A 55,976-nucleotide genomic window follows, 5' to 3' on the forward strand; every position below is an offset into this window, starting at 1 on the left:
TCGGCATCGCCCGCCTGCACAACCTCACCCTCGCCGGATAGCAGAGAAACGCAGGCCATCCTGCCCGGCAAAGACCAATTACGGGACAACCCTTAGGCGCCGTATCAGAGACCGCTGAGGAAGCCGAGGAGTTCTCTGTTGACGGCCTCGGGCTGCTCCTGCTGGATTTAGTGCCCGCAATCGGGCAGGATGACCGATCCCCGCAGGTCCTGGACCTTCTCCCCGATCCGGGCGATCGCCTCCTGGCTCCAGATCGTCGTCACGTCCCGGTCGCCCCCGATGAAGAGTGCGGGCGCGGTCACCGGCCTGTTGTCGTACTCGCCGAGGACCTCCCAGTTGGGGTCGTGGTTCCGGTAGTAGTTGAGCGGGCCGGACAGTCCGCTGCGCTCCAGTTCGGCCACCAGGAAGTCCACCTCGTCCTGGCCGATCCAGTGGGGTTTCTCCGGCAGTTCCAGCCTCGCGCCGAACTTCGCCACGATCGACTCCGACGGATTCCTGCGCACCGGGGACCTCGCTCAGGTCGACCACGTCGGCCGGGTGTTCATCGTCGACCGCTCAAGGAGCTGATCAAGTACAAGGGCTACCAGGTCCCGCCCGCCGAACTCGAAGCCCTGCTGCTGACCCACCCGGCCATCGCCGATAGCGCGGTCATCGGGGTCACCGACGACGAAGGCGAGGAGATCCCCAAGGCCTTCGTCGTCCGCCGGCCCGGCACCGATCTCACCGCGGACGAAGTCATCGAGTTCGTCGCGCGCCGGGTCGCCCCGTACAAGAAGGTCCGGCGGGTCGAGTTCGTCGGCGCCATCCCCAAGTCCGCGTCGGGCAGGATCCTCCGCAAGGATCTGCGCTCCCCCACCACGTGACACACGCTGCGCGGATCGGCCGGCGGACCACCTCCTCATGGTCGACCGCTGCCAGGACAGACGGGTCTGTTCCTGTCTTGAAGTAGACAGACCTGTCTGTTAATTTATAGCCCCATGAGCACAGCGCCCGCGCGACGCCCGGCCCGGGATCGCATTCTCGACACCGCCTCCGAGCTGTTCTACGCCCACGGCTTCCACGCCGTGGGAGTGGACCGGCTGATCGCCGAGTCGGGGGTCGCCAAGGCCACGCTGTACAAGCAGTTCCCCAGCAAGGACGACGTGGTCGCCGCCTACCTGCGACGGATGGACGACAGCTGGCGACGTCAGCTGCGCTCGGCGGCGCTCGCGGCCGGGGACGACCCACGCGACCAGCTCTTCGGTCTTTTCGTCGCACTGGAACACGCGGCACGAGAGGGCACACTGGGCTGCGCCTTCATCAACGCGGCGGCGGAGTTCGCCCCCGGCAGCACCGCGCACGCCATCACCGCCGAGCACAAACGCGCCGTCCGATCCTGGGTGCGCGACCTGGCGGCCGCGGCCGGCGCCGCGGACCCCGAGACACTCGCGTTCCAACTCACGGTCCTCATCGACGGCACGCTGGCGGCGACACGCGTCGAACATGCCGATGCCGCCGCCGAGGCCGCCAAGCGGGCGGCGCACGACCTGCTCGAAGCAGCCTGCCCTCGATAGCTCCTCAAAACCGCCGCTTGCGGCTGGTTTCGAACAGACAGACCTTTCTGTTACATCGGACTGGAGCGGTTCGCGAAGATCAAGGAAGGCGACACGGTCTTCGTGTCCGGCGCGGCGGGCGCGGTCGGCAGCCAGGTCGGCCAGATCGCCAAGCTGAAGGGCGCCGGCCGGGTGATCGGCAGCGCCGGTTCGACCGAGAAGGTCAAGCTACTGGTTGACGAGTACGGCTACGACGCCGCGTTCAACTACAAGAACGGGCCGGTCGCCGAGCAATTGGCCCTGGCGGCGCCGGACGGCATCGACGTCTTCTTCGACAACGTCGGGGGCGAGCACCTGGAAGCGGCCATCGGCGCACTTCGGCTGCACGCGCGGATCGTCCTGTGCGGGATGGTCTCCCAGTACAACGACGAGAAGGTCGTGGGTCCGCGCAATCCGTGGAACCTGTCCGTGACCCGTTCGGACATCCTGTCGTTCATGTTCAGCGAAGAGCTCGACCTCCAGCCGGACTTCGTCCGGGAGGTCGGCGGCTGGCTCGCCGAGGGCAAGCTCCACTACCGCGAAACCGTGCGAGAGGGCCTCGACAACACCCTGGACGCCTTCCTCGCGATGATGCGGGGCGAGAACGTCGGAAAGATGATCGTCAAGCTCTGAGCCCGTCTCGCGTGACGTGACGAGGGGCCCGCCGTGCACGCGATGGGCCCCTCGCGCGTCGACGTCGGCGCGAGTCCGGACCGCCCGGGCATCACACGGACTCCAGGCCAGGCATCACACCTCTCACCACGCGAACCGGTTGCGATCATCGGCTCACCCCATTTATATTATGGTCGTAATTTAATAGCCTGACGCTCGCCGTCCAGGTCACTCCCCTCCACCAGGAACTTCCATGGACCTCTCCACCAGCACCGTCCTTGTCACCGGAGCCAACCGGGGCTTCGGCCGAGCCCTCGCCGCCGAACTACTCAGCCGCGGCGCCACCGTCTACGCCGGCGCCCGCAACCCCCACCAGGTCGACCTGCCCGGCGCCAAGCCGATCGCGCTCGACATCACCGACCCCGCCTCGGTCGCGGCCGCCGCCAAGGCGACTGGCGACGTGACCGTCCTGATCAACAACGCGGGGTCATCCACCGGCGCCGACCTGCTGGCCGCCGACCTGGACGACGTCCGCCTGGAGATGGACACCCACTACTTCGGCACCCTCTCCGTGGTCCGCGCCTTCGCGCCCCAGATCGCGGCCAACGGCGGCGGGGCGATCCTGAACGTCCTGTCCGGCCTTTCCTGGGTCAGCTTCCCGGAACTCGGCGCCTACTCCGCCGCCAAGTCCGCCGAGTGGTCACTCACCAACGCCCTGCGCGTGCAACTCGCCGACCAGAACATCCGAGTCGCGGGACTGCACGTCGGCTACATGGACACCGACATGGTCCGGACCGTCGACGCGGCCAAGTCCGACCCGGCCGACATCGCGCGCATCGCCGTCGACGGCATCGCCGCCGGCGCCTACGAGATCCTCGCCGACAACGCCGCCCGCCAGGCGCAGGCGGCGCTGTCCGGAGGCGTCTCCGCGCTCTACCCGCAGCTCCCCTGAGGCCCAGCCGCACAGCAATCCGCACCGAGCCGCTGGATGCCGGTGAGCGCTACCGCACACCGTGCCCTCGCTCGCCGGCATCCGCGTCCATTGATCCATCGGCCAGCACGTCTGCCAAGGGAACGTCATGAAACAGCACCGCGACCAAGCGGCTCGGGGCGGCAGCGCCTTCTGGGCCGTGGCCATCACCAGCATCGCCGGATTCATCACCGCGCTCGACAACCTGATCGTCACCACCGCCCTCCCCTCCATCCGCAAGGACCTCGGCGGCGGCCTCGAAGACCTCGAGTGGACAGTGAGCGCCTACACCCTCACCTTCGCGGTTCTGCTCATGTTCGGCGCCTCCCTCGGCGACCGCTTCGGCCGCCGAAGGCTGTTCGCCATCGGACTCGCGATCTTCACCGCTTCCTCGGCCGCGGCCGCACTCGCCCCGGGCATGGGTGAACTGATCGCCGCCCGCGCCGCGCAGGGCGTGGGGGCCGCGATCGTGACGCCGCTGACGCTCACCCTGCTGGCAGCGGCCGTCCCCGCCGAGCGACGCGGCACGGCCTTCGGCATCTGGGGCGCGGCCAGCGGCATAGCCGTCGCCACCGGACCACTCATCGGCGGCACGCTCACCGAGCACCTTTCCTGGCAGTGGATCTTCTGGGTGAACGTCCCGATCGGCCTGGCGCTGATTCCCCTCGCCCTGCTGCGGCTGGACGAGAGCCACGGCCCGAACCCGAGCCTCGACCTGGTCGGAACAGTCCTGGCCAGCGGCGGCCTGTTCGGCATCGTCTACGCCCTGGTGCGCGGCAACACCGACGGCTGGACCAGCACGCCGGTGCTGGGCGGCTTCATCGCGGGTGCGGCTCTGCTCGTCGGCTTCGTCCTGTACGAACTGCGCGCCGAGCACCCGATGCTGCCGATGCGCCTCTTCCGACACCGCTCGTTCAGCGCCATCAACGCCGCCAGCCTGCTGATGTTCCTGGGCATGTTCGGGGCGATCTTCCTGCTCAGTCAGTACCTTCAGACCGTCGGCGGCTACTCGCCGATGGAGGCCGGCGTGCGGATGCTGCCCTGGACCGCCATGCCCATGATCGCCGGGCCGCTGGCCGGGGCACTGTCCGACCGCATCGGCGGCGCACCCGTCGTCACGGCGGGCATGGCCCTGAACGCCGTCGGCCTCGGGCTCTGGGCCCTGGCGGTCGAACCGCAGGTGTCGTACACCTCTCTGCTGCCGGCGCTGATCGTCTGCGGAATCGGCATGGGCATGTTCTTCGCACCCAGCGCGAACCTCGTCATGAGCACGGTCCGCCCGCAGGAGCAGGGCATCGCCTCCGGCGCCAACAACGCGATCCGCGAGGTCGGCGGCGCTGTCGGCGTCGCGTCGCTGGCGGCGGTCTTCTCCGCCCAGGGCGGCTACGGGTCAGCCTCGCTGTTCGTGGACGGGCTTGTCCCGGCGCTCTGGGTGGGGTCCGCCGCGGTGGCCCTGGGTGTGGCCCTGGCGTTGCTGATGCCCCGGCAGCGCAAGGCCGACGGCCCGGCTGCCGACCTCTCGGGCACAGTCCCGGCCGCCATGTGATCCTCCGCCGCACCCGAGGAGGTCATCACATACGCCAAAGGGGGCTCCGTCGTTGCCGCGTGCTGCGGTGACGCCCCCGGCCATGGTGAACGCGCTGATCACCCTTGCCTGCAATCCCCTCGGCACGGAGCTCCGCCAGGGTCCACTGTCACCGGTTCGTCGCGGGGGCCAGGAAGTCGCGCAGATGCGCCAGCATCAGCTCTGGACGCTCCTCCGGGATGAAGTGGCCGCATTCAGGGATCTCGGCACCGGTGACGTCATCGGCGTACTCGCGCCAGATCTCCAGCGTCGGCAGGCGGGAGGGCAGTCCCGCGGAACCCCACAGCGCCAGTACCGGCATGGTGAGGCGGCGGCCTTCGGCGGCGTCCAGATCGTCAAGGGCGACGTCCTGCTCCATGGCCCGGTAGTCGTCGAAACTCGCACGCAACGCGCCCGGGCGGGAGAACGCGCGGACGTAGGTGTCGACCGCTTCGGGCGTCAGTCCGTGACGCCACCAGGCCCGGGCCAGAGGCAGGGAGCACACCTCGGCAGACTGAGCCCACCACGAGCCCCTGGCGCAACCGCGCTCAGCTCACTCGGCGGGCCTCAGACGAAACGCCGGGCCGGGGATGCTCTCGATGTCCTCCGCCTGCACGGCGTGGCCCCGCTCGCAGCGGATCTGGGCGTCGACGTGCGCGCCGCATCCACGGTGCCGCGACAGCATGGCCGGGCCCTCGGGGTCGGCGCGGTAGCGGTCACCCCACTGCAGGAGCCCCATCACGGCCGGGACCAGGTCCATGCCCTTGGGCGTGATCACATACTTCGGCCGGCTCCGCGAGCCCGGCTCCTTGTAGGTCTCGGTGGCCAGGATCCCTTCCTCCACAAGCATCTTGAGCCGCGCCGCGAGGAGGTTGCGAGGACAGCCCAGAACGCGTTCGAACTCACTGAAACGGGACGAGCCGTACCAGACCTCGCGCAGGATCAGGATCGTCCACTTCTCCCCCACGACCTCAAGGGTCCTGGCGATCGAGCAGTTCGACGTGTCCCGGTCGAGACGGGGGTCCATGCCGGCGTCCTGAAGAGTTTCGGTCCTCGCATCCATGCAGTGATACTAACCTCTACTGAGTTTACTTTTCTATACCCAGCCAGTAGCGTCGTGACCAGCAGCTCCCCCGGCCGCACACGAGAGACGGGCGCACAGGGGGAACTGCCCGAAGAATCACAGCGACCACCGAAACATCCACGCAGAAAGGCGGCCGACATGAAGGCCTTCGTCGTCGAGAGGTACGGCAAGGAAGGCGCGCGCGCCGCGGAGGTGCCCGAGCCCACCGTCGGGGACCGCGACGTCCTGGTCAAAGTGAGCGCCGCCAGCATCAACCCGCTGGACAAGATGGTCCGCAACGGGGAGTTCAAGCAGCTCCTGAAGTACAAGCGCCCGTTCGTGCTCGGGCACGACGTGGCCGGCGTCGTGACCCGGGTCGGCTCCGCCGTACGCGGCATCGAAGTCGGCGACGAGGTCTACGCCCGTCCGCGCGACCTGCGGGTGGGCGGCTTCGCGGAGTTCATCGCGATCGACGTGGACGATGTCGCACCCAAGCCGGCCTCCCTCACCCTGCAGGAGGCTGCTGCCGTGCCGCTAGTGGCCCTGGCCGCCTGGCAGATCCTCGTCGAGCGCGCCCAGGTGAAGCCGGGCCAGAAGGTGCTCGTCCACGCCGGTGCCGGCGGCCTCGGATCGACGGTCGTCCAGCTCGCCAAGCACCTCGGCGCCACCGTGGCGACGACCACGGGCACCGCGACCGAGGAGCTGGTCAGGAGTCTCGGCGCCGACGTCGTCATCGACTACACCAAGGAGGACTTCTCGAAGCTGCTGTCCGGCTACGACCTGGTGCTGGACTCCGTGGGTGGAGCGAACCTCGAGAAGTCGCTGACCGTGCTGAGGCCCGGGGGCCTGGCCATCAGTGTCGTCGGCCCGCCCGACGCCGCCTTCGCCAAGCAGCTCGGCGCTCCCTCCTTCCTGGGCCTGGTCATGAGCACGCTCAGCCGTAAGATCCGCAAGCAGGCGAAGGCGCTGGGCGTGCGCTACCAGTTCTTCTTCATGCAGGCCAACGGCTCGCAGCTGCGTAAGCTCGGCGCCCTCTACGACAGCGGGAAGCTGCGCCCGGTCATCGACAGCACCTTCCCGTTCGACCGGACGCTCGAGGCGATGGCGCACGTCGAGCAGGGCCGCACCAAGGTCGGCAAGGTCGTGGTGTCGATGGAACCCGACAACGACTGAGCCCGTGCAGGTCACAGACCCTCCGTCCGGCACGGTCACCAGAGGGGCGGTGGCGCCGTCGGCGATCCGATGGTGACTACGTCGCGGAGAGCCGCCGCTGTTGGTGTTCCGGCGCCCGCCCTGCCGATGCCTGTCGGGATCGCCCACCGCGGACGAACCGCCACGCCCGCGTGAGCCCGCCCGGGCAGAGAGACGAGGATGTCCCGCGTCGGGCGGGACGCACCGACGGCTCGCGGCTCTCGACGCTCAGGCCGGCGGTGTCCGTCCGTCGAGCGACGCACCTTGCCAGCGGGGAGTGCGGTCCTTGTCGACCAGGGCCGCACGGACGCCCTCCAGGAAGTCCGGCGTACGGATGGTCGTACGTGTGAGGGCGAGTTCGGCGGCCAGGCACTCGCGCAGCGTGCGCTGCCTGCCCCCGGCCAGCAGGGCGTGAGTGATCTCCAGGCTCTGCGGCGAGGCGGACTCCAGAGCGGCCGACGCGACTGTCGCCCAGGGGGTGTCGATGTGGCGCAGACGTTTGTCGATCTCGCCGAGGCTCGGCGCACCGAACGCCCGGTCCACGTCCGCGCGCACCTGCGCCAGCCGGCTCTCCGCCACCGGCGAGTGGCCGGCGAGGCGGTTCAGGACGACGTCCACCGGGTCGTCGGGGTGGTCGGCCAGGGCGTCCCCGACCGCGTCGAGCCCGTCGGCGGGGACGAAGTGCGTGGCCAGGCCCGTGTACAGGGCGTCGGCCGCGTCGAGCCGGTGCCCGGTCAGTCCCAGGTACATGCCGATCGCGCCGGGCAGCCTCGGCAGGAAGTAGCTGGCCCCGACGTCCGGGAAGAACCCGATCCCGGTCTCCGGCATCGCCAGCACCGCATGCTCGGTGACGACGCGGAAGCCGCCGTGGACGGACAGCCCGAGACCGCCGCCCATGCACAGGCCGTCGATGAGCGACACGACCGGCACCGGATATTCGGCGATCCGGGCGTTGAGCCGGTACTCGGAGGCGAAGAACCGCTCACTGGCCTCGGCATCCCCGGCGAGGCTGTGCTCGCGGATCGTGCGGATGTCTCCACCGGCGCAGAACGCCTTCGTGCTGGTGCTGGCAAGCACCACGGCGGACAGCGGTAGGTGCTCCCACGCCGCGAGCGCACGGTCGATGGCGGCGACCATGCCCGTCGTCAGGGCGTTGAGCGCCTTGGGCCGGTTCAGCAGGATCCGGCCGACGCCGCGGCGCACGTCGGCGAGAATCTCGTCCGCAGCGGTATCAGTCATGAGTCGTCATCTCGTGCTCCGTGCCTTTCGTGGCCATCACGGTTCCTCCCTCGCAGGATGTCAGGCGTGGATCTGCGCGTAGCGATCCTGGATCTCGTCCACGGTGGGTACGACGGGGTTGTTGGCCGGGGATCCGGACGCGGGTGCCTGCTCGGCCATGAGAAGCGACAGGCGGAACCGCTCGTCCTTGTCGATTCCGTGTGCCTGAGGGGTGGGCGCCTCGAGATCCTCGCACAGGGCGCGGAGCGCCTCCACGAACTTACCGGCGGCCACGGCCCTCCCAAGGGCCTCTTCGCGTCCATGAGGATGATTCCAACCTCATCTGAGTTTACTTTCCTATACTCAGCCAGTAGCGTCATGGTCGGCACATCGACCCGGCTGCCGCGGGGGAACCCCGCACGGAACCCGTCTGAGAAGGAGCCCCCTCATGGGAGTCAGCAAGGAAGCACACGAGTTCGCGGAGTTCCTCGCGGGCGTGAGCGCGAAGTCGGCGACACCGGGCCTCGACCTGGCCGTCATCCGCGACGTCGTCGACTCCAACCACAAGGCATCGACCGAGCCGGAAGGCGTCACCTACGCCGAGGTCGACGCGGACGGCGTCCCCGCCCTGTGGGCCGTCCCCGAGGGCGCCGACCCCGACCGCGCGCTGCTGCACTTCCACTTCGGCGGATCCGTCACCGCCTCCATGCACTCCGACCGCAAGGCCGCCGGCCACATCGCGAAGGCGGCCGGCGCCCGCTCCCTCGTCGTGGACTTCCGCCTAGCGCCCGAACACCCCTACCCCGCTCAGCTCGACGACGCCGAGACCGCGTACCGCTGGCTGCTCTCCCAGGGCTACCAGCCCCAGAACATCGGCAGCACCGGCCACTCCATCGGCGGCACCCTCGCGGTGATGCTGCCGCTGCGCCTGCTCGCCAAGGGCGAGGCCACCCCCGGAGCGATCGTCAGCGTCTCCCCCTGGACCGACCTCACCCTCCAGAACCCGGCAGTGGACGCCAACGAGACCAACGACAAGATGCTCAGCCGGGGCACGTTGGAGCTCTTCCGGGGCGCCTGGCTGCAGGACCCGGCCGTGGACTTCACATCCCCCGAGATCAGCCTCGTGAACGCCGATCTGACGGGCCTGCCGCCCACGCTTGTCTACTACGGCGAGTACGAGACCCTCGCCGACGACGGTGCCCAGCTCGGACGCCGCCTCACGGACTTCAAGGTCACCACCGAGACACACTCGATGCCCGAAGGGCAGCACTCGTTCGTCCTGGGCGCCGGACGGGTACCCGAGGTGGACCAGGCCATCGGGCAGATGGGCGAGTGGCTGCGCAAGCACCTCGGCGCCTGAGCACAAGCCGCGCCTGACAGCGAGATCTGCCGGCCAGGCCCGCCCGCACCACCGCGATGCCGGTGACCGGTCCACCGGTCACCGGCGTCCTGCTCGACCACACCGACCGGCATGCGGTATCTGTGTCCGACGCTGTTCCGCACATCACCACACCACCGTCCCGATGCCACAAAGGAGTGCGCGATGGGAACGTACGAGGATGTCTTCCGCGCCAGTACCGAGGACCCCGAGCGCTTCTGGCTGAAGGCGGCGGAGGGCATCGACTGGGATGTCGCTCCACATCGTGCCCTGGACTCCTCGGGCGCGCCCTTCTACCGCTGGTTTCCCGACGGGCGGCTCAACGTCTGCTTCAACGCGCTCGACCGGCACATCGAGGCCGGCCGGGGTGAACAGCCCGCGCTCGTCTACGACTCACCCGTGACCGACACCCGCCGCACCTACACCTACGCGCAGCTGAGGGACGAGGTGGCGGCCTTCGCCGGAGCGCTGACGGGACTTGGCGTGGGGCACGGCGACCGGGTGGTGATCTACATGCCGATGGTCCCCGAAGCCGCCGTGGCGATGCTGGCCTGCGCACGGATCGGCGCGGTCCACTCGGTCGTCTTCGGCGGCTTCGCCCCCCGCGAACTCGCCCTGCGCATCGACGACGCGGCCCCCAAAGTCGTCGTCTCCGCCTCCTGCGGCATCGAGGGCAAGCGGGTCATCGCATACAAGCCCCTGCTCGACCAGGCGATCGAACTCGCGGTCCACAAGCCCCAGAAGAGTGTGATCCTGCAACGCCCGCAGGAGCCGGCCGAGTTGGGGCCCGATGATCTCGACTGGGCCGCTCTGGTCGCTGCCGCTGTGCCGGCCGGCTGCGTTACCGTCCCCGCCACCGATCCCCTCTACATCCTCTACACGTCCGGAACGACCGGGAAACCCAAGGGAGTCGTACGCGACTGCGGCGGCTACGCGGTCGCCCTGCACTGGTCGATGGGCGCCGTCTACGACATCGGCCCCGGCGAGACCATGTTCACCGGCTCCGACGTCGGCTGGGTCGTCGGCCACTCGTACATCGTCTACGGGCCCCTGCTCGTCGGCGCCACCACCGTGCTGTACGAGGGCAAGCCGGTCGGCACCCCGGACGCGGGCCAGTTCTGGCGCGTGGCCGCCGAGCACCGGGCCAAGACCATGTTCACCGCCCCCACCGCCTTCCGGGCCATCCGCAAGGAGGACCCGAAGGGAACGCTCACCTCCGACTACGACCTGACCGGCCTGCGGTATCTCTTCCTCGCCGGCGAGCGTCTCGACCCCGAGACCTATCGCTGGGCGAGCGCGCTCCTGGGCATTCCGGTGATCGACCACTGGTGGCAGACCGAGACCGGCTGGCCCATCGTCGCCAACCCGATCGGCATCGAGGCCGCACCTGTCAAACCCGGCTCGCCCACCCGCCCGCTCCCGGGCTGGGACGTCCGTGTCCTCGACCCGTCGGGCGAGCCCGTGCCCGCGGGCGTCGACGGTGCGATCGTCGTGAAGCTCCCCCTGCCGCCCGGCGCACTGCCCACTCTCTGGAACGACGACGACCGCTATGTCGCCTCCTACCTCTCCGCCTACGACGGCTACTACCTCACCGGCGACAGCGGCCACATCGACGACGACGGCTACGTGTTCGTCATGGGCCGTACCGACGACGTCATCAACGTCGCCGGACACCGGCTGTCCACCGGCAGCATGGAAGAGGCCCTGGCCGCCCACCCCGACGTCGCCGAATGCGCCGTCATCGGCGTCGCCGATCCCCTGAAGGGACAGGTACCGCGCGGTTTCGTCGTCCTCAAAGCCGGCATCAGCCGCGACGCCACCGAGGTCGAGGCCGAACTCGTCCAGCTCGTGCGGACACGCATCGGCGCTGTCGCCTCCCTCAAGGACATCGCGGTCGTGGCCGCCCTGCCCAAGACCCGCTCGGGCAAGATCCTGCGCAAGACCATGCGCGGCATCGCCGACGGCCACGACGAACCCATCCCCTCCACCGTCGACGACCCCGGCGTCATCGAAACCCTGCGCCCGGTTCTCCGCCGCGCCGGTCACACCCCATGAGCCCCGGCCGGCAGGCGGTGCGTGAGCGCGCGGCGGGCTCCGCAGGCACGGCCCGTCGGCCAGGGCGGGGCTACCTTGTGCCTATGGGTACTGACGCCCATGTCTTCCTCAGCGATCTCTTCTTGACGCCGATGACGTCGCCACCTGGGACCTCGCCAGCGACCCGGCGTCGTCTCCAAGGCCCGCGTCCACGCGTGCGATCAGCCGGCCGCCTGGGGGCCCCTGACGACGGATCATGACGCCGCTCCTGTCGTCCGTGGGCGTGGCACATGGGTGCGCGTGTCGTGCTACCGGCGTCCCCACCCATGCACTTCAGTCCAACCGTGCAGCGCGGCACCTCTGGCTGTGCTGTCTGCGGAGGGGCCTGAACCCACACCCGCCACAGGGAAGCCGCTTGCACCACCGCACCCCCGTAACATAATATTACGCTCGTACTTCTAAGGTTACCGATGACAGCCCGGTCGGCAGGGGGCATGACGCCGGCGACCTCGCCCGCGCGGGGTCCGCACCGCCCCTAAGCGAACCACCACCCACTCCTGAGGAATCAATCACCCATGCTCAATGCTCTGTGGAACCCCGCCGTCGTCGGGGAGATCCCCCTGCCGCACCGGCTGGCGATGGCGCCCCTGACCCGGAACCGGGCCACTCCGGACGGCGTGCCGACCGACCTGAACGCCGAGTACTACGCCCAGCGCGCCTCGCACGCCCTCATCATCACCGAGGGCACCCAGCCCTCCGCCGACGGACAGGGCTACCCGGTGACTCCGGGGATCCACACCGTCGAGCACATCGCCGGCTGGCGCAAGGTCACCGACGCCGTACACAAAGCCGACGGACGCATCGTCATCCAGCTGATGCACGCCGGGCGCATCTCCCACCCCGACAACACCCCCCACCACCGGCAGCCGGTAGCCCCCTCCGCCGTCCGCCCGGCGGGCGACATGTTCACCGCGACCGGCCTCAAGCCCATGCCCCTGCCGCGCGAACTGTCCACCGACGAGGTCGCCGGGACGGTCGACGACTTCCGCGCCGCCGCCGCGGCCGCGATCGCGGCCGGCGCCGACGGCGTCGAGATCCACGCGGCCAACGGCTACCTGGTGCACCAGTTCCTGGCCACCAACACCAACCAGCGCACCGACCGCTACGGCGGCTCCGTCGACAACCGCATCCGCTTCGCGGTGGAGGTCGCCACCGCCGTGGCCGACGAGATCGGCGCCGGCCGCACCGGCATCCGGATCTCCCCCGCAAACCCCTTCAACGACATTGCGGAGAGCGACACCCACGAGCTGTACCCGGCGCTCGTGAGCGCCCTCGCCCCACTCGGCCTCGCGTACCTGCACATCGCCCACGGCGGCGACGAGGAACTCCTGCACACCCTGCGCAAGCTGTGGCCGAGCGCCCTCGTCCTCAACCGGGCCGGCGCCGACATCGACACCCGCGCCAGGGACGTCGAGGACGGTCTGGCCGACGTCATCACCGTCGGCACCATGGCCCTCGCCAACCCCGACCTCGTCCAGCGCGTACGCTCCGGCGCCCCCCTGAACACCCCTGACCCGGCCACCTTCTACGGCGGCGGCGCGGCCGGCTACACCGACTACCCCACCCACACCGCCTGACAACAAGCCAGGTGCCCGGGGGAATGAGCGACCCCGGGCACTTCGGCACATACAGCTGCGACGCACGGCGGCCGGACGGCCCAAAGCGTTACGGGCCGCCGCCGACGTGCGCCGCAGCCGTTTCACCTCGCCACCGGCGTTCTGCGCCGAAGGCGAAGGAGTCGGCACCACCGCACGGACCTCACCCTGCGCAGATCAACAGCGATGAGGAGTGAGACGCCGAGACGCCGAGGCGTCGCGGGCCAGGCCGGAGCTCACCGGCCGCGGCCCAAGAGCCACAGGCTCTGAAGTGACCCTCGATGATCGCCCCCAGCCGTTCGCAGGGGTTGCAGCAGCAGCCAGTGCCCCTGTTCCGGACGGTCCACAGGGGCGACAGCCGAAGCCGCCCGGCCATAGTTCATATTACGCATGACAGGCCATGGATTACGCTGGGGTGCGAAGCAACGACCCTGCGGAGCGAACGGAGGAAGCCTGTGGTGCGCTACGCCAAGGAACACAAACAGGTGACGCGGCAACGGATCCTCGAGAAGGCCGGCCACCGGTTCAAGCAGGACGGCATAGACGGCTCAGGCGTCTCCACGCTGATGTCGGACGCAGGGCTCACCAACGGCGCCTTCTACGCCCACTTCGCTTCCAAGGACGACCTCGTGGCCAATGTCGTGGCCGACCAACTGCGCACGCAGATCGCGGGGTACGACACCCTGCGGCCCGGCCGCACGGGGCTCGAGGACCTCATTCGCGAATACCTGTCGCCCGGGCACCGGGACGATCCCGGCGCCGGATGCCCCTCCGCCGCCCTGCTCGACGAGATCGGCCGCTGCGGAGACGCAACCAAGCAGGCCTACACCGACGGCGCGCGGAGCATCTTGGACGAGATCGCCGCCCGCCTGACACCCGCGGACCCGCAGTCCGCCCGCGGTAAGGCCATCGGGCTCTACACCATGCTGGTGGGGACGCTGCAACTGTCCCGCGCCCTCTCCGACCGGAAGTTCGCCGACGAGGTCCTCGAGAAGGGAATCGAGAACGCCCTCTCCTTCATGGGCTGACGGGGGCGGTCAGATCCTCGGCAGGGGCGACCGCCTGCCCTCGACTTCGACGTGCATCAGCACCTCGAAGTCGAGGGCTGAATGGTCCGTCGAGCCTGCCGCCCGCCTCGATGAAGGGGGCTGGCCGGGGCGCCCATCATGCCGGGCTCGGCCTCGCCGCCCCGCACCCTCTTCGCCATCGCCGCGGTGACCGGGAAGCGAGCAGGTCAGCGGTTTTCGGACCGGCAGCTTGAGCCGCCCGCCCAACAGGTGCCACGGCCCCGGGGCAACGCCCTCGGCCCCGGGCGACGACCGCGCTTCGGGCCTACCGCCGTTTCTAGCGTTCGAGGAACTCAAGGGCTGTCTTCACGAACTGACCGTGGAACTGGAAGATGCCGCCGTGGCCGGCGTCGGGGTAGATCTCCAGCTCGGCGTTGGGCAGTCGCCGGGCCAGGTCGTGCGAGTTCTTCGACGGAACCATCCTGTCGCTGTCGCCGTTCGCGACGAGCACGGGCTGCTGGATGACGGAGAGATCGTGGGGCTTTTCCAGGCCCCAGCGGTGGATGGCCTTGAGCTGGTTGCTGTATGCGATGAGGGACATCGTCTTGTCCCGGTCGACGGTGCGCTCCTTCAGGCGGGCCAGGAACTCCTTGCCGGCCCGACGCCCGTTGGCCGTGCGGGTGAAGAAGAGGAACTGCTTCGGATCCTGGAAGGTGAGCAGGGCTCGAGCGGTGTCGAGGTGGGACAGCACCGTCACGTTCTTGATGCCCTCACCGCCCGCAGGACCGGTGCCGCTGAGGATCAGCTTGCGGACAAGCTGCGGGTCGGTCTGGACGATCACCTGAGCGATCATCCCGCCCATCGAGAAGCCGTGGATGTCGACGTACTCCAGCCCGAGCGCCCGGATGAAGGTGACGGCGTCCTTCGCCATCTCCTGGATGGTGCGCGGCGTCGAACCGGTGGAAGCGCCGACGCCACTGTTGTCGAACGTGATGACATGACGCTTGGCGGCGATGCCGTCGACGACCCGCGGATCCCAGTTGTCGAGGACCCCGTAGAGATGGTTGAGGAAAACGACCGGGACGCCGGAGCGGGGGCCGAGCTCGCGGTAGGCGAAGGTCACTCCCCCAGCCGTGACGGTACGGGTCGGTGCGTTCTTGTACGACGTCACCACGTCGCCTCGTACCTCATGTGAGTCATTCACGGTCGTGCCCTTCGGGTATGGGTTTTCTGCGAGCGGGCGACACCGCCTCCATGGGCAGGAGAGCGCAGAGCGGTTACCTGCAATCTCCCAGGCGCGGATGCACTCCGCGAGTCGAAGGCCAGGGGCACCAAAACCCTGAGCGGTGGAGCCCCAGGTGTCGCATCGATGATTAAAGTATGACCGTAATTCCATGTGCCCGCAAGCCCCTCCCCGAACGAGACGACACCATCGCGGAATCGCGACCACACGCGGGCCGGCGACCGCCACGGGCCGGAACGGGGGGAACGCAGGGGCAGCGGCCCCGCCGACGCCGCCGCCTCGACCGCCACACGAGGACGGGAAGTCGCGGCCCGGGAGCGACAGGGACCAGCGTCATCTCGACCGGCCCGCGCCACTCGTCGGCCAGCACAGCTCTCCGGCCGCGCTCACCAGCCGCCGGCTTCCCGCCCCTGCCACCGGGGCACACCCCCGCGCGAGACCGCCGTGCCGCAGTGCGGCGCGTGCACGTCCACAATCTGCTCGCGACTTCCGCTCCGCCTGCGGCAGATGACGAGCCGAAGCCGCCCACCGGTCGCCGGTCACCGGTCCACCCGAGACGGACCGACGGCCGCCCGACCGCACCGCCGACCCCAGCGCGAAGGTGGTCAAGGCCCTCGCTGCGCACCCGGGCCTCACCGAAGCGCAGTTGCGCGCCATGGTCGACCGACACGGTGTCCGTGTCGTGGCCAAGGTGGCGACCAACCCAGACGCGCCCCCGACGCTGCTGGAGTACCTGGTCCGGCACAAGCCGGCGGTGCCGAAGGTGTTCCGTGAGGTTGCCCGGCATCCCAGGGCGACGGCCTCGGCGCTGCTCGTCTGCCTGGCGGACAAGCGGGCGAGACCCGTGGCCGCCGGCCACCCAGCCCTGCCGCCGCCGGGCATCGCAGAGCTGCTCGCCGACGCGAACTGGCAGGTGGTGGAAGCGGCAGCAGCCAACCCCTCCCTGCCGTCCGCAGACTCGGGGAAGGAAGTACTTCCCCATCTGACGGACCTCACGGCCGCCGACGAGGTGGTCCCCGTTCTCCAGTGAGCCGCCGACGGATCCGCGATCTCACCGCGGAGGACTAGCCATGGGCATCCGGGCCGTTCCGATCGACTGCTGCGCGGATCTGACTGAGCCACTCTGTGCCCAGCCGCCGTCCGTTGGGGAGTTGGTCGCCTCGCTCCCAGCGCCACGTCGTGATCATCGCCAGCACGAGGATCCGGCACTCGCGCAGCAAGTCCTGGTCGATACCCGGATAATGCTCGCTGACTTCTTCGGGCGCGTGGGCGAGGTCGAATTCGACGGGCCCACGGCAACACGTCTCAAGATCTATGAACAGCAGCCCGTTCTTCGTGGTGAGTACGTTGCCCGGGTGCGGTTCGCCGTGCAGCAGCTGCTCGGCGCCGCCTCCGCGCTCGCCGATCGCTCCTCTCAGGCTTCGTAACGTGTCGGCGAGCAGTTCCCGGTCCGCGTCGGCGAGCGCCGGAGTGCGGTCGCGGTTCGCCACGAGCTGTTGGGCCTGCTCGACTCGATCCGTGAAGTGCGGCGTCGGGACATCGAGCTTGCGCATGCCGGCATGTAGCCGCTCGAGGGCATGGGCGTAGTCGCCTGGCGAGACCTCTCGACGTGTCACCGGTTCGTAGTAGGTCCATAGCGTGACCACGAAGCCGTCACGCTCATGGACGCGTGGCTCCACTCGAGACTCGAGAGCGGCCACAGGACACCCGGATTCGACGAGCTGCTGAGCAAGCTCGACTTCGAACTGTGCGACCTGATGCGCCACAGGTGCCACCCGGGCCAGGACGTCACAAGGCAGCAGACGCAGAGTGAGCTTGTTCGAGTCATGAAGAACGATCGCGTCGTCGACTGTCAGGCCAAGTGATGAGGCGATCGACCTGACCGCGGCCACCGCACGCGAGACCTCCGACGCCTGCATCGTCGCCTGGCCCCTCTCCCTATGGGCGCTCCCATGGCTTTCCAAGCCATGCAGCCTGCGCACCCTACCAAGTCGTCGGTGGAGCGTCGCGGTGGCCCGATGGGCAGGCCACGCGGAGTAATCGTCAGGACCTGTGGATCGGGCCGTAGGAATTGAGTTGCCGTGCCCGCATCGCAGACCGAACGATTGCGTCTTGTGACGACTACTGGAGAGAAACCGCCATGTGATGCCGTCAGGCCGGTCGCGTTGGTGACCGGCGTCGGGCGGTCCGTCGGCATCGGCGCGGGCATCGCTCGCCGGCTGGCCGAGGCGGGCTGGAACATCGCCTTCACGTACTGGACGCCGTACGACGCTCGCATGGCCTGGGGCGCCGAGGCCGGCGCCGCGGACGCCATCGCCGAGGCGTTGGCCGAACGGGGCGCCGACACGGTGGCAGTGGAGGCGGACCTCGCCGACCCGGAGGCGGCGGAGCGTGTCTTCGATGAGGCTGAGCGTCGCCTCGGCGGCATCACCGCCTTGGTGATGTGCCACTGCGAGTCGGTCGACTCCGGACTGCTCGACACCACGCTTGAGAGCTTCGACCGCCACTTCGCGGTCAATGCGCGTGCCACCTGGCTGCTGATCCGCGAGTACGGCCGTCGCTTCCAGGGGACTGCGGGAACCGGACGCGTCATCAGCCTCACCAGCGACCACACCGTCGGCAACCTGCCCTACGGGGCGAGCAAGGGCGCGCTGGACCGCATCACCCTGGCAGCCGCCCACGAACTCTCCCACCTCGGGATCACCGCCAACGTGATCAACCCGGGACCGGTGGACACGGGTTGGATGTCCGACGACATCCGGGAGCATGTACTGCGTCAGACGCCGCTGGGGCGTCTGGGCAGCCCACAGGACACCGCTCACCTCGTGGAGTTCCTGTGCTCACCTCAGGGCCAGTGGATCAACGGGCAGCTGTTGCAGAGCAACGGTGGTTTCGCCGGCTGATCGGCCGCCCGGCCACGCGGCGTTTCAAAAGCAGCGTGCCGCCAGACGCCACATGTCCTCGATGTCCTCGATGTCCTGGTGCACGGTGGTCAGCGGTGGCTCCGTCACCTCGGCGATGGTCGCGAGGTCGTCGAAGCCGACCACCGCCACGTCCTCGGGCACGCGACGCCCGCGCTGGCGCAGTACGCGCAGGGCACCGGAGCCATGGCGTCGGCGCCGCCGATCGCAAAGGCTTGGTTGAGCGGGGCCAGTGACGGTCCCGATGCGTCGGCGCCCCAGTGGCATGAGGTGCCGGACGGCTTCCCTGGCTCCGCCGCGGTTGTCGACGTCGACGTACGTGTAGCTGTGACTGCGGTGACCGGAGCCGATGGCCGGGCGACCGAGCTGCATCGACGTGGCCGCCGCCCGGGAAGTTTCTTCCGACGCACGGACAGTCGTCCGGCTCCTCGCTCGACATACAGGTCCTCGAAGCCGCTCCGGACCAGGCGGTGCCGATTCAGCATGTCTGCGAGTGGTGTGAGGCCGGCGTCGGTTTTGGTCACGGCGTAGATCTGGCGGTAGGGCCTGGGGTGGGCCAGTTCGCGATGGGTGGTGCCAGGCGCATGGGTCAGAGCCAGGCGCGAGACCAGGGCCACTGAGATGCCTGTGCCGACGAGGGCCTGGGCGACGTCGTAGGACCCGGTCTCGAACCGCACGGTGGGAGTGAAGCCGGCCTCGCGGGCAGCGTCGTGGAACTGTTCGCGGGCGGCATGGCCGGCCAGGATGGAAACCCACGCATCGTGGCGCAGTTGTTCCAGGTGAAGTTCGGTGTCCGCGGGCTGCCCGGTGGCCAGTGGATGGTCGTCGGGGAGAACCACGACCATCGGGTTCAACAGGAGCGAGTGGGCCCGTACGTGTGGGGGCGGCGCGAGCGGCGTGCCCCAGGACGCGACGAGGGCCACGTCCAGGCCCCCCTCGCACCTCACTCAGGAGCTGCAGTCGCAGCCGAACGCGCTCAGTGCACCCGACATCCCATCCCGCGCGACAAGATCTTCGAGACCGACCCCGTGCGCGCCTCGTACCTGGAAGCCCGGTCCATCGCCGCCCCGGCCCGCGACCACGACGCCGGTCACGTCGTCGACGACGTGACCCTCCAGCCCGCCCGACCAGGCGCCTCGGGCCGCGCCGCCCCCGTGCCGAAGTGAAGCTTGTTGGCTCCGCTCGCCGGACCGCTCAGGAGAAGTCCGCGGCGGTGATGCCGTCGGGGTGTCCAGGCGGCCATTCCACCAACTCGATCCGGTAGCCATCCGGGTCGGTGAGCCACGACGTCTTCGGGCCGCGCGGACCGCCCGGGTACTGGACAGGCCCCGGGGCCAGGCCGGCGTCGGTCAGCCGCTTCAGGGTGGCGGCCAGTGTGTCCACCTGGATCGCGAGGTGGTCGAAACCGGTGCCCACGTCGACGCGTCCGCCGACGGGGCGGTGGACCAGTTCGAGCGAGGCCGCCGGTTCGCCGGGGAACTTGAGGATCACGAGGTGACCCGCGTCGCCGCCCTCGGCCCTGCCCAGCTCGACCTTGCCCAGCTCGACGTAGCCCAGGGCGGTGTAGAAACCGAGAGAGCGGTCCAGGTCGGTGACGCGGTAGGAGACGAAGAGTGTCTTCACGCGGCCTCCTCGGGTCGACGCACCCGGTAGCGCAGGTGCGTGACGTCTCGATCGTCGAGCCGTCGGACGAGGTCGAGTTCGATGTGATCACTGCCCAGGTGGTCGAACAGTCGTCGACCGTCCCCGAGGAGGACCTGAACCAGGTGGATCTCCATCTCGTCGATGTGCCCGGCTCGCAGGAGCGCTTGGGCCGCGCCCGCCCCATGGACCATGACCGGCCGGTCCCCGGCGGCGGCGCGGGCCTGACGTGCGCAGTCCTCGACGTCGGTGACGAATCGCGCGTGGCCGGGTGGCACGTCCCCGTCATCCACGTGGTGGGTGAGGACGAAGATCGGCACACCGTCGTGATGGTCGCCCTGCCAACGCCCGGCGAGTTCGAAGGTCCGACGGCCGGAGATCACGGCGCCGGTCGCCAGCGCCTCGCGATAAACCTGTCCGCTGGGACCGTCGGACTCCCGGTCGTCGAGCCAGTTGAAAAGACGTCCACCGGCCCGTCCGAGCTCCTGGCCCGGTCGATCGTCCGGACCGGCGACGTAGCCGTCGAGCGACATCGACATGTACAGCCGAATCGGATTGCTCATTCTGGCCTCTCTCTCCTCCATGGCGTGGGGATGCTCCGCTCCTCGCCCCTGCGGGGGACGGGAGTGTCAAAGCGGAAGACTTTAGGCAGCAGGCAAACCCATCGCCCTGGCCAGGCCCAGATCCAGAGCAGTCGATCAGCTGCGGTAGTTCAGGCTGCGTGAGCCTCCAGGCGTTCGACGAGCCGACCGCGTTCACAGCGAGCTCCGGCCCGCACGAGGGCAACGAGGCGGGGCGCGTTCACGGCCCGCCAGCGGCCCTGGGCGGACTCGACGAGCTTGAGGACCACGGCAGACGCGGCGGTCGCACTGCCGGCGCCCCAGGCGACCTTGGTCCTCAGCCGTACCGACGCGGAAGTCGACGCGCCAGGCTGGGCCGACTTCGGCAGGGCGTCGGGCACATTGGCCGTTTCGTGAAGCCGGCACCTCTGATGGCGGGCGTCGTGAAACACCCCCGCCGGGGCCTTCCAGAATTTCACGCATGCACAGGTGGATACCGTCGGCCCAGACATAGACGCAGTCGGAACCGGTCAGGTCACGCCGAGGTGCCGAGGAACTGCTCCAGCGCGGGCTGGAAAACACCCGACGCCAGGCGAAAGCTTGGCGAGACCTAAGCTGCCACCCACCCGTGCGCAACCTATCGGTTGCGCATGGGTTTCCGGATGTGCAACCTTTGGGTAGCACATCCGGATGAGATGAGGTTGCAATGATCCCCAACACGATCGAACGCGCCATCCTGATCAATGCCTCCAGGGAACGGGTCTGGTCCGTGCTGACCGAGCCCGCTTTCCTCGGCCGCTGGTTCGGCAATGGAGAGCCGGTCAAGATCGACCTGCGCCCGGGCGGTCTCCTGGCCTTCGACCACGGCATCCACGGCGTCATTCCCGCCCGGATCCAGACAGTCGAGCCGCCGCGCGTCCTGTCCTGGCGGTGGTCTCAAGGCGCCGCAGGCGAGGAACCGGACGAGTCGAACGCCACTCTGGTCGAGTTCACCCTGACCGAAGACGACTCCACGGGAGGCACCCGGCTCACCATGGTCGAGAGCGGCTTCGCGCACCTCGGTCTGCCCACCGGTGAGGCCACCGACCGGCACCGCGCCAACAGCCAGAACTGGCCCGGCAAGCTCGACCAACTGCGCGCGGACTGCGAACAGAGCACACCATGACCCGCACCACCGAGGGCGAACAGACCCCCGAGGACGTCCTGGTGGCCCTGGCCGACCCGATCCGCCGAGAGGTCCTGGCCACCCTCGCCCGCGAAGGCGGCGCGACCTCGACATCCCTGGCGGCAAGCCTCCCCATCACCCGCCAGGCGGTGGCCAAACACCTGGCAGTCCTCGACCACGCCGGACTGGTACGCGCCCACAGGGTCGGACGCGAGGTCCGCTACGAGGCCGACCTGCAACCACTGAGGCGGACGACACGATGGATGGACACCCTCGCCACCCAGTGGGAACACCGCCTCAACGCGATCAAGGATCTGGCAGAGGGGGCCACTGGGCCCTGAACCCCCGCAGCTCCACCTCAAAAGCCCATCGCAGTGCGGAGTCTTCTACAGCAGATCAGTGCGTACCCCAGGTTGAAGAAGGCTTCGTGGACGTCGTCGCGTATCTCCCGACGAATCCGCAGACGGCGGAACCAGTACAGACGGGCAAACGCGCACTCCACGACCCAGCGTTGGGTGCCCAGGCCGGAGCCGTGCTCGGTGCCGCGGCGGCGACCAACGGCTGCACACCGAGGCCCCGGGCCAGACGGCGGCGTCGGCCTGACGGACCGAGCCCGGCCTGCGCAGGGATGCCTCACCGGCCGTCGCAAGGGCCCGTCGGTGCGGCGGTCCTGAAGGGCCCGCTCCTCGAACGGAGCCGGGAGAAGCGTTACCGGGTCAGCGCCCCGGCAGGAAACATGCCAGGACGCCACAGCGGGTGATCCTACGGCTGCTGATCAGTCGCTGCCGGTGGGCAGCCGTACGGTGAAGGTCGTCGACCCCGGGCCGCTTTCCAGAGTGACGCTGCCACCGTGGGCCTCTGCCACCGCCGCCACGATCGACAGGCCGAGACCGGCACCGGTGCCACCGCCCGCGCCCTCTGTGCGGCGACGCTTCCCATGGGTGAAGCGCTCGAAAACCCTGGGCTGAACGTCCACGGCGACGCCGGGGCCGTCGTCGTGTACTTTCAGCTCCGCCGTCCCGCCACCGGTCCCCAGCGACATGGTGATCGTCGTGCCGACGGGGGTGTGCAGGCGCGCGTTGGCCAGCAGATTGGCCAGCATCTGATGGAGCCGGTGGGCGTCGCCGGGCAGGGTCACCGGTTCCTCGGACAGCTCCAGCGTCCAGCGGTGTCCGGGCCCCGCGGCCTGCGCGTCCGTCACGGCGTCCAGGACCAGGCGCGTCAGGTCGACGGGAAGGCGCTCCAGCGGGCGGCCGGCGTCGAGGCGGGCGAGAAGCAGCAGGTCGTCGACCATCTCGCCCATGCGGGCCGCTTCTGCCTCGATGCGCTCCAGGGCCCGCACCACCTTCTGCGGCACCGGGCCCGGATGCAGCAGCGCCAGTTCCGCGTGACCGCGCACCGATGCCACGGGCGTGCGCAGTTCGTGACTGGCGTCGGCGGCGAAACTGCGCAGCCGTTCCTCGCTCGCGTGCCGTTTGGTCAGCGCGTCCTCGACATGGCCGAGCATCGCGTTGAAGGCACCGGCGACGCGTCCCACCTCGCTGCGCGGGTCGCTCTCGGGCGCTCGTGGCGGAAGTGCCACCTCGCCGCTGGAGAGCGGCAGTTCACTGACCCGGGTGGCGGTCGAGGCCACCCTGCTGAGCGGTCGCAGCGACCAGCGCACCCACAGGGCGCCCGCGACTCCGGCGACGGCGAGCGCCGCGCCGAAGACAATCGCGGCGACCAGCTCCAGCCGGTGGACGGTGGCCTCCACGGACTCCATGGGCAGCCCGGTGACCAGGACGTCGCCGTCCCTGCCCTCGGTCGCCATCATGCGGTAGTCGCCCAGCGACGCCAGCTCGGTCGTGTGCCCCTCGCCGTCGGCCGGCAGCTCGGCGAGCCTTCTCCTGTCCCGCGCGCCGAGGGCGACAGTCGCCGTGCCCGTACCGCTGCCGGACGCCACCACCGCGGCGTTCGTGACGGTGGCGCCGACCAGCCGGGCACCGAAGGTTCCCGCGGACTGACGGCGGGTGTCACCGTCACCGTCGCCGTCCACGTCACCGATGAGGGTCCCCCCCGTCGAGTCCGTTTGAGACGGGGGGAGGTCCGAGAGCTGCCCCCCGCCGTGCTCCAGGCTGGCCGGGAACCGCGCGCCCGTCTCGCGCAGCTGCTGGTCGAGGCGGCCGGTGAGAAAGCCGTTCAGCTCCACCACCGCCGCCACCCCGACGGCCGCACAGCTGACCGCGAGCAGCACGACGAGGCCGGCGGTGAGCCGGGCCCGCATCGTGCGCGGCCGGGGCAGATGCGGCAGCCACCGTCTCGTCCCGCCCGGGAGCGTCCTCACCGGGTCACCGGCTTGAGCACGTATCCGACGCCCCGCACCGTGTGGATCATGGGCGGGCGGCCCGCGTCCACCTTTTTGCGCAGGTAGGAGATGTAGAGCTCGACGACATGGGCCTGCCCGCCGAAGTCGTAGGACCATACGCGGTCGAGGATCTGCGCCTTGCTGAGCACGCGTCGCGGGTTGCGCATGAGCAGACGCAGCAGTTCGAACTCCGTCGGGGACAGCTCGACGAGCTCGCCGCCGCGGGTGACCTCGCGGGCCTCCTCGTCCATGACGAGATCGCCGACGGTCAGGCGTGGCCCGTCCTCCGTCTGCCGGGCCATGCCGGCCCGGCGCAGCAGGCCGCGCAGGCGGGCGACGACCTCCTCCAGGCTGAACGGTTTCGTCACGTAGTCGTCGCCGCCCGCCGTGATGCCCGCGATGCGGTCCTCGACGCCGTCCCGCGCGGTCAGGAACAGCACGCACACATCGGGGCGCACGGCGTGCAGTGATCGCAGCACGGCGAAGCCGTCGGTGTCCGGGAGCATGACGTCGAGGACGACGGCGTCGGGCAGCAGCTCGCGTGCCTCGGCGACGGCCGAGACGCCGTCGCCCGCCGTGCGCACCTCCCATCCCTCATAGCGCAGGGCGCCGGAGAGGACCTCCGCGAGGTCGGGGTCGTCGTCGACGACGAGGACCCGGAGCGGGGCGCCGTCGGTCCGGGTCAGCTCGGGGCGGCCGGAGCCGCGGTGGCGGGAAGTGTTCATCTCAGGTACCAGGATGCGGCCTCGCCCGTCTCCCGGGCTGCTCCCCTGCCTCTGAGTTCGCTATGAGTCCGCGTGCCGCCGGTCGGCTCCGATCGTCTCGGCGGCCCTCCCACCTGCGGCGGGACGCGCCTCCCTCCCGGCGCTGAGAGCGGACTCAGAGGTTGCGTCGGCACAGTTGCGTCCGGGACGACCGAGGCGACGGGGTCGTACGGACAGCCGAAGGGACATGTGGATGACGACGGTGTACGCGCAACGAAGGGTCGTCCCCGCGCCTCCCGCGCCGAGGCGCTCCCCCGTGGGCCCCGTGCTCGCCGTTCTGTGGGGCGGGGCCGCTGCCGTGGTCGCCCTGTGGTGGTTCGACACGGGGTCGGTCGTCGGCGCCGCGGGCTGGCTGACGGGGGCCGGGCGGCTCGCCGGGCTGCTGGGCGGGTACGCCTGCGCCGTCCTCGTCGCTCTGATGGCCCGCGTCCCTCTCCTCGAGCGAAGGATCGGGACGGACCGGGTGACGCGCTGGCACGCGATGGCGGGCCGCTACACGGTCTGTCTGCTGGTGGCGCACGTCGTGCTGATACTCCTCGGGTACGCCGCCCAGGACGGCTCCTCGATCGTGCACGAGACGCTCACCGTGGTCCTGGACTACCCGGAGATGCTCAAGGGCACCGCCGGGACCGTCATCCTGTTCGCGGTCGGGATCGTCTCGGCCCGCGCGGTGCGCCGCCGGGTCAGTCACGAGTTCTGGTACTACGTGCACCTGCTCACGTACGCGGCGGTGTTCCTCACCTTCGGCCACCAGCTCGCCCTGGGGTCCGACTTCGTGGGCAGCCGTCCGGCTCAGGCCGCCTGGTACGCCCTGTACCTGGGCGTCGCGGCCCTGGTCGGGTGGTTCCGGATCCTCGCCCCGGTCCGGCTGAATCTGCGTCACCGGCTACGGGTGGACTCCGTGCACCGGGAGGCGCCGGGCGTGTACTCCGTCGTCGTCCGCGGCCGACGGCTGGACGAGATGGGCGCGCGGCCGGGGCAGTTCCTGCGCTGGCGGTTCCTCACCGAGGGCATGCGCTGGACCTCCACGCCGTACTCCCTGTCCGCGCCGCCGCGCTCCGACCTGCTGCGCATCACCGTCAAGGCGCTCGGCGACCACAGCGCCGCCGTCGGCCTGCTGCGGCCCGGCACCCGCGTGTGGGCGGAGGGACCGTACGGGGCCCTGACAGCGGACCGGCGGAGCACGCACAAGTCACTGCTGATCGCGGGCGGCGTCGGCATCACCCCGCTGCGGGCCCTGTTCGAGACGCTGCCCGGCGATGTCACCCTCCTCTACCGCGCCCGCTCGGCCGAGGATCTCGCCCTGGGCGGCGAGCTGGAGACCGTCGCGCGGTGGCGTGGTGCGAAGGTGCTCTACGCGCTCAACGGTCCGCACGGCCGGCGCCCCGACCTGACGGCCCGGTCCCTGCGGGCGGCGATGCCCGACCTGGACGCCCACGACGTGTATCTGTGCGGCCCCCACGGGTTCGCGCAGGACCTGTACGAGGCACTGCGCGCCGCCGGAGTCCCTGACCGCCGCATCCACCACGAGTCCTTCGAGCTGTGAGGCTGTCTTGCACACGTTGAAGAAGAACCGTCCGCTGCGTCGCATCGTGCTGGCGAGCGCCGCGACCGTCTCCGGGATGGTGCTGCTGCTGTCGCTGAAGCCGCACACAGCTCCGGCCGTAGCGGGGGCGGTGTCCTCCCCGGCGCCGTCCAGCAGTTCCAGCGCGTCGGGTGGGACGGCCGGGGCGAGCGGGTCCGGCGGATCCGCCGCCACGGGGACGCAGACCCTCACCGGGGATTCCGTCCAGACCCGCTGGGGGCCCGTCCAGGTCCGGGTCACGCTGAAGGACGGCAAGCTCACCGACGTCACCGCGGTCGCCTACCCCCAGGAGAACCCGAGAGATCAGCAGATCAACGCCTACGCCATCCCGCAGCTGACCAGTGAGGCGCTCACGGCCCAGAGCGCCGACATCGACACCGTCTCCGGAGCCACGTACACGAGCGACGGCTACCGCCAGTCGCTCCAGTCGGCGCTGGACTCCGCGAGCCGCTGACGTCTGGCCGGGCCCTACGGTTTCCGAGCCGGCACCCGCCACACCAGCGGGGTACCGCCGCCCTCGGGCCGGACCGGTTCCAGTCGGCCGCCCAGCTGCGCGGCGCGCTCCGCCCGGTCGGCGACGGATGCCGAAGGTCACGCCGGGAACGTGGGTCTCGTCGCAGCGCACGTGCCGGTGGATCATGAGGGGAGACGGCGGAAGGCGACACATGACCCAGGGCCCGGCCCCACACGTCCCGCAATGGCGCCGGCTGGTGCCCGGGCTCGTCACGCTCCTTGGCTACCGGCGCGCGTGGCTGACGGGTGACCTGCTCGCCGGTGTGACCGTGGCCGCGTATCTCGTGCCGCAGGTCATGGCGTACGCGGGGGTGGCCGGGCTGCCTCCGGTCGCCGGGCTGTGGGCGATCCTGCCGGCGCTCGGGATGTACGCCCTGTTCGGTTCGTCGCGGCTGCTGTCGGTCGGCCCCGAGTCCACTACCGCCCTCATGACGGCCGCCGTGGTCGCACCGCTCGCCGCCGGCGACCCCGGGCGCTACGCCTCGCTGGCGGCGGCCCTCGCGGTCACGGTCGGGCTGCTCTGCCTGGTCGCCCGGGCGGTGCGGCTGGGCTTCCTCGCCGACCTGCTGTCCCGCCCCGTCCTGATCGGGTATCTCGCCGGCGTGGCGCTCATCATGATGGTGGATCAGCTGCCCAGACTCACCGGCGTACGGACGAGCGGCGCCGAGTTCTTCCCCCAACTGTGGTCCTTCCTCGTCCACCTGCCCGAGGCGGACCCGGCGACCGTCGTCTTCTCCGCCGTCGTACTCGTCTTCCTCTTCGTGACGGCCCGCTACGCCCGTACCGTGCCCGGCCCTCTCGTCGCCTTCGTACTCGGCACCGCCGCTGTCGTGGTGTTCGACCTCGACGGGCGGTACGGGCTGAAGGTGATCGGCGATGTCCCGTCCGGTCTGCCGAGTCCCGCCGTCCCGGACCTGGGCGAGCTGCCGCGTCTGGTGCTGCCGGCGCTCGGTGTGCTGCTGGTCGCCTACACCGACTTCATCCTCACCGCGCGGGCGTTCGCCGACCGCGACGACGAAGGTCCAGGGCTCGATGCCAACCAGGAGTTCCTCGCCCTGGGCGCGGCGAACCTGGGCGCGGGGGCACTGCACGGCTTCCCGGTGAGCAGCAGCGCCAGCCGTACCGCGCTCGCCTCCACAGGCGGCGCGCGCAGCCAGGCGTACTCGCTGGTGGCCGGGGCGGTGGTGCTCGCCGTGCTGCTCTTCCTCAGTCCGCTGCTGGCGCGCACACCGTCCGCGGTGCTCGGCGCGCTCGTCGTCTACGCGGCGGTCCGCATGATCGACCTCGCAGGCTTCCGCCGTCTCGCGGCCTTCCGCCGACGGGAACTGCTTCTCGCGCTGGGCTGCCTCTCCGGGGTCCTCGCCCTGGACATCCTGTACGGCGTGATCGTCGCCGTCGGCCTGTCGGTGGCCGAACTGCTGGCCCGGGTGGCCCGTCCGCACGACGCTGTCGAAGGCCTGGTCCCCGGGGTGGCCGGCATGCACGACGTCGACGACTACCCACAGGCCCGGACGATTCCCGGCCTGCTCGTGTACCGCTACGACTCTCCCCTGTTCTTCGCCAACGCGGAGGACTTCCGGCGTCGCGCCCTGGCCGCCGTGGACCAACAGAGCGACCCCGTCCGGTGGTTCGTCCTCAACACCGAGGCCAATGTCGAGGTCGACATCACCGCCCTCGACGCGGTCGACGAACTGCGCCGCACACTGACCCAACGAGGCCTCGTGTTCGCCCTCGCCCGCGTGAAGCAAGACCTGCTGGACGACCTCGAGGCGTACGGCCTGGCGGACGCGGTCGGCAGGGACTTCATCTTCCCGACGCTCCCGACGGCCGTGGCCGCCTATCGCGCCTGGGCCGGACGTCAGTAGGCGGACACGCCTCGTTCCCTGAGGCATGCGCGGACGCTCTCGGTCGGGGCCGGGTCGGGAACCGGGGTGTCGCGCAGCGGAAAGGGGATGCCGAGGGCGTCGTACTGGGGAGCGCCGAGCTTGTGGAAGGGAAGTACATCGACCCGCTGGACGGCGTCGATCCCCGCGGCGAAACGGGCCAGGGCGCCCGCGGGTCGTCGGTCAGGCCGGGACCAGCACATGGCGGATCCACGTCGGGACGCCGAGGCGGTCGAGGCGGGCGCCGAAACTTTCAAGACGAGGTCGGGCAGGTTTGGGTGCGGTTGATCAGGCCGGGGTCACCGGTGCCTGTAGTTCCGTCACCCAGTCGTCGTGGTTCTCGGGGCACTCCAAGTTGATCTCGCGGGGGTATCCGGTCGACTGGTAGCCGTTGGCGTCGATCCATCGGGCCAGGGTCTGGGCGGTGGGGAGGACGGCGTCCATCGAGCCGCGGTGCACGATGGTCGCCGCCTGGTCGAGGGACGGCAGGTCGAGGATCCGGAAGGCGCCGTCCTGGAGTGGGGCGGAGACCTGGATGGCGGCGTGGACGCTGATCCTGCCACCGCCCTCCGGGGCGTCCTCGTAGTAGGCGACACCGGGACCCGTGGGGGTGATGCCTGCCTGCTCCAGGCGCTGGCACAGCTCGTCGTAGAGCGGCCCGATGACCGGGCCGATGTCCTCGGGCTCGAAACTCGCGGCGGTCGCGGTGAGCTCCGCCACCCGGACGGCAGGGACGCTCTTGACAACGACGTCGTTCGTGGGCATGTGCCCCTCACTCTCGATTGCTCGGAGCCTGGCCTCGACCTGGACCAGCCGGGCTCCCGCGGCAGCCATTGCGGTCTCCAGTTCGGCCCGCCGCAGCCGCAGCATGCCGCGCAGCTCCTCGGCGCTGACCTTCTCGTCCACGATGTCCTGGACCTGCTGGAGGGTGAAGCCCAGGTCCTTGAGCGCGATGATCCGGTTGAGGCGGGCCAGCTGGGCTGCGGTGTAGTAGCGGTAGCCGCTGGCGGGATCGACGTGGGCCGGGTGCAGCAGTCCGGTCGCGTCGTAGTGACGCAGCATCCGGATTGAGACGCGGCCGTGCCGGGCGAAGTCTCCGATGGTGAACATGATGTCTCCAAGCTGACCGCCTGACACGGTGTGAGGGTCAAGAAGCTACTCGGCAGCGGCGGGACAGCAAGAACGCGGTGACGTCGAGTAACCTCTGCGGCCGACGGCGTGGCCTACCCCGTTCGGCTACCCAACGGAACACAGCCACACCAACGCCAAGGCCGTACGCGCCGCGGCGTACGGGCCGCGGGAGGTCGCGGGTGTCCCCACGGACTCGGCACCAGGCCGGTGGGGTGCACTGACAGCGGATCTGCGCGATGGGGGTCGTGAGGAATAGCCTGGATTGAGAGCGGCACCGGGACGGAGCGGACCCTCTCGACGCATCCCTTGACCCCGGGGGCCGCAGAACAGGCAGGAAGAGTCATGCCCTGGAATCTGAACGGCACGTACCTGGAGAGCTGTAACTGTGACGTGGTGTGCCCCTGCACCACCTCGGGCCTCACCGCACCGGCCGACCACGAGCGCTGCCAGGTGACCTTCGCGTTCCACGTGGACAGCGGGAGCGTGGACGACGTCGACGTCTCCGACCGCAGCGTGGCCGTCTTCATCGACGGGCCGCGGGTGATGGCCGAGGGAGGCTGGCAGGTGGCGCTGTACGTCGACGCTTCGGCCGACGACGGCCAGGCGGAGGCGCTGGGCAAGGTCTTCTCGGGCCAGGCGGGCGGGCCGATGGCGGGGCTCGCTCCGCTCATCGGCGAGGTCCTCGGCGTGGAGCGCGTCCCCATCGACTACCGCGACGACGGTCGCCGCCACGCCGCGCGGGTGGGCGATGCCATCGACATCGAGATCGAGGACCAGGTCGCCCCGCAGTTCGGCGAGGACGGTCCGGTGATGGGCCTGACGGGCATGTTCCACCCGGTGAACAGCACACTGACGATCGCCCGGTCCACCCGGGCGACGGGCGACGGCGTGTACGGCCGGTCCTGGGACTTCACGGGCGGCAACGGACACTCGGCGCCCTTCACATGGTCCGGATGACCGGTGGGCCGGTTACCGTCCGTGTCCGGTCGGCCCCCGCCGGGCTGCTGCTGGTCGTGGCGGCCGCCGCCTGGATCTGGATGGTGACGCGCTGGGGCGGCATGTCGGCGACGCCCGGCACGATGGGCCTGGGCCTGGGCGCTTTCCTGGCCGTGTGGACGCTGATGATGACTGCGATGATGCTGCCCGCCACGGCGCCCGTCGCCGCCTTGTACGCACGCACCATCACCGTGCACCGGGCATCGCGCATGGTCGTGTTCACGGTCGCCTACCTGTTCGTCTGGGCCGCGGCCGGGCTGCCGGCGTATGCGCTGGCCGTCGGCCTCGGCCGGGCGGCACGCCTCCCTCCCACGGCGGGGACAGCAGTGGCCGCGGCCGTGTTCGTGGTCAGCGGCGTCTACCAGCTCACGCCTCTCAAAGACCGTTGTCTGGCGAGGTGCCGTTCGCCGATCGGCCTGATGCTGCGCTACGCCTCGTACCCGGGGGTCTCGCGCGATCTGCGTGCCGGAGCCCACCACGGGGCCTTCTGCCTCGGCTGCTGCTGGTCGCTCATGGTGCTGTTGGCGGCGTTCGGTGTGATGAACCTGTGGGCCATGGTGGTCCTGGCCGCCGTGATCACCGCCGAGAAACTCGCTCCGCTTGGTCGCCTGGTGGCCCGTGCCGTGGGGATCGCCTCGATCGGCCTGGCCGTCGCCGTCTTCTGGGTCCCGGCGCTGGCTCCGGGTCTCACCGGCGGTGGTATGGCCGGGATGTGAGGACGGGCCGCGCCGGGCACCGGCGTCTCTCCGCTGGGCGACGACCGACCCCGCGCTCTTTCGGTCTTCAGTGTCGGCACGGCCGAGGTGATGGGTGTGGTGGGCAGCGCCTGGCTCATCGCCTCCCTGGCACTGACAGGTGTCGCCACCGTCCTGCTGGGCATCGCGCTGAACGACCTGCCGGCCGGCCTGCTGCAACTGCAGGCGGCCTAATGGCAGTTGAGTCAGTCGAGTGCCCCGGCTTCCTCGGGGCGCTCGTCGTCCTCCGCAGTGGCACCGTGCGGCGGGAGAGGGTCTCGGCTGCTGTAGTGGCGCAACAGCCACCAGCCGTAGGCGGCGTGAAAGACGTACACGCCCACCTGCCACCAGTCCGGGGCCGCGCCCGGAGAACGGATCTGGAAGAAGTCGTCGAGGGCGTGGACGACCACCATCGGCCAGACGGAGCCGATCGCGAAACGCAGGCCGGCGCAGGTGAAGCCGAACAGCGCGGCGGACAGCATCTGCCACAGCGTGTCGTCCAACGCGGCTCCGAAGAACAGGTAGTTCTGCAGGTGCCCGATACCGAAGAGGACGGCGACGCCGGCGGCCGCACGCAGCGGGCCGAGTGAGGTGAGGGTCTGCTGGACGAGGCCGCGGCTGTAGACCTCCTCGTTGAGGCCGACCCACAGCAGGGACACCAGCGAGCTGACGACCACCGTCGTGCTGCCGTCGAGCCCGGCCAGCGCGTACGAGCCTGCGATCAGCAGCAGCGGCACCGCCAGCCACCAGCGGCGCGGGCGGCCGAGGGTGGTGGTGCCGGATGCGCGCAGCCACCCCCACCGCCACAGCACGCACCAGACACCGGCGAAGCAGATCGCGTTGACCACGGCCGCGCCCAGGCCCGGGAACCATGACGGTGCCAGCGGAGGCAGGATCACCTTGGCGAAGAGCACCAGTACGGCATGCCAGGCGAGCGTCAACTCCACGGCGCCCCAGACCGGATGACGGGTTACGTAGCCCTTCCACCGCTCCATCACGGGGCGAGCGTAGCCGCGGCAACCCGCACGGTGCCCCGCCTTGTCACGAACGAGGCGAGAACCTGCCGCATGGGGGGCCGCCGCCGGTTCCGGAGCGGGGCGAGGGAGGACGAGACGGAGCTGCCCACGGGCGCGAGGGTGCGATCGGAGGGCGGGCGGAGGTCGCAGCCGGCTCGGCGATCGGGGCGGGTGTGGGAGGCGAGACCGGCATGGCGATCGGGACCGGGGCAGACGCCGAAACCGGCCCTGGCCCAGTTCGAGTCGTACCAGCGGCGGCTCTTCGCGCCGCGTCCGGCGGACAGCTTCTGCCAGGCGCGGCGCGGCGTCACCCGGGCCAGGTGGTCGGCGCGTTGCGGGCCGGCCGGGGTAGGGATGCCACGGACGTCCGGCGCCTACGCCGTGCGTTGCACCGGGTTGATCTCGAAGGCTCCGCATACCTTCAGGTGGTAGCGGATCAGCACGGACTGGAAGCTGGCCGGCGGGTAGACCCGGATGTATGTCGATGTCGGCCGGCAGGTGGGCACCACGCTCGGATTGTTGGTGCGGATGGTGGCGAACACCGTCCGGGCTGGGTGGACGAACACGGTGGACACCGGATGGGCGTTGCGGGTCGCCGGGGCGCCGATCTGGTGGCGATGGCTGTTCAAGACGCTGACGCCGGGGTATCCGCGCAACGAACAGGTGTGGGTTGAGGTGTTGGTGAACCGAAGGGGATAGAAGAGCGATCCCGCGCCGCCTGTGACCTTGCCGACGGACAGGTGCAGGTCGGCCACGTGGCAGGTGGGGATTCTTGGCGAGGCCGACGATGGGGCGGCGCCGGCCATGGTGCCGGTAGCGGCGAGCAGGGCGGTGGTAGCGAGGGCCGCTATCCGGGTGGAGATGTTGATCATGACGCACGCTTCCGTGCCAGGGAAGGAAAAATCTCCCGCATCCGGCGGGACGAGACTCAAGTGAGCCGGTGCCCGGCTCGACGTGTGCCGTCCATGAGATGCGGGCTCGCACTCTCAAGGACGCCGGAGCGAAGGTGCACAGCTGTGTGTGCGATGTGCGGGCCCGACGACGTCATTTTACCGCCTGAGGCCCCCGCCGCTTCCTGGCCAGGCCCCGGTCGCAAGCCCCCACCAGCACCGATGGCGGCAACCGGGCCGGAGCCCGCCGCGGTCACTACCCACCCATTTCCGCGATGTGCAAACGGCGCTTCTCCCTTGAACTCAGCCGTAGACCACGAAGTACGGCTGCGGTGCAGGCTGCCGGTCCGGCGGCCGGAGTCGCGGTGGACGTGCTGGGGGCACTCCTGCGTGACGGACGGGTCTTCACCTCCGCTCCGCCGGTCACGCAGGCGGCTTGACTTCGTTGTCTGAGACTTCTGACGGGGTGCTGGGTCTGCGGGAAGTTTCCTGGTCAGCGGGTGGCGACGGCTGGGTCCGGATTGCCGTAGTAAGCGTCGGGGCCGTGCTTGCGCGTGTAGTGGCGGTTCAGGAGGTGGGGTGGGGGCGGGGCGGTCGGAGAGAGGGACAGGGTGTGGAGGGCGATGTCGGCGACGGCCTCGCAGATGATCGCGTGCTCCAGGGACTTGCGGGCCGAAGCGCCCCAGGTGAAGGGGCCGTGGCCGGCGACGAGCGCGGCGGGCACCTCGACGGCCCGCTGGTCGTCGCCGGCGAGCAGGTCGACGATCACGTGGCCGGTGTTGTACTCGTAGTCCTGCGCGCACTCCTCGGCGGTGAGGTCGCGGGTGACGGGGATGGGCCCGTTGAAGGTGTCCGCGTGCGTCGTGCCGAGGACGGGGATGTCCCGACGTGCCTGGGCGAAGGCGACGGCGTGCGTGGAGTGGGTGTGGGTCACCCCGCCGATCGACGGAAACGCCAGGTAGAGGCAGCGATGCGTCTCGGTGTCGGTGGACGGACGCAGGTCACCGTTCACGACCGCGCCGTCGGACAGCCGTACCGTCACCAGGTCATCGGCCGTGAGGTCCTTGTACGGTACGCCCGACGGCTTGATGACGAAGACCCCCGCTCCACGGTCGATTCCGCTCACATTTCCCCAGGTCAGGGTCGCGAGACCGACCTGCGGGATGGCGAGGTTCGCTTCCAGCACCTCCTGGCGCAGGGCCGCCAGGACATCTGTTGCCATGATCGTTTCCTTTCTCGGCGAGCTTCAGAGGGCCTGGGCCAGGCGGTGGTAGGCCGCGTTCCAGCGGATCTCCTTGGCCAGTCGGTCGGTGGTCGTGTTCTCGTCGATCGTCAGCAGTTCCACGTCCGTCATGGCCGCGAAGTCGCTCAGCGTCTCGGTGCCCACGGCCGAGCTGAGCACCGTGTGGTGCGGCGCGCCGGCGAGCAGCCAGCTCTCGGCGGACTCCGCGAGCGAGGGGCGCGGCTTCCACACAGCCCTGGCCACCGGCAGACGGTGCAGGGGCTCGCTGGGGGCGACGACGTCCACGGCGTTCGCCGTGAGCCGGAAGCGGTCGCCGAGGTCGCAGAGGCCGACGACGACGGCGGGGCCGGCTGCCGCGTTGAAGACCAGGCGGACGGGGTCCTCGCGGCCGCCGATGGACAGGGGGTGGATCTCGCAGCGGGGGCGGTCGGCGGCCACCGAGGGGCAGACCTCGAGCATGTGGGCGCCCAGGATGCGGGGGGTGCCGGGGCCGAGGTGGTAGGTGTAGTCCTCCATGAAGGTGGTGCCGCCGGGCTCTCCGGCGCCCATGACCTTCATCGTGCGCAGCAGGGCTGAGGTCTTCCAGTCGCCCTCGCCGCCGAAGCCGTAGCCGTCGGCCATCAGCCGCTGGACGGCGAGACCGGGCAGCTGGCGCAGGCCGCCGAGGTCCTCGAAGTTGGTGGTGAAGGCGGTGAAGCCGCCCTCGGTGAGGAAGGCGCGCAGTCCGAGTTCGAGACGGGCCGCGTAGAGCAGCGAGTCGTGGCGGATGCCGCCGGGGCGCAGGGCCGGGACCACGTCGTACGACTCGACGTACTCGGCCGCGAGTTGGGCCGTGTCCTTGTCCTGGACGTCGTCCACGACGGCCACCAGGTCGTTGACCCCGTAGGTGTTCACGGAGAAGCCGAAGCGCAGTTGCGCCTCCACCTTGTCGCCCTCGGTGACAGCGACGTCGCGCATGTTGTCGCCGAAACGGGCCAGCCGCAGCGTGCGTGCGGCGTGGCGACCGGCGGCAGCCCTGGACCAGGCCGCGACGCGCCGGACGACCCTGGGGTCGGTGGCGTGTCCGGCGACGATCTTGCGGCTGACGCCAACCCGCGCCTCGATGTGCGCGAACTCGCGGTCACCGTGGGCCGCCTGGTTGAGGTTCATGAAGTCCATGTCGATGCTCGACCACGGCAACGACAGGTTGTACTGGGTGTGCAGGTGCAGGACCGGCCGGTCGAGCGCGCTCAGGCCGGCGATCCACATCTTCGCCGGGGAGAAGGTGTGCATCCACACGATCACGCCGACGCAGGTGTCGGAGGCGGTGGCTTCGAGGCACAGGCGGCGGATCGACTCGGCGTCGGTGAGGACCGGCTTCCAGACGATGCGCAGCGGGATGTCGTCGGTGGCGTCGAGCCGTTCGGCGATCTGCTGGGACTGGAAGGCGACCTGGCGCAGGGTGTCCTCGCCGTACAGGCCCTGGCTTCCGGTGAGAAACCAGATCTCCTGGCCGGTGAGGGGCAGTGTCGAAGTCGTCATGTCAGGGGGCCTTTCTTCACAGGGATTCACAGGGGTCCGGCTCAGGCGGAGGCTTCGGCGCGGATGCGGCGCAGGCGGTGCATGACGTCGTTGGCGCCGCGGCCGAAGTAGTCGTGCAGGGTGCGGTACTCGGAGTAGAGGCGCTCGTAGGCCGCCGCTCGCTGCGGGTCCGGCAGGTAGACCCGGCGGTGGACCTTGCCCATGGCGTGGGCCGCGGCGCGGATGTCGGGGTACGCGCCTGCGGCGACGGCGGCGTGCATCGCGGCGCCGAGGGCCGGTCCCTGGGGGGAGCCGATGATGCTCAGCGGGCGGCGGGTGACGTCGGCGTAGATCTGCATGAGCAGGGCGTTCTTGGTCAGGCCGCCCGCGATGATCAGCTCCTGTACCGGTACGGCGGCGGCCTCGAAGGCGTCGATGATGGTGCGGGTGCCGAAGGCGGTGGCCTCCAGCAGGGCGCGGTAGACGTCCTCGGGGCGGGTGGAGAGCGTCTGGCCGATCAGCAGGCCGCTGAGGTCGTGGTCGACCAGGACGGACCGGTTGCCGCTGTGCCAGTCCAGGGCGATGAGGCCGTGTTCGCCGACCTTCTGCTCGGCCGCGAGCGCGGTCAGGTACTCGTGCGGGGTCTGGCCGGCCGCGGCGGCTCGCTCCGCGTAGTCGGCGGGCAGGCCCGTCCGTACGAACCAGGCGAAGATGTCGCCGACGCCGCTCTGCCCGGCCTCGTAGCCCCACAGCCCGGGCAGGATGCCGCCGTCCACGACACCGCACATGCCGGGCACGATGCCGTACTGGTCCGAGCTCATGACGTGACAGGTGGACGTGCCCATGATGGCGACCATCCGGCCCGGCTCCACCGCCGTGGCCGCGGGGGCGGTCACATGGGCGTCGACGTTGCCGACACAGACCGTGATGCCCTCCGGCAGTCCGGTCCAGGCGGCGGCCTCGGCGGTCAACCGGCCGGCGCTGTCGCCGAGTTGGCCGATCGGCTGGTCCAGCTTGTCGGTGACGAAGCCGGCGAAGTCCGGGTGCAGGGCGGCGAGGTGGTCGCGGGAGGGGTAGCCGCCCTGCTGGTACTGCCCCTTGTAGCCGGCGGTGCAGGCGTTGCGGACGTACGTCCCGCACAGCCGCCACACGATCCAGTCGGCCGCCTCCAGCCATCGCTCGGTGCGCCGGTAGACCTCCGGGTCCTCCTCCAGCACCTGGAGCGCCTTGGCGAACTCCCACTCCGAGGAGATCTTCCCGCCGTACCGCTCCAGCCACGGCTCCTTGAGTTCGGCGGCCAGCGCGTTGATCCGGTCGGCCTGGCCCTGCGCGGCGTGGTGGCGCCACAGCTTGACGTAGGCGTGCGGGCGGGCGGTGTACTCGGGGAGTTCGCACAGCGGCGTGCCGTCGGCCAGCGTCGGCAGGACGGTGCAGGCGGTGAAGTCGGTGCCGATGCCGATGACTTGTCCGGCCTGGACACCCGCGCGGGCGAGGGCCTGCGGTACGGCGTTGCGCAGCACGTCGATGTAGTCGGACGGCACCTGGAGCGCCCAGTCGGGAGGCAGTCGGGTGCCGTCGGGCAGTTCACGGTCCAGCACCGCGTGCGGATAGACGTGCTCCGCCGACGCCAGCTCGGCGCCGTCGCGGACGCGGACGACCACGGCACGGCCGGACAGGGTTCCGAAGTCGACACCCACCACGCAGGGTTCTTCAGGCACGACGACCCCACCTCTCATGTTCGGAATGACAGTCATGGTTCGATATATCAGACAGAAGGTGGGGGCCCGGCCGTGACCGGGCCCCCGGAGTGGATCAGTTGACCCGGACGATCTGCCAGAGTTCGTCATTGGCGCCGGTGTCCGTGGACTGGACCATCAGCGCCCCGTTGGCGGTGGAGGCGGAGGCGATGTCCGCGACCAGGCCGCTGCCGGAGTTGACGAGCTTGTAGTAGCCGCCTCCCGCGTCCGTGAGCGTCCACTTCTGGGAGCTCGCGCCGGAGGACGAGTTCTGGACGATGGCCGCACCCGACGAGGTCGACCCGTTCGAGTCGAGGTACAGACCGCTGTTGACGTTCTTCACCGTCCACGCCCCACCGCTTTGGGACTGGAAAGTCCACAGCTGGCAGTTGTTGGCGGTGTTCACCCACTGGCCCGCCTGCTTGCCCACGGTGGTGGAGGCGCCGGGGATCTCCAGGAACTTGCCGCTGTTCTTGTTGATCAGGCGGTACTGGCCGGTCGCCAGGTTCGGCAGATCGGTCTGGGTGAGGTTCCAGCGCTGGCAGGCGCAGCCGGTGTCGGACCACTGCCCGGCGGCGGTGCCGACGGTGGTGGAGGCGCTGGGGATCTCCAGGTACTTGCCGCTGATCCGGTTGGTGGCGGTGAAGCCGCCCGCCGGGTTCGGGGCGACGGCCCACTCGTGGTCGAGGGTGCCGTTGTCGTCCCACTGCAGGACCTTGGCGCCGTTGGCGGTGGACTGGTTCTGCACGCCCAGGACCTTGCCGCTGGCCACGTTGAAGATCTTGAAGTAGCCGGACGTCTGCTGGACGAACTTCCACTTCTGGTCGGTCGCGTTGTCGGCGTTCTGCTGGGTGGCGTTGACGCCGTTGGTGGTGGAGCCGCCCGCGATGGAGAGCATCAGGTGGCTGTTGGCGTTGGAGACGGTGTAGGTGGCACCGTCGGAGATGCCGCCGCCCAGGTCGATGGTGCCGTAGGTGACGGGGTTCAGGCCGGTGCTGGTCAGATGGCCGCCGCTGAGGACCATCAGGCTGTGGCCGTCGGCCAGCGGGAGCAGGCCTCGGCTGTAGCCGCCGGGGACGGTGGAGGCGATGCGCGTCCAGGTGTTCGCGGCGCCGTTCTGCGTGTTCAGGAACAGGTCGTCGGTGCTGTTGGCGCTGACCACCAGGGTGCCGTTGGCGCCGCCGGTGGGCAGCCAGGTGATGTACGGCGAGCTGGTGGGCACGGTGCCGTCGGTCGCCTTGAGCGCGATGCCGGTGGCGGAGCCGAACGCCTCCGGGTCGGAGGAGATCTTGTAGTAGACGGCGAAGCCGCCCTCGGGGGCGCCCCAGAACTCGTACGTCATCACGTAGTTGCCGTTGGGGAGCTTGGCGATCACCGGCATGCCCGGACGGTCGCCGTACGTCGAGGTCGCCACGTCATTGACTACGGATCCCCAGGTCAGACCATCCGTGGAGACCTGGTGGACGATCTTCTGGCCGTTGTTGGGGTCGCGCTGGTCGGAGTAGTAGACGATCAGCTTGTTGCCGGAGACCATCAGGAACGGCTCCCACACGGGCGTCTGGCCGTTGGTGGGGTCGGCCTTGCCGCCGGTGGCGATGGCGCTGACGTACGACCAGGAGTTGCCGTGGTCGGTGCTGGCGTACAGATCCAGCTCGGTGGAGGACAGGTCACCGGGGATCGAGTTGCCGGCGGCCAGGATGGTGCCCGCCGGGAAGTTGCCGATCTGGGTGGGGAGTTCGTACAGGAACGGCTGGTAGCGCATGCCGAGGCCGTTGTGCGTGTCGCTGATGCTGGAGATCTGCGTCCAGCTGTTGCCGTTGTCGGTGCTGCGGTAGATCGGGAAGACGGGGGTGCCCGAGCTGTACTGCTCGAACGTGGCGAGCAGGGTGCCGTTGGACGATCCGCTGTACTGCAGGCGCAGCGCCCGCGGGTAGAGCGAGCCGGGCGACGGGGCGTTCGACGGCGGGGTGTACATCGTCTGGGAGGCGCGCGAGATCGCGTGCGCCGGCCCGGATGCGGGGAGGACAAGGGCTACGGCGGCTGCGAGCAGGGCAAGCAGGAGGGTGATCGCCTGGCGGCGGGGCAGGGCGCGGTTTCTGGCGCCTTCCCTGGTGGTGGACATGGGCGGCTCCCAATGACTGTCCGGAAGGGGAGGGATGGTGGTGGTGCTGGGCCCGCCGCTCCCGGGGGGAAAGGGGGAGGGGAGCGGCGGGTGTCCTGGGGGGGTGCCTGTCGGCAGGGGTCAGCCGGCGCGGCGCAGGCGGATGACGTTCCAGGAGACGGGCGGCAGGTGCACAGCGAGGCGGCCGTCGGTGACGGAGGTGACGGCGGCCTGGCGCGGGCGGACCCGGTCGGGTGCGTCCTGGGTGTTGGCGGCGCGGATGTCGGGGTCGCTCAGCACGGAGTGCTGGACGGGCACGTAGCCGGGGAACGCCCCTAGTTCCAGGGCGAGTTCGACGTCCTCGTGCTGGTGCCGGTTCACTGCGAAGACGGTGAGTTCGTCGGCCCCTTCGGCGCCCTCGACGTGGGTGGCGACGGCGTCGACGACCGGAACGTCACCGAAACGCTTCGTCTCGTACACGGGCGCGTCCGGCTCGACCCGCAGGACGGTGCCGCGGGCGTGCCGGGCGGCCTGGGCGAAGGGGTGGAAGGTGGTCTGCCGCCAGCTCGGGCCGCCCGCCTCGCTGCGGATGGGAGCGATGACGTTGACGAGCTGGGCGAGGCAGGCGGCGGTGACCCGGTCACTGTTGCGCAGCAGGCTGATCAGCAGCCCGCCGACGACGACGGCGTCGGCGACGTTGTACTCGTCCTCGATCACGCGCGGGGCGACGGCCCACTCGGTGGGCTTCTCCTGCGCCTCGAAGCGGGTGTTGTACCAGACGTTCCACTCGTCGAAGGACAGGTTGATCCGCTTCTTCCTGCGCTGCTTGGCCCGGATGTGGTCGGCGGTGGCGACCACCGACTCGACGAACGCGTCCATGTCGACCGCGGAGGCGAGGAAGCTGCCGAGGTCGCCGTCGAGTTCCTCGTAGTAGGCGTGGCAGGAGATGTAGTCGACCTGGTCGTACGCCTCCTCCAGGACGGTCGCCTCCCAGGCGCCGAACGTCGGCATCGAGGAGCTGGAACTGCCGCACGCTATGAGTTCCAGGGTGGGGTCGATCATGCGCATGGCGCGGGCGGCCTCGGCGGCGAGGCGGCCGTACTCGGCGGCGGTCTTGTGGCCGGTCTGCCAGGGGCCGTCCATCTCGTTGCCCAGGCACCACATGCGGACGCCGAAGGGGTCCTGGGCGCCGTTCTTGATGCGCTGGTCGGACCAGGTGGTGCCGCCGGGGTGGTTGCAGTACTCCAGCAGGTCGAGGGCCTCCTGGACGCCTCGGGTGCCGAGGTTGAGCGCCATCATGGGCTCGACGCCCGCCTTGCGGGCCCAGCCCGCGAACTCGTGCAGGCCGAAGGCGTTGGTCTCGGTGCTGTGCCAGGCCAGGTCGAGACGGGTGGGCCGCTCGGCGACCGGCCCGACGCTGTCCTCCCAGCGGAAGCCGGAGACGAAGTTGCCCCCGGGATAGCGGACGGTGGTCACGCCCAGTTCGCGCACCAGGTCCAGGACGTCGCGGCGCAGACCGTCCTCGTCGGCTTGCGGATGGCCGGGCTCGTAGATGCCCGTGTAGACGCAGCGGCCCATGTGCTCGACGAAGGAGCCGAAGGTCCGGGGACTCACGTCGGCGACGCGGAAGGCGGGGTCGACGGTCAGGGAGGCGTGCAGCATGAAGGTCGCTCCGGGAGGTGCGCGGGGAGGAGGAACGCGAGAAAGGGAAAGGGCGGGGCCGCCGGGTTACTTGAGGCTTCCGACGGTCAGACCGCCCCGCCAGTACCGCTGGAGGAGGAGGAAGGTGACGATGAGCGGCAGGATCGCCACCAGGGAACCCGCGATGACGAGGGTGAACAGCGCGTTGGCGCCGGACTGGATCATCGCGCCCTCGTACCAGGACTGCAGGCCGACGGTGAGCGGGAAGAGCTTGTCGTTGTTGAGCATCACCAGCGGCAGGAAGAAGTTGTTCCAGGTGCCGACCATGGAGAACAACAGCACGGTGACGAGCGCCGGCTTCAGGGTCGGCAGCGCCACCGACCACAGCACGCGCATCTCACCGGCCCCATCCATGCGGGCCGCCTCCAGCAGCTCGTCCGGCAGGGACTCCTGCACGTACACCCGCACCAGGTAGACGCCGAACGGGTTGAGCAGCTGGGGCAGGATGACCGCCCACATGGTGTTGGTCAGCTCGACCTTGCTCAGCAGCAGATAGGTGGGGATGGCCAGCGCGGTGGCGGGCACCATGATCGCGCCGAGGAGGCTGGAGAAGAGCAGGTTCCGGCCGGGGAAGCGGTACTTGGCGAAGGCGTAGCCCGCGAGGGTCGCCACGGCGGTGGCGCCCACCCCGCTCACGCCCGCGTAGACGGCGGTGTTGCCCATCCAGCGCAGGTACTCGCCGTCGTTGTAGGTGAACAGTTGCTGGAGGTTGGTGAAGAAGGAGCCCGGCGAGTGGAACCACAGCGCCGCGGTGGAGAACAGCGCGTCGTTGTCCTTGGTGGCGGCGACGACCAGCCACCAGAACGGCATCAGGAAGTAGAGGATCATCGCCACCATCACCACGTTGACGGTGACGCGTCCCCGGGCGCCGGACTCGCGGCGGGCGGCCGGGGCGGTGACGGCGGGGGCGGGGGCTACGGCGGTCGTCACTTCAGTCCGCTCCTTTTGCGCGCGGCGAACAGGAACAGGTAGGAGCCGATGAAGACCACCGCTCCGAGGGAGAAGGAGATGGCGGCGGAGTAGTTGAACTCCGAGTACTGGAACGCCAGGTTGTAGGCGTACAGGTTCGGCGTGTAGTCCGGCGTGATCACCGAGGACGCGGTCTTCTCCAGGACCCGCGGCTCGGTGAAGAACTGCAGGGTGCCGATGATGGTGAACATCAGCGCGAGCACCATCGCCGAGGAGATCATCGGGATCTTGATGCGCAGGGCCGTCTGCACCTGGCCGGCGCCGTCGAGCTTCGCCGCCTCGTACACCTCTCGGGGCAGGCCCTGGAGAGCGGCGTACAGGACGATCATGTTGTAGCCGGTCCACTGCCAGGTCACGATGTTGCCGAGCGAGGTCAGGATCAGGCTGTGCGACAGCAGGTCGATCTTGCCAAGCCCGAGCGAGTCGCTGATCGCGTTCACCGGGCCGAAGGTCGGGCTGTACAGGAAGCCCCACATCAGGGCGCCGATCACCGCGGGCACGGCGTACGGCATGAACAGGGTCATCCGGAAGACCTTGGCGAGCCTGCTGGTCACCTCGTCGATGATCAGCGCGCCGAGCAGGGCGAAGCCGAGCATCACCGGGATCTGCACCACACCGAAGAGGGCGACCCTGCGCACGCCGGCCAGGAAGAGCGGGTCGGTGAAGGTCTCCTTGTAGTTGGCGAACCAGCTGAAGTGGTCGCCGCCGACCAGGGTGGAGGTCCTGAGGCTGAGCCAGAAGGCGTAGCCCAGCGGGGCCACCAGGAAGGCCAGGAAGAGCAGGAGGAACGGGCTGACCAGCAGCAGGCCCATGCCCTTGTGCCGGGTGCGGGCGGACAGCGCGCCGGTGCGCCGGCCCGCCACGGGGTTGCGAAGTCCCTTGGTGGGGGCGGCACTTGGCGGTGCCGTCGCGGTGGATCCCTGCTGTCGGAGCAGGCTCATCACATCTCCTTGCGCGTGGTGCGGGCCCCCGCCGGCGGCGGACGGGCAGGCGCGGGCGCGCCGGCGGGGGCAGTGGTGACTGAGGGGCTCGGGCCGGCTACTTGCCGACCTTGAATCCCTGCTTGCTCGCGTAGGCGGTCACCTGGTCCTGGACGTTGTCGTTCACGGCGGACCAGTCGGTCGAGCCCTGGACGGCCTTGCCCACCTCACTGGTGTCGGTGTTGTAGGCGAAGTCCTGGAACGGGCTCCAGTCGAAGCTGCCGATGCCGTTCGCGGCGGGCACGAACACCTTGTTGATCTGCTGGCCGCCGAAGAAGTCGTACTTCTTGTCCTGGAAGTACGCCCCGTTGAGGATCGGGTTGGACAGCGGGAAGAGGTAGGCCTGGTCGATGCCGATCTTCCAGGCGGCCTGCGAGGTGCCGAAGAGCTCCCGGGCGACCTCGGTGGCCTCCTTCGGGTGCTTGGTCTGCGAGGTCACGGAGAAGCTCGAACCGCCCCAGTCACCCTGGGCGTTGTCGCCCGCCGTCCACTGCGGCAGCGGGGCGACGCGCCACTTGCCGGAGGTCTTCGCGGCGACGCTGGAGAGGTAGCCCGGCCCCCAGCCGGCCGCGAGGTAGGTGGCGTACTTGCCGGTGGTGAGGCCGTTGTAGAAGTCGGTGGTGCCGTACGACTGGGTGTCGACCAGCTTGTTCTTGACCAGGTCGCCCCAGTAGTCGTACACCTTCTTGGCCCCGGCGTCGTTCAGGTTGACCCCGATGTTCGGCAGCTTGCTCGCCGAGTAGGTGTAGGGGCGGGAACCGGCCTGCCAGGCCAGGCCCTGGCGCCAGCCGCCGGCCGACTCGTCGGGCCCGAAGTCGGTCATGTACGCCTTGGGGTCGGCCTTGTGCAGCTTGGCCGCCTCCTCCTTGTACTCCGCCCAGGTCGTGGGGACCTTCAGGTTGTACTTCTGGAAGAGGTCGGCCCGGTACATCATCGCCATCGGTCCGCCGTCGACCGGGATGGCGTAGACGTGGTCGCCGTCGGAGGACTGGTTCCAGGCCCAGGAGACGTACTTGTCCTTGTCCGCGGTCGCCCCGTACTTGCCCATGTCGAGCAGGCCCTTGCTGAGCTGGATGGTGGGCAGCTCCTGGAACTCCAGCATGACGACGTCCGGCGCGCCCTGGCCCGCCTTCAGCGCGGTCTTCAGCTTGGTGTACTCGTCCTGGCCCACACCGGCCTGCACCCAGTCGACCTGGACGTCTTTGTGGGTCTTGTTGAACTCCGCGACGACCTGCTTGAACTGCGGGTACCAGGCCCACACCTTGATGTGCACGGGGCCGCTCTGCGCGCCGCCTGAGCTGCTGCCGCCGCCGGAGCCGCAGGCCGCGAGGAGTACGCCGGCGAGGGCGGCGGAGGTGGCCGCGACCGCGGTCCGGCGCAGGGAACGGGGCTGTCTGGTGGACGACATGAGCTTTCTCCTGGGTGAGGTGCCTGAAGGGCGGGAAGAAAAAGGGTGGTCAGGCATGTACCGCCCTCCGTGCCGCGGGGATCGGGGCTCGGAAGGAGGGAACGGGCGACGGTGGGGCACGCGAAGGCGTCCGGGCGTTCAGGCGCCGGTCGCCGGTGAGTACGGCGCCCCCGGGCCGGCCGTCGCGACATGCCGGGCGGAGGGGACTTGAGATGCTGTCCGCCCGGGATCTGGGCGGGGCGGACGTCGGCGGACACGGCGGGGTGGGCGTGCGTGACGTCGGGGGGAAGCGGCGAAGGGGTTGACGCGGGTCGGTCGGCACCGCGAGTTCAGGCGGACCCCGCCCCGATCTCGAATACCGTTCGAGATTTCGGACGCGAAGAGGGCGGACGCCCTAGCCCACGGCGAGTAAGGATCGGCCGCCCTGTCGGGGGCGGGCGACAGCCGAACCGGAAGCGGTCACTGATGTCACTGCGGCTCCTACTGATCATTCCCCCGCACATGCTCCCGGGGATCCGGTCCGTGGCGCGGCGACACCTCGGACCTCCGCCCGGCTCCGGCGGCGGCGCACCCTGGACCGGGCACGCGACAGCCGTCGACGGACTGCGCCGCATCGCGAGAGGAAGCAGTACCCGATCATCCACTCGGGCCACCCCTGCTAGGCTCTGCAGCGCTGCAAAAGTGTTAACCGAGGTATTGCCGCGCTGCAAGAGCTTGGGCGAAACTTTCAATATCGCCCCCTCCGGGATGAAGGTGACCTATGGCAAACGGCGTCACACTCCGCGACGTCGCGGCGTTGGCCGGCGTCTCCAGCCGCACCGTGTCCAACGTGGTCAACGGCTACGCGCCGGTCACCGAGGCCACTCGCGCGCGGGTGCAGCAGGCCGTCGACGAGCTCGGCTACCGGCCCAACGTGCTGGCCCGCAACCTCGCCTCCGGGCGCTCCGGCCAGATCGCGGTGGTCGTTCCGTACCTGGACACGCCCTACTTCGCCGAACTGCTGCAGGGCATTATCCGTGCGGCCCGGGTGCAGGGCTACAACGTCCTGATCGACCAGACCGACGGCGACGCGGAACACGAGAAGACGTTCCTCACCCGTGGCTCCCAGCAGCTGCTCTTCGACGGCGTCATCTTCAGCCCGTTGGGCCTGGCCCAGCCCGACCTGTCCGAACGCGACGCGAGCCTCCCACTCGTCGTGCTCGGTGAGCGGGTGAGTGACGGCGGCTTCGACCACATCGGCATCGACGACGTCGCCGCCTCCCGAGAGGCCACCGAGCACCTGCTCGGCCTCGGCCGGCGTCGTGTCGCCGCGATCGGCGACCAGCCGTACCGCACCGGCGAGGCCGCCCAACTGCGCACCCTGGGCTTTCGCCTGGCCCATGAGCGCGCCGGCGTGCCCGTCCGCGAGGAGTACGTCATCTCCACCCCCCGCTTCAACCGCTCCGACGGCGCCACCGCCATGGCGCACCTGCTCGACCTCGAGGAACCACCGGACGCGGTCTTCTGCTACAGCGATCTGATCGCCCTGGGCGCCCTGCACACCTTGGCCGCACGCGGACTGCGCGTCCCGCAGGACGTCGCGGTCGTCGGCTACGACGACATCGAGGACGCCCGTTATTCAAACCCGCCCGTCACCACGATCTCGCCGGACAAGGACGTGATAGCCAAGACGGCGGTGGAGCGCCTGCTGAAGCGGATCAGCAGCTCAACACCGGTCCCCGGCAAGGAGATCCGGGCACCGTACCGGCTCATCCCACGGGCGAGCACGATGGGGCGGCAGGCCTGACCTTCGAGGCGGCCGACCGCTCCGGAGCGCAACAGCGCCCCGCCACGGCCCCGCGCCGCGCCGGGTTCCGGGCGGGATCCGAGCTCGGCGGCCGACAACGCCGTCGCCCCGCCGACGCGTTCGCCGGCGGGCGCCCCTCCCCCGGGACGCCTCGGCGGTCGGCAGGGCGCGTCGATCTGGGTGAGCAGGCCCATCCGCCAGGGCTCCATGTGCCCTGGTAGACGTACGGCAGACGGCACGGATCGATGGTCAGGGTCTCCGAGCCGAGCCGGGCGGTCTTCCACGTCCTGGGTTCCTGCCCCTGGTTCTCCCGGACCGCGTCAGCCGGTCACGACACCGTCTGCGGGCAACGATGTCCGTGACCGACTCGCTCACGTGGATCCGGTGCTCGTACGAGCGGGCGACGATGTCCTGCGGTCGCCGTCGGGTGCCGGGTCGGCCGGTCCGGGCAGTCCGCCGGAACCAGCTCCTGGGACCGGGCGTCCCAGCGCCGATTCGGTGCTCTCACCGAGGAAGCCGCCCGACTGATGCTGCCACAGCTTGGCGTAGGCGCCGTTCGCCGCGAGCAGCTCCTCGTGGGCGCCCTGCTCGACGACGCTTCCGCGGTCGAGGACGACGAGTCGGTCCATGCCGGCGACGGTGCTCAGACGGTGGGCGACCACGAGGGCCGTACGTCCGTCCATCAACCGCCACAGGGCGTCCTGGACGAGAAGCTCGCTCTCCGAGTCCAGCGCGCTGGTCGCCTCGTCGAGCAGCAGGACCGGCGCGTCGCGAAGAATGGCCCTGGCGAGGGCGACGCGCTGACGCTGGCCGCCCGACAGTTTCACTCCCCGCTCCCCCACCAGAGTGCCGAAGCCGTCGGGGAGTTGGTCGGCGAACTCCGTCACATGCGCGGCCGCGGCCGCGGCGCGGATCTCCGCGTCGGTGGCGCTGGGCCGGGCGAAGGCGATGTTGTCCCGCAGGCTGCGGTGGAACATGGCCGGTTCCTGCGGGACGTAGGCGATCAGTGAGCGCAGGTCGGTCTGGCGCAGCCGGCTGATGTCCTGGCCACCGATCAGGATGCGTCCGTCGTCGATGTCCGACATCCGCAGCAGGAGCCGGGTGAGTGTGGTCTTGCCGCCACCGGACCTGCCGACCAGACCGATCCGTGCGCCGGCGGGCACATCCAGGTCGAGTGTTCGGAAAATCGGCTTCGCGCCCGCGTGGGCGAAGGTCACCGCCTCGAAGCGGATGCCGGTGTCCCTCGGTGCGAGCGGTTCGGGTTCCGTCGGGTCGAGCACGGTGGGCGGATCCAACAACAGCTCCGTGAACTGCGCGGCCTCGGTCATCGAGCTTTCCAGACGGCGGTAGATCTGGTTGAACTCGAACATGATCTGGGTCGCGTTGGAGTAGTAGGTGAAAGCGACGACGACCTCCTCGACTCCCTGGCCCGGGCCGCCGAAGGCGACGGCGACCAACAGGCCCAGCACGTTGGTCAGTACGGACATGGGGGCGATCAGGGTGTCGACGCGCAGATTGCCGTAGTCCCACGACCTCAGCGTCAGGCGCCGCGAATCCGCGACACGGCTGCGGTGTTCGTCGGCCTCCCGCCGCTCGGCCGCGAACGCCCGGATGGTCTCCATGTTCATGAGGCTGTCGGCGACATGGCCGGAGACCAGGGCGATCGCCGCCTCACGGTCATTGACGAGCCTCTGCCGACGGCGGATCAGAGGAGTCGCGGCCACCACGGTCAGCGCGATCATCACAAGAAGGCCTGCGACGAGCATCGGTTCGTAGCTCCACAGCACCACGGCACCGAACACCAGGGGGACGAGACTGCCCACGATCCGGTACGTCACCGTGTCGACGAAGTCCTCGAAGCGTTTGCCGAAGCTCAGCACCCGCTTGGTCAGGGAGCCGGCGAAGTTGTCGTGGAAGAATGCCGCGTCCTTGGCGAAGAGTTCGTCCATGCCGCTCACGTACAGGTGTTCCACGCCGAGGGCGTCCACGCGGTTCAGGCAGTGCTGCCCGACCCGCCACACCGCCTCGGCGAGCAGCAGCGTCACCCCGAAGCCCAGCACGTACGGCAGCGCCGAGCTGAGGGTGAGACCGCCGTCACCGGCGGCCTGTCCTGCCAGTTTGGCGATCAGCAGGGGGGCGACGTAGCGGGTGCCGATGTTGCCCAGGGCGGGCAGCAGCAGCGAGGGCAGGGCCAGCCGTCGTAGCCGCAGCAGTTCCCGTCCGTAGCGGCGCAGTGCCAGAACGACCGCGCTCCTGCCCGGCGTCGGCCCACGCATATCTGTGGTCCCCATCACACTCCCGGAGGTTCGGAAGTCGGAATTGTCCCGTCAGGGAAGGCCACCAGTCCAGGCAATTAACCCAGAGGGGCGAGAACTGGACACCGCTGCGTTCGGCATACGCAGCGGAGGTATTCCAGTGGTGAGCTTGCGGTGGTCGGTGGAGCCGTCGTCGCGATTCAGGGCCCGCCCGACCCTGGTGGCTGAGCTCCTGGATGTGGCCGTCGAGCGTCCGACGCTCGATCAGCTCGAGGTCGAAGTCGGCCGCACCCTGGAAGATCGGGTCCAGGCCGGTCCGACCGCTGATCACGGGGAAGAGCACCCGGATGCGGCGCCAAGGGCTGTACCACGGCCCAGGACGGTGGAAGGTCGCCATGAGCGGCCACACAGCGGGCGCGAAGAGAGCGGAACGCTGTTGCACGGAACGGGCCAGGGCGCGCGAACAGCATGTCGGAGGGCGGCTCGCGCCGGCGCCAGGAGCCGTCCATCGGCCTGGAGTTCGCCGGCTTCTCCGTCGACCAGGCAGGGCGCGAGCACGTCGGCGCAACTGCCATGCCGGTCGCGTACAAGAGGGCCCCATTGGCTGGTCAGGGCCGTTCGTTGCACACCGTCAGCTCTTCTGATGCGACCACGCTCGCCGTGCAGGGCAGGGCGCCGGCCTGACCGTCACGGGCCAGGTCCTCACGAGCCCAACACCGGCCGGGCATGGACGAACGCCACGACCAGCGCCTGCGGCAGGCCCGCCCCCGACTCAAAGGGCACCGTGCCAGCGGGGCTACGCTGCTGTGTCATGCATGAGACGCGCCTCGACACTGCTCGGATCCGGGCGGCTCGCCGGGTGATCAACCCGGTGTTTCTCGACACTCCGCTGTACCGCTGCGAGGCGCTGGAACCCGACCTCGGGTGCACGGTAAGCATCAAGCTCGAAACGGCGAACCCCGTCCGCAGCTTCAAGGCCCGCGGTACCGAGGTAGTCGCGAACCTGCTCGCCGACAACGGCTCGCAAGCCGTGGTGTGCGCCAGCGCGGGCAACCTTGGCCAAGCCCCCGCCTGGTCCGGCCGCGGCCAAGCGCACGCCGTGCGCCCGGCTCTTCGCCGAGAACATCCGTGAACTCGTCGGTGTCACCGAAGCAGTGCCCTGAGCTCCGCTGACACCGGCCGGTCCCGAGGTGTTCCGGTCTTAACGGTCTTGTCGGATGGTGAAGGTGGTGCTGGGGGCGGCGTAGTCGATGGGGCCGGTGAAGCGGGTGGCGGCGCGTGTCACCGCTTCCTGTGGGGTGAGGAAGCGGCCGACGTGGGTGACGATCAGTCGCTTCGCGCCGGCTGCGGCGGCGGTCTCTCCGGCGTCCTCGGGGGTGTGGTGGACCGGTGCGCCTTCGGTCGGTGACTGTGCGCTTTCGGCCTCGCACAGGAGCGCGTCGCAGCCTTTGGCCAGTTCAGCGAGGCTGGTGCAGGGGGCCGTGTCGCCCGAATACACCAGCGAGGCGTCTGTCGTCTCGATGCGGACGGCGAAGGCGGGGATGCCATGCGCCACCGCCCGGCTGGTCAGCCGGAGTGAGCCGACGGTGGCCTGGTGGCCGTCGTGCAACTCGGTGACGGCGAAGGCGGATTCGACCGGGCTGCGGGTCGCGGTGTTGGTGAGAAAGCCTGCCAGCCGGTCGGCGATTCCCGCCGGGCCGTAGAGAGGGATCGGTGCGGCGAGACGGATGTCGGCGAACAGGGCGCCGTAGTAGGCGGTGAGCAGGTCTGCGCTGTGATCGGCGTGCAGATGGGAAATCCAGACGGCGTCGAGCTCGTCCAGCGGGACGTACCGCTGGAGCGGGCCGAGCGTCCCGGTTCCGGCGTCTACCCAGATGCGGGTATCCCCGCTCGACACCAGGTAGCCGGAGCATGGGTTGTCCGCGCTCGGGTATGGCGTCGCACTTCCCAGGACGGTGAGACGGATGGGCTCGCTGTTCATCGGGCGATCGTAATGTCCGGGGGTGTCGGTGTCAGGCTGCGCCGCTCAAGTGTCCAGTGCCGACGGACCAGTTCCTCACCCGGGCAGTAACAGCGTGGGGGCAGCGAGGACGAGGCACGAGTCCTGGATCGCTCGCGGACGCGGTCCAGGACGGTCGAAGAACGCGTCAGCTGCCCCGAAGACCGACCGCCAGCGTCAGTTCAAGGAGCCGGTGCGGCGATGCGAGATCCGGAAACAGCTCCCGCAGCTGCGACATCCGGTACCGGACGGTCTGGGGATGGACGAACAACGCCGCCGCCACCTCATCCCGCCTGCCCTGGTGCAGCAGCCACGCCCGCAACGTCTCCTCCAGCCGCCGCGCGGTGGCGACAGGCAAGGTCCGCAACGGTGCGAGGGCTCGGGCACGCAGATCTGCGAACGCGTCCACGTCGGCGCTCAGCACCAGCTCGGGCAGGTGATCCTCGGTGTCACGAATATCGGAGGAGAGGGAGCGCGCGCGTACGGCTCGTCCATACGAGGCGGACGCACGAGTCCATGGCCGGGCCGGGCCGACCACGGCGGTGCGGTCGGTCAGCTGCCGCAAGAGACGTGATCGGTCGGCATCGGGGACGAGCAGCACGCCGAAGGCGTCCGGCAGATCGTCGAGGACGAGGGTGCTCGGGTCGAGCGCGCGGTAGGCGGGCCGGGCCTGGGCGGCGGGCAGCAGGACCGCGGTCAGCGAAACCGGAGGCTGCCACCCGGCCCGTTGAGCAGAGACAAGCAGCACGTCCGGGCTCGCGCCGGCGAGGAGGTCGCGGGCCAGGTGTTCCAGCTGGCGCTCGTGGGCCCGGCCCCGGGCGGCCAGTTCGTCGGCGTGGCCCGCGGCGCTCGCGGCGGAGAGCTCGTCGATGTAGGCGAAGGTCAGCTCGGCGAACTTGGCGACCTCGGCGGCGGGCAGACCTGCGGGTACGGCACCCGCTGCCAGGCATCTCCAGGCCACGCGGGCGCCGACGCGGTAGGCGCTGAGCAGGGCGTCCATCGAACGGCCGTCCCGGACCTCGCCGCGGCCCAGCTCGTAGGCTGCGTCACCGGCGTCGCCGCCTGTGGCGTTCCCGCTCGCGAGGTCCAGGTAGTGCCCCAGGGCGGTACGGACGGCTCGGCGGATGGTGCCGCCCATGCGGCCCGAAAGGGCGTTGGCGTAGGGAGGGACCTCGTCGATGATCGCCTGGACGACCTCGTCGGCGGTGGTCTTCAACTCGGCCCGCAGTGCGGTGACCGTCGTCTCATCCAGGGCCAGTTCGCTGGCCCTCTGGATTGCATGGCTCATGTCTTTGTTCCCTGCGAACAATTCAGCCGACCAGATTTACGTCCTGCGGTCAGGACTTTACGCCTTCAGGCACAGCAAGCTGGAGTCATGACGAGTGCAGCCCTCCGCAGTAGGGCGTGGAAACTGCTGGAGATGGTCACGACACCGCTGCTGCCGTCGGACTACCTCGACCTGGTCAGCCCGCTGCGTGCGGGCGCTGACCTGCGTGGGCGCATCGAGGCCGTGCACCCCGAGACGGGGGACGCCGCGACCGTCGTGATCAGACCGGGACGGGGCTGGCGCGGCCACACGGCCGGTCAGTACGTGCGGATCGGCGTCGACGTCGACGGCGTGCGCCTGTGGCGTGCCTACTCGGTCACCTCACCGGCAAACCGCCGGGACGGCCGCGTCACGATCACCGTGAAGGCGATTCCGGACGGCAAGGTCAGCAACCACCTGGTCCGCAGGGCGAAACCGGGCACGCTGATCCACCTCGACCAGGCGACCGGTGACTTCGTGCTGCCGGAGGCCAAGCCCGCCAAGGTGCTCTACCTGACGGCCGGCAGCGGCATCACGCCCGTGATGGGCATGCTGCGCGACACCGAGTTCAACGACGTCGTCATGGTCCACTGCGCGCCACAGCCGCAAGACGTGATCTTCCGCAACGAACTGCACGACCTGGTCGCGGACAAGAAGCTGCAGCTCACCGAGGTGCACACCGACACCGACGGCATGCTCGACATCGCCCGTCTCGACGAACTCGTGCCCGACTGGGCCGAGCGCGAGACCTGGGCCTGCGGGCCCGCGGGCCTGCTCGACGCCGCCGAAAAACACTGGAGCGAACACGGCGTCCCGGAGCGCCTGCACACCGAACGCTTCCGCCCCAGCATCGTCGTCGCCGGCGACGGCGGCGAGGTCACGTTCAGCGCCACCGGCAAGACCGTCGACGCGGACGGCGCCACGCCGTTGCTGGACGTCGGCGAGGAGGCCGGCGTGCTCATGCCCTCCGGGTGCCGTATGGGCATCTGCTTCGGCTGTGTCTCGCCGCTCAAGGCGGGCGCCGTCCGCGACCTGCGCACCGGCGAGATCACCGAGGCCGAGCCGGGCGTCCTCATCCAGACCTGCGTGTCCGCCGCCGCGGGCCCCTGTGACATCGACCGGTAGGAGCACCTTGACCGCCATCGACCCCACCGCCCACCTGACCGCGGAGCAGATCGAGGAGCTCGGCCGCGAGCTGGACGCGATCCGCGACGAGGTGATCGCCGGCCGCGGCGAGAAGGACGCCGCCTACATCCGTAAGGTCATCTCGGCGCAGCGCAGGCTCGAGCTGGTAAGCAGGGGCGTGCTGCTGTTCTCGATCTTCCCGCCCGCGTGGCTGGTCGGCACCGCCGGTCTGTCCGTGGCGAAGATCATGGACAACATGGAGATCGGCCACAACATCCTGCACGGCCAGTGGGACTGGATGCGGGACCCGAAGATCCACTCCACCACCTGGGAGTGGGATCACGTCTCGCCGTCCGAGCAGTGGAAGCACTCGCACAACGAGCTGCACCACACGTACACCAACGTGATCGGCAAGGACAACGACCTCGGCTACGGCATCATGCGCGTCGACGAGGACCAGAGGTGGCACCCGTTCCACCTCGGCCAGCCGCTGTGGAACTTCATCAACGCCTGCTTCTTCGAGTACGGCATCGCAGCGTACGACCTGGAGCTCGGCAAGAACCTGAACAAGCGCCGCCGCAAGAACCCGGAGTTCCGCGCGCGGGCCAAGGCCGTGGGCCGCAAGATCCGCAAGCAGGTGCTCAAGGACTACGTGATCCACCCGCTGCTGTCGGGCCCGTCGTTCCTCCCCACGCTCGCCGCCACGTTCACCGCGAACCTGGTCCGCAACATCTGGTCCCACTCGGTGATCATGTGCGGGCACTTCCCCGAGGGCGTACAGGTCTTCGAGCGCCGGTCGATCAAGGGCGAGACGCGCGGCCAGTGGTACCTGCGCCAGATGATGGGCTCGGCGAACATCAGCGGCAGCAAGGCCATGCACTTCATGACCGGCAACCTGTCGCACCAGATCGAGCACCACCTGTTCCCGGACCTGCCCAGCAACCGGTACGCCGAGGTCGCGGTAAAGGTGCGCGCGCTGTTCGAAAAGTACGAGCTGGAGTACGTCACCGGGCCGCTGCCCAAGCAGGTGTTCTCCGCGTGGCACAAGGTCTTCCGGCTCTCGCTGCCGAACAAGAAGCCCAAGGTCAAGACGCCGGACCGCGAGCGTGAGCTCGTCGCGGCCTGATTCCCGGTATTGGTTCAGATCCTTCGGCCGTACCGGCGGCACCGCCGGGGTCGGTGAGATCCGTTGCGGACGGCGGGCGGCGGTCGGCGGGCGGCCGCGACGTCAGACCGCACGACACGGGATCCAGGCAGCCCGGTGTCCGGCTGCGCTGCTGGTGCGGGAGCACTGGTGAGCTCGCATGTTCAGGTGTCGCTTATTCGCGGCTGAGCCCGGATGGGGCTCGCGCTGGACGAGGTGCGCGAGCTCGGCGGCACCCGGCAGTCCGCTGGTCGGCGATTGGCATGATGGGCGGCGGCAAGTCTCAGGTGTCTCCAGAGGAGCGACCATGGTGTTCAAGACCGAAGTCGCCGAACGGGACGAGTGGTGCTATTCGCCGAGTGTCGGCGTCGGACCGCTCCGGTTCGGTATGACCGTCGACGAAGCAGTCGAGGCGGCTGAGATGCTCGGCCGGACGAAGGTCAGCGATTGTGCACAGGACCAGGCGATCTTCACGCCGACTTGGAAGGTCGAAGTCCAGCGTCGCGGGGTGGCTCCTTCACCGACTGCCGTGACGGCCTATGTGAGCCAAGCTGTGGGGCTGTTCTGCATCGCTGCCGACGCCGTGCACGGACCTCAGGTCGTGTATGACGGACTCCCGCTGGTCGGGAGAGACCTGTCGGAGCTGGAGAGCGACGCGATCGCGTATGCCGAGGCAATGGACGTGCACTTTCGCTACACGCCCGAAGGCTACGCAGGACCGGATGACTCCGGGGTCGTGATGCGCGGGCAACCAGTCGGGCAGGTCCTTCGATCGCGTCCGTTGTTCATGGTGACGCGCGACGGCGCGAATACTGAATGGGACTCGACGCCCTCCGAGGAGTACCGCATCAACGGCCAGTCCGGCGAATAGCACCACTCGATGCACACGAGAACGGGAAGCACCCGCGCCCCGGTCGAGTGAAGGGGCGGGGCCATCGGCACTTGCCCACGCATGGTAGTCAGACGGGATGAGAATGATCGATGTCGCCCCTGAATCGCCGATCGCTGACTACGCCGCTGCGTGTGACGTGGTCCGTTCCACCCCTTGGGAGGAACACGACGAAGCGTCCTTCA

At 69.6% G+C, this 55,976-nt stretch carries 51 protein-coding genes and 7 pseudogenes (1 of these 58 running past the window's edge); 27 read left to right on the top strand and 31 right to left on the bottom strand.

Going from position 1 to position 55,976, the window contains the following annotated elements; translation table 11 throughout:
• Nucleotides 1–167: 167 nt before the first annotated feature.
• Nucleotides 168–503 carry a hypothetical protein gene (locus ACZ5SK_RS31535; RefSeq protein WP_334581411.1) on the bottom strand — a complete coding sequence of 112 codons (336 nt, stop codon included), beginning with the start codon at nt 501–503 and terminating at the stop codon, nt 168–170.
• Between ACZ5SK_RS31535 and ACZ5SK_RS31540 the strand changes: the two are divergent.
• The 5 genes and pseudogenes from ACZ5SK_RS31540 to ACZ5SK_RS31560 form a co-directional block, all read left to right on the top strand.
• Nucleotides 472–863 (top strand): annotated as a pseudogene (locus ACZ5SK_RS31540) (AMP-binding enzyme); the annotation flags it as partial. The gene ACZ5SK_RS31535 and the pseudogene ACZ5SK_RS31540 overlap by 32 nt on opposite strands.
• Nucleotides 864–977: 114 nt before the next feature.
• Nucleotides 978–1,553, top strand: a complete 576-nt coding sequence (locus ACZ5SK_RS31545) for a TetR/AcrR family transcriptional regulator (protein WP_334574094.1) — start codon at nt 978–980, stop codon at nt 1,551–1,553.
• Between the two features lie 51 nt (nt 1,554–1,604).
• A pseudogene (locus ACZ5SK_RS31550) lies at nt 1,605–2,204 on the top strand (zinc-binding dehydrogenase); the annotation flags it as partial.
• Nucleotides 2,205–2,436: 232 nt separating this feature from the next.
• Complete coding sequence (locus tag ACZ5SK_RS31555; RefSeq protein WP_334574095.1) at nt 2,437–3,135, top strand: SDR family oxidoreductase; 699 nt, start codon at nt 2,437–2,439, stop codon at nt 3,133–3,135.
• Between the two features lie 127 nt (nt 3,136–3,262).
• A complete protein-coding gene (locus ACZ5SK_RS31560) occupies nt 3,263–4,699 on the top strand; it encodes a DHA2 family efflux MFS transporter permease subunit (protein ID WP_334574097.1) in 1,437 nt (478 codons plus the stop codon).
• Between the two features lie 148 nt (nt 4,700–4,847).
• Here ACZ5SK_RS31560 and ACZ5SK_RS31565 read toward each other — a convergent pair whose 3' ends face one another.
• Nucleotides 4,848–5,222 (bottom strand): alpha/beta fold hydrolase, encoded by a 375-nt coding sequence (locus tag ACZ5SK_RS31565; RefSeq protein WP_334574099.1) that lies wholly within the window; start codon nt 5,220–5,222, stop codon nt 4,848–4,850.
• 48 nt (nt 5,223–5,270) lie between these two features.
• Complete coding sequence (locus tag ACZ5SK_RS31570) at nt 5,271–5,744, bottom strand: winged helix-turn-helix transcriptional regulator (protein ID WP_334581039.1); 474 nt, start codon at nt 5,742–5,744, stop codon at nt 5,271–5,273.
• A gap of 195 nt (nt 5,745–5,939) precedes the next feature.
• On the opposite strand from ACZ5SK_RS31570, the gene ACZ5SK_RS31575 reads away from it, so the two are divergent.
• Entirely contained in the window at nt 5,940–6,953 is a 1,014-nt protein-coding gene (locus ACZ5SK_RS31575) for an NADP-dependent oxidoreductase (RefSeq protein WP_334574100.1), read from the top strand.
• 246 nt (nt 6,954–7,199) lie between these two features.
• Here the strand turns inward: ACZ5SK_RS31575 and ACZ5SK_RS31580 are convergent, their stop codons facing one another.
• Nucleotides 7,200–8,210, bottom strand: a complete 1,011-nt coding sequence (locus tag ACZ5SK_RS31580) for an enoyl-CoA hydratase/isomerase family protein (protein ID WP_334574102.1) — start codon at nt 8,208–8,210, stop codon at nt 7,200–7,202.
• Between the two features lie 60 nt (nt 8,211–8,270).
• The gene (locus tag ACZ5SK_RS31585) at nt 8,271–8,483 is read right to left on the bottom strand and encodes a hypothetical protein (protein ID WP_334574104.1); all 213 of its coding nucleotides are present in this window, start codon (nt 8,481–8,483) and stop codon (nt 8,271–8,273) included.
• A 154-nt stretch (nt 8,484–8,637) separates the two neighbouring features.
• On the opposite strand from ACZ5SK_RS31585, the gene ACZ5SK_RS31590 reads away from it, so the two are divergent.
• The 4 genes from ACZ5SK_RS31590 to ACZ5SK_RS31605 all read left to right on the top strand — a co-directional run bounded on the left by ACZ5SK_RS31590 (nt 8,638) and on the right by ACZ5SK_RS31605 (nt 14,284).
• Nucleotides 8,638–9,549, top strand: a complete 912-nt coding sequence (locus ACZ5SK_RS31590) for an alpha/beta hydrolase (RefSeq protein WP_334574105.1) — start codon at nt 8,638–8,640, stop codon at nt 9,547–9,549.
• A gap of 183 nt (nt 9,550–9,732) precedes the next feature.
• Nucleotides 9,733–11,622, top strand: coding sequence for a propionyl-CoA synthetase (locus ACZ5SK_RS31595; protein WP_334574107.1), 1,890 nt, complete (start codon nt 9,733–9,735; stop codon nt 11,620–11,622).
• Nucleotides 11,623–12,176: 554 nt separating this feature from the next.
• The gene (locus tag ACZ5SK_RS31600) at nt 12,177–13,238 is read left to right on the top strand and encodes an alkene reductase (protein WP_334574109.1); all 1,062 of its coding nucleotides are present in this window, start codon (nt 12,177–12,179) and stop codon (nt 13,236–13,238) included.
• 473 nt (nt 13,239–13,711) lie between these two features.
• The gene (locus ACZ5SK_RS31605; RefSeq protein WP_334574111.1) at nt 13,712–14,284 is read left to right on the top strand and encodes a TetR/AcrR family transcriptional regulator; all 573 of its coding nucleotides are present in this window, start codon (nt 13,712–13,714) and stop codon (nt 14,282–14,284) included.
• Nucleotides 14,285–14,600: 316 nt separating this feature from the next.
• Here ACZ5SK_RS31605 and ACZ5SK_RS31610 read toward each other — a convergent pair whose 3' ends face one another.
• Entirely contained in the window at nt 14,601–15,467 is an 867-nt protein-coding gene (locus ACZ5SK_RS31610; protein WP_334574113.1) for an alpha/beta fold hydrolase, read from the bottom strand.
• Between the two features lie 622 nt (nt 15,468–16,089).
• On the opposite strand from ACZ5SK_RS31610, the pseudogene ACZ5SK_RS31615 reads away from it, so the two are divergent.
• A pseudogene (locus ACZ5SK_RS31615) lies at nt 16,090–16,536 on the top strand (hypothetical protein); the annotation flags it as partial.
• 34 nt (nt 16,537–16,570) lie between these two features.
• Here ACZ5SK_RS31615 and ACZ5SK_RS31620 read toward each other — a convergent pair.
• Complete coding sequence (locus ACZ5SK_RS31620) at nt 16,571–17,425, bottom strand: phosphotransferase enzyme family protein (RefSeq protein ID WP_457495314.1); 855 nt, start codon at nt 17,423–17,425, stop codon at nt 16,571–16,573.
• A 246-nt stretch (nt 17,426–17,671) separates the two neighbouring features.
• Between ACZ5SK_RS31620 and ACZ5SK_RS31625 the strand changes: the two genes are divergently transcribed.
• Entirely contained in the window at nt 17,672–18,409 is a 738-nt protein-coding gene (locus tag ACZ5SK_RS31625; RefSeq protein WP_457495315.1) for an SDR family oxidoreductase, read from the top strand.
• 24 nt (nt 18,410–18,433) lie between these two features.
• Here ACZ5SK_RS31625 and ACZ5SK_RS31630 read toward each other — a convergent pair whose 3' ends face one another.
• Complete coding sequence (locus ACZ5SK_RS31630; protein ID WP_457495316.1) at nt 18,434–18,571, bottom strand: substrate-binding domain-containing protein; 138 nt, start codon at nt 18,569–18,571, stop codon at nt 18,434–18,436.
• Complete coding sequence (locus ACZ5SK_RS31635) at nt 18,514–19,374, bottom strand: LysR substrate-binding domain-containing protein (RefSeq protein ID WP_457495317.1); 861 nt, start codon at nt 19,372–19,374, stop codon at nt 18,514–18,516. Before ACZ5SK_RS31635 ends, ACZ5SK_RS31630 begins: the two co-directional genes overlap by 58 nt.
• Before the next feature lie 81 nt (nt 19,375–19,455).
• Between ACZ5SK_RS31635 and ACZ5SK_RS31640 the strand changes: the two genes are divergently transcribed.
• The gene (locus ACZ5SK_RS31640) at nt 19,456–19,593 is read left to right on the top strand and encodes a hypothetical protein (protein ID WP_457495318.1); all 138 of its coding nucleotides are present in this window, start codon (nt 19,456–19,458) and stop codon (nt 19,591–19,593) included.
• A 28-nt stretch (nt 19,594–19,621) separates the two neighbouring features.
• Here the strand turns inward: ACZ5SK_RS31640 and ACZ5SK_RS31645 are convergent, their stop codons facing one another.
• The 3 genes and pseudogenes from ACZ5SK_RS31645 to ACZ5SK_RS31655 form a co-directional block, all read right to left on the bottom strand.
• Nucleotides 19,622–20,050 carry a VOC family protein gene (locus ACZ5SK_RS31645; protein ID WP_334574120.1) on the bottom strand — a complete coding sequence of 143 codons (429 nt, stop codon included), beginning with the start codon at nt 20,048–20,050 and terminating at the stop codon, nt 19,622–19,624.
• On the bottom strand, nt 20,047–20,631 hold the full coding sequence (locus tag ACZ5SK_RS31650; protein WP_457495319.1) for a dihydrofolate reductase family protein: 585 nt from the start codon (nt 20,629–20,631) through the stop codon (nt 20,047–20,049). The genes ACZ5SK_RS31645 and ACZ5SK_RS31650 overlap by 4 nt, the downstream gene beginning before the upstream one ends.
• Before the next feature lie 149 nt (nt 20,632–20,780).
• Nucleotides 20,781–21,101 (bottom strand): annotated as a pseudogene (locus tag ACZ5SK_RS31655) (IS256 family transposase); the annotation flags it as partial.
• Nucleotides 21,102–21,334: 233 nt separating this feature from the next.
• Here ACZ5SK_RS31655 and ACZ5SK_RS31660 point away from each other — a divergent pair.
• A complete protein-coding gene (locus ACZ5SK_RS31660; RefSeq protein ID WP_334574124.1) occupies nt 21,335–21,793 on the top strand; it encodes an SRPBCC domain-containing protein in 459 nt (152 codons plus the stop codon).
• Nucleotides 21,790–22,134 (top strand): ArsR/SmtB family transcription factor, encoded by a 345-nt coding sequence (locus ACZ5SK_RS31665; RefSeq protein WP_457495320.1) that lies wholly within the window; start codon nt 21,790–21,792, stop codon nt 22,132–22,134. The genes ACZ5SK_RS31660 and ACZ5SK_RS31665 overlap by 4 nt, the downstream gene beginning before the upstream one ends.
• A 434-nt stretch (nt 22,135–22,568) precedes the next feature.
• Here the strand turns inward: ACZ5SK_RS31665 and ACZ5SK_RS31670 are convergent, their stop codons facing one another.
• Both ACZ5SK_RS31670 and ACZ5SK_RS31675 read right to left on the bottom strand, forming a co-directional pair.
• A complete protein-coding gene (locus ACZ5SK_RS31670) occupies nt 22,569–24,056 on the bottom strand; it encodes a sensor histidine kinase (RefSeq protein WP_457495334.1) in 1,488 nt (495 codons plus the stop codon).
• A gap of 56 nt (nt 24,057–24,112) precedes the next feature.
• Entirely contained in the window at nt 24,113–24,862 is a 750-nt protein-coding gene (locus ACZ5SK_RS31675; protein WP_334574127.1) for a response regulator transcription factor, read from the bottom strand.
• A 232-nt stretch (nt 24,863–25,094) separates the two neighbouring features.
• Here ACZ5SK_RS31675 and ACZ5SK_RS31680 point away from each other — a divergent pair, with 232 nt between their 5' ends.
• From ACZ5SK_RS31680 to ACZ5SK_RS31690, 3 genes are all read left to right on the top strand, one after another.
• A complete protein-coding gene (locus tag ACZ5SK_RS31680) occupies nt 25,095–26,447 on the top strand; it encodes a ferredoxin reductase family protein (protein WP_457495321.1) in 1,353 nt (450 codons plus the stop codon).
• A gap of 7 nt (nt 26,448–26,454) precedes the next feature.
• Nucleotides 26,455–26,940, top strand: a complete 486-nt coding sequence (locus ACZ5SK_RS31685) for an FMN-binding protein (protein ID WP_334574131.1) — start codon at nt 26,455–26,457, stop codon at nt 26,938–26,940.
• A gap of 211 nt (nt 26,941–27,151) precedes the next feature.
• Nucleotides 27,152–28,864 carry a SulP family inorganic anion transporter gene (locus tag ACZ5SK_RS31690; protein WP_334574133.1) on the top strand — a complete coding sequence of 571 codons (1,713 nt, stop codon included), beginning with the start codon at nt 27,152–27,154 and terminating at the stop codon, nt 28,862–28,864.
• On the opposite strand, the gene ACZ5SK_RS31695 is transcribed toward ACZ5SK_RS31690, so the two are convergent.
• Both ACZ5SK_RS31695 and ACZ5SK_RS31700 read right to left on the bottom strand, forming a co-directional pair.
• The gene (locus ACZ5SK_RS31695) at nt 28,858–29,085 is read right to left on the bottom strand and encodes a hypothetical protein (RefSeq protein WP_468576756.1); all 228 of its coding nucleotides are present in this window, start codon (nt 29,083–29,085) and stop codon (nt 28,858–28,860) included. The two genes, ACZ5SK_RS31690 and ACZ5SK_RS31695, sit on opposite strands and share 7 nt — an antisense overlap.
• A gap of 85 nt (nt 29,086–29,170) precedes the next feature.
• Entirely contained in the window at nt 29,171–29,992 is an 822-nt protein-coding gene (locus ACZ5SK_RS31700; RefSeq protein WP_334574135.1) for a MerR family transcriptional regulator, read from the bottom strand.
• Nucleotides 29,993–30,355: 363 nt separating this feature from the next.
• On the opposite strand from ACZ5SK_RS31700, the gene ACZ5SK_RS31705 reads away from it, so the two are divergent.
• The gene (locus tag ACZ5SK_RS31705; RefSeq protein ID WP_468576757.1) at nt 30,356–30,970 is read left to right on the top strand and encodes a DUF1326 domain-containing protein; all 615 of its coding nucleotides are present in this window, start codon (nt 30,356–30,358) and stop codon (nt 30,968–30,970) included.
• Nucleotides 30,967–31,725, top strand: coding sequence for a DUF2182 domain-containing protein (locus tag ACZ5SK_RS31710; RefSeq protein ID WP_468576758.1), 759 nt, complete (start codon nt 30,967–30,969; stop codon nt 31,723–31,725). The genes ACZ5SK_RS31705 and ACZ5SK_RS31710 overlap by 4 nt, the downstream gene beginning before the upstream one ends.
• A gap of 224 nt (nt 31,726–31,949) precedes the next feature.
• Here the strand turns inward: ACZ5SK_RS31710 and ACZ5SK_RS31715 are convergent, their stop codons facing one another.
• The 11 genes and pseudogenes from ACZ5SK_RS31715 to ACZ5SK_RS31765 all read right to left on the bottom strand — a co-directional run bounded on the left by ACZ5SK_RS31715 (nt 31,950) and on the right by ACZ5SK_RS31765 (nt 45,287).
• Nucleotides 31,950–32,738, bottom strand: coding sequence for a CPBP family intramembrane glutamic endopeptidase (locus tag ACZ5SK_RS31715; RefSeq protein WP_334581041.1), 789 nt, complete (start codon nt 32,736–32,738; stop codon nt 31,950–31,952).
• Nucleotides 32,739–32,983: 245 nt separating this feature from the next.
• Nucleotides 32,984–33,115: pseudogene (locus tag ACZ5SK_RS31720) on the bottom strand (IS701 family transposase); the annotation flags it as partial.
• Between the two features lie 18 nt (nt 33,116–33,133).
• A complete protein-coding gene (locus ACZ5SK_RS31725; protein WP_334574140.1) occupies nt 33,134–33,631 on the bottom strand; it encodes a DUF4232 domain-containing protein in 498 nt (165 codons plus the stop codon).
• Nucleotides 33,632–34,142: 511 nt separating this feature from the next.
• A complete protein-coding gene (gene araD, locus ACZ5SK_RS31730) occupies nt 34,143–34,871 on the bottom strand; it encodes an L-ribulose-5-phosphate 4-epimerase AraD (protein WP_334574141.1) in 729 nt (242 codons plus the stop codon).
• Nucleotides 34,872–34,895: 24 nt separating this feature from the next.
• Nucleotides 34,896–36,413: an L-arabinose isomerase gene (gene araA, locus ACZ5SK_RS31735; protein ID WP_334574143.1), complete on the bottom strand. Its 1,518-nt coding sequence runs from the start codon at nt 36,411–36,413 to the stop codon at nt 34,896–34,898.
• Nucleotides 36,414–36,454: 41 nt separating this feature from the next.
• Nucleotides 36,455–38,128 (bottom strand): ribulokinase, encoded by a 1,674-nt coding sequence (gene araB / locus ACZ5SK_RS31740; protein WP_334574144.1) that lies wholly within the window; start codon nt 38,126–38,128, stop codon nt 36,455–36,457.
• Between the two features lie 76 nt (nt 38,129–38,204).
• The gene (locus ACZ5SK_RS31745; RefSeq protein ID WP_334574146.1) at nt 38,205–40,250 is read right to left on the bottom strand and encodes an RICIN domain-containing protein; all 2,046 of its coding nucleotides are present in this window, start codon (nt 40,248–40,250) and stop codon (nt 38,205–38,207) included.
• Between the two features lie 120 nt (nt 40,251–40,370).
• On the bottom strand, nt 40,371–41,891 hold the full coding sequence (arfA, locus tag ACZ5SK_RS31750) for an arabinosylfuranosidase ArfA (protein WP_334574148.1): 1,521 nt from the start codon (nt 41,889–41,891) through the stop codon (nt 40,371–40,373).
• A gap of 66 nt (nt 41,892–41,957) precedes the next feature.
• Nucleotides 41,958–42,860 (bottom strand): carbohydrate ABC transporter permease, encoded by a 903-nt coding sequence (locus tag ACZ5SK_RS31755; protein WP_319339714.1) that lies wholly within the window; start codon nt 42,858–42,860, stop codon nt 41,958–41,960.
• Nucleotides 42,857–43,840: a carbohydrate ABC transporter permease gene (locus ACZ5SK_RS31760; protein ID WP_334574150.1), complete on the bottom strand. Its 984-nt coding sequence runs from the start codon at nt 43,838–43,840 to the stop codon at nt 42,857–42,859. Before ACZ5SK_RS31760 ends, ACZ5SK_RS31755 begins: the two co-directional genes overlap by 4 nt.
• Before the next feature lie 97 nt (nt 43,841–43,937).
• Complete coding sequence (locus ACZ5SK_RS31765) at nt 43,938–45,287, bottom strand: ABC transporter substrate-binding protein (RefSeq protein ID WP_334574153.1); 1,350 nt, start codon at nt 45,285–45,287, stop codon at nt 43,938–43,940.
• A 760-nt stretch (nt 45,288–46,047) separates the two neighbouring features.
• Between ACZ5SK_RS31765 and ACZ5SK_RS31770 the strand changes: the two genes are divergently transcribed.
• Nucleotides 46,048–47,073, top strand: a complete 1,026-nt coding sequence (locus ACZ5SK_RS31770; protein ID WP_361703723.1) for a LacI family DNA-binding transcriptional regulator — start codon at nt 46,048–46,050, stop codon at nt 47,071–47,073.
• A gap of 371 nt (nt 47,074–47,444) precedes the next feature.
• Here the strand turns inward: ACZ5SK_RS31770 and ACZ5SK_RS31775 are convergent, their stop codons facing one another.
• Together ACZ5SK_RS31775 and ACZ5SK_RS31780 are read right to left on the bottom strand one after the other, a co-directional pair.
• Nucleotides 47,445–49,364, bottom strand: coding sequence for an ABC transporter ATP-binding protein (locus tag ACZ5SK_RS31775; protein WP_334574157.1), 1,920 nt, complete (start codon nt 49,362–49,364; stop codon nt 47,445–47,447).
• Nucleotides 49,365–49,545: 181 nt separating this feature from the next.
• A pseudogene (locus ACZ5SK_RS31780) lies at nt 49,546–49,668 on the bottom strand (dihydrofolate reductase family protein); the annotation flags it as partial.
• Nucleotides 49,669–49,796: 128 nt separating this feature from the next.
• Here ACZ5SK_RS31780 and ACZ5SK_RS31785 point away from each other — a divergent pair.
• Together ACZ5SK_RS31785 and ACZ5SK_RS31790 are read left to right on the top strand one after the other, a co-directional pair.
• Complete coding sequence (locus ACZ5SK_RS31785; RefSeq protein WP_334574159.1) at nt 49,797–50,012, top strand: hypothetical protein; 216 nt, start codon at nt 49,797–49,799, stop codon at nt 50,010–50,012.
• Between the two features lie 127 nt (nt 50,013–50,139).
• Nucleotides 50,140–50,412, top strand: a pseudogene (locus ACZ5SK_RS31790) (pyridoxal-phosphate dependent enzyme); the annotation flags it as partial.
• A gap of 117 nt (nt 50,413–50,529) precedes the next feature.
• Here ACZ5SK_RS31790 and ACZ5SK_RS31795 read toward each other — a convergent pair.
• A complete protein-coding gene (locus ACZ5SK_RS31795; protein ID WP_361703730.1) occupies nt 50,530–51,309 on the bottom strand; it encodes an MBL fold metallo-hydrolase in 780 nt (259 codons plus the stop codon).
• Between the two features lie 166 nt (nt 51,310–51,475).
• Nucleotides 51,476–52,615 carry a PucR family transcriptional regulator gene (locus tag ACZ5SK_RS31800; RefSeq protein ID WP_468576759.1) on the bottom strand — a complete coding sequence of 380 codons (1,140 nt, stop codon included), beginning with the start codon at nt 52,613–52,615 and terminating at the stop codon, nt 51,476–51,478.
• Nucleotides 52,616–52,702: 87 nt separating this feature from the next.
• On the opposite strand from ACZ5SK_RS31800, the gene ACZ5SK_RS31805 reads away from it, so the two are divergent.
• From ACZ5SK_RS31805 to ACZ5SK_RS31820, 4 genes are all read left to right on the top strand, one after another.
• Nucleotides 52,703–53,758, top strand: coding sequence for a ferredoxin reductase (locus tag ACZ5SK_RS31805; protein WP_334574164.1), 1,056 nt, complete (start codon nt 52,703–52,705; stop codon nt 53,756–53,758).
• A gap of 7 nt (nt 53,759–53,765) precedes the next feature.
• The gene (locus ACZ5SK_RS31810; protein ID WP_334574166.1) at nt 53,766–54,884 is read left to right on the top strand and encodes a fatty acid desaturase family protein; all 1,119 of its coding nucleotides are present in this window, start codon (nt 53,766–53,768) and stop codon (nt 54,882–54,884) included.
• Nucleotides 54,885–55,209: 325 nt separating this feature from the next.
• Entirely contained in the window at nt 55,210–55,773 is a 564-nt protein-coding gene (locus tag ACZ5SK_RS31815; protein WP_468417211.1) for a hypothetical protein, read from the top strand.
• Nucleotides 55,774–55,876: 103 nt separating this feature from the next.
• Nucleotides 55,877–55,976, top strand: partial view of a hypothetical protein gene (locus ACZ5SK_RS31820; RefSeq protein WP_334574170.1) — the 5' end (the start) only. Its footprint extends 386 nt past the window's final position; only the first 100 of its 486 coding nucleotides appear in the window; its start codon is at nt 55,877–55,879; the stop codon falls past the right edge of the window.

It is taken from the genome of Streptomyces sp. NPDC031474, from assembly GCF_055581185.1.

Coding starts and splice junctions, on each gene's coding strand:
- ACZ5SK_RS31710 (WP_468576758.1), top strand. CDS start 30,967: ATGACCGGTGGGCCGGTTACCGTCCGTGTCCGGTCGGCCCCCGCCGGG.
- ACZ5SK_RS31590 (WP_334574105.1), top strand. CDS start 8,638: ATGGGAGTCAGCAAGGAAGCACACGAGTTCGCGGAGTTCCTCGCGGGC.
- ACZ5SK_RS31760 (WP_334574150.1), bottom strand. CDS start 43,840: ATGAGCCTGCTCCGACAGCAGGGATCCACCGCGACGGCACCGCCAAGT.
- ACZ5SK_RS31580 (WP_334574102.1), bottom strand. CDS start 8,210: ATGACTGATACCGCTGCGGACGAGATTCTCGCCGACGTGCGCCGCGGC.
- ACZ5SK_RS31700 (WP_334574135.1), bottom strand. CDS start 29,992: ATGTTCACCATCGGAGACTTCGCCCGGCACGGCCGCGTCTCAATCCGG.
- ACZ5SK_RS31800 (WP_468576759.1), bottom strand. CDS start 52,615: ATGAGCCATGCAATCCAGAGGGCCAGCGAACTGGCCCTGGATGAGACG.
- arfA (WP_334574148.1), bottom strand. CDS start 41,891: ATGCTGCACGCCTCCCTGACCGTCGACCCCGCCTTCCGCGTCGCCGAC.
- ACZ5SK_RS31620 (WP_457495314.1), bottom strand. CDS start 17,425: ATGCAGGCGTCGGAGGTCTCGCGTGCGGTGGCCGCGGTCAGGTCGATC.
- ACZ5SK_RS31665 (WP_457495320.1), top strand. CDS start 21,790: ATGACCCGCACCACCGAGGGCGAACAGACCCCCGAGGACGTCCTGGTG.
- ACZ5SK_RS31775 (WP_334574157.1), bottom strand. CDS start 49,364: ATGGGGACCACAGATATGCGTGGGCCGACGCCGGGCAGGAGCGCGGTC.
- araD (WP_334574141.1), bottom strand. CDS start 34,871: ATGGCAACAGATGTCCTGGCGGCCCTGCGCCAGGAGGTGCTGGAAGCG.
- ACZ5SK_RS31715 (WP_334581041.1), bottom strand. CDS start 32,738: ATGGAGCGGTGGAAGGGCTACGTAACCCGTCATCCGGTCTGGGGCGCC.
- ACZ5SK_RS31815 (WP_468417211.1), top strand. CDS start 55,210: ATGGTGTTCAAGACCGAAGTCGCCGAACGGGACGAGTGGTGCTATTCG.
- ACZ5SK_RS31745 (WP_334574146.1), bottom strand. CDS start 40,250: ATGTCCACCACCAGGGAAGGCGCCAGAAACCGCGCCCTGCCCCGCCGC.
- ACZ5SK_RS31765 (WP_334574153.1), bottom strand. CDS start 45,287: ATGTCGTCCACCAGACAGCCCCGTTCCCTGCGCCGGACCGCGGTCGCG.
- ACZ5SK_RS31680 (WP_457495321.1), top strand. CDS start 25,095: ATGACGACGGTGTACGCGCAACGAAGGGTCGTCCCCGCGCCTCCCGCG.
- ACZ5SK_RS31770 (WP_361703723.1), top strand. CDS start 46,048: ATGGCAAACGGCGTCACACTCCGCGACGTCGCGGCGTTGGCCGGCGTC.
- araA (WP_334574143.1), bottom strand. CDS start 36,413: ATGACGACTTCGACACTGCCCCTCACCGGCCAGGAGATCTGGTTTCTC.
- ACZ5SK_RS31670 (WP_457495334.1), bottom strand. CDS start 24,056: ATGCGGGCCCGGCTCACCGCCGGCCTCGTCGTGCTGCTCGCGGTCAGC.
- ACZ5SK_RS31660 (WP_334574124.1), top strand. CDS start 21,335: ATGATCCCCAACACGATCGAACGCGCCATCCTGATCAATGCCTCCAGG.
- ACZ5SK_RS31595 (WP_334574107.1), top strand. CDS start 9,733: ATGGGAACGTACGAGGATGTCTTCCGCGCCAGTACCGAGGACCCCGAG.
- ACZ5SK_RS31650 (WP_457495319.1), bottom strand. CDS start 20,631: ATGAGCAATCCGATTCGGCTGTACATGTCGATGTCGCTCGACGGCTAC.
- ACZ5SK_RS31725 (WP_334574140.1), bottom strand. CDS start 33,631: ATGATCAACATCTCCACCCGGATAGCGGCCCTCGCTACCACCGCCCTG.
- ACZ5SK_RS31785 (WP_334574159.1), top strand. CDS start 49,797: ATGTCGGAGGGCGGCTCGCGCCGGCGCCAGGAGCCGTCCATCGGCCTG.
- ACZ5SK_RS31575 (WP_334574100.1), top strand. CDS start 5,940: ATGAAGGCCTTCGTCGTCGAGAGGTACGGCAAGGAAGGCGCGCGCGCC.
- ACZ5SK_RS31695 (WP_468576756.1), bottom strand. CDS start 29,085: ATGTGCTGGTCCCGGCCTGACCGACGACCCGCGGGCGCCCTGGCCCGT.
- ACZ5SK_RS31555 (WP_334574095.1), top strand. CDS start 2,437: ATGGACCTCTCCACCAGCACCGTCCTTGTCACCGGAGCCAACCGGGGC.
- araB (WP_334574144.1), bottom strand. CDS start 38,128: ATGAGAGGTGGGGTCGTCGTGCCTGAAGAACCCTGCGTGGTGGGTGTC.
- ACZ5SK_RS31560 (WP_334574097.1), top strand. CDS start 3,263: ATGAAACAGCACCGCGACCAAGCGGCTCGGGGCGGCAGCGCCTTCTGG.
- ACZ5SK_RS31705 (WP_468576757.1), top strand. CDS start 30,356: ATGCCCTGGAATCTGAACGGCACGTACCTGGAGAGCTGTAACTGTGAC.
- ACZ5SK_RS31600 (WP_334574109.1), top strand. CDS start 12,177: ATGCTCAATGCTCTGTGGAACCCCGCCGTCGTCGGGGAGATCCCCCTG.
- ACZ5SK_RS31545 (WP_334574094.1), top strand. CDS start 978: ATGAGCACAGCGCCCGCGCGACGCCCGGCCCGGGATCGCATTCTCGAC.
- ACZ5SK_RS31570 (WP_334581039.1), bottom strand. CDS start 5,744: ATGGACCCCCGTCTCGACCGGGACACGTCGAACTGCTCGATCGCCAGG.
- ACZ5SK_RS31690 (WP_334574133.1), top strand. CDS start 27,152: ATGACCCAGGGCCCGGCCCCACACGTCCCGCAATGGCGCCGGCTGGTG.
- ACZ5SK_RS31805 (WP_334574164.1), top strand. CDS start 52,703: ATGACGAGTGCAGCCCTCCGCAGTAGGGCGTGGAAACTGCTGGAGATG.
- ACZ5SK_RS31675 (WP_334574127.1), bottom strand. CDS start 24,862: ATGAACACTTCCCGCCACCGCGGCTCCGGCCGCCCCGAGCTGACCCGG.
- ACZ5SK_RS31795 (WP_361703730.1), bottom strand. CDS start 51,309: ATGAACAGCGAGCCCATCCGTCTCACCGTCCTGGGAAGTGCGACGCCA.